This window comes from Pseudomonas sp. ok266 (assembly GCF_900110195.1).
GTDB lineage: Bacteria > Pseudomonadota > Gammaproteobacteria > Pseudomonadales > Pseudomonadaceae > Aquipseudomonas > Aquipseudomonas neuropathica.
This window is the reverse complement of sequence record NZ_FOCU01000004.1, coordinates 346029-403699: the sequence shown is the minus strand read 5'-3', so window position 1 is coordinate 403699 and position 57671 is coordinate 346029. Positions and strand designations below refer to the sequence as shown.

At 59.8% G+C, this 57671-nt stretch carries 39 protein-coding genes and 1 tRNA gene (1 of these 40 only partly in view); 10 read left to right on the top strand and 30 right to left on the bottom strand.

Annotated elements, in window-relative coordinates; genetic code table 11:
- A protein-coding gene (locus tag BMY54_RS09620) for a hypothetical protein (RefSeq protein ID WP_093431387.1) crosses the window boundary here: on the top strand, positions 1 to 1974 show its 3' portion. 564 nt of this gene lie to the left of the window's left edge; the window shows 1974 of its 2538 coding nt (coding positions 565–2538); its start codon lies off the left edge, out of view; the stop codon is at positions 1972 to 1974.
- A gap of 427 nt (positions 1975 to 2401) precedes the next feature.
- The gene (locus BMY54_RS09615) at positions 2402 to 2761 is read left to right on the top strand and encodes a DUF6124 family protein (protein ID WP_093431385.1); all 360 of its coding nucleotides are present in this window, start codon (positions 2402 to 2404) and stop codon (positions 2759 to 2761) included.
- A 293-nt stretch (positions 2762 to 3054) separates the two neighbouring features.
- On the opposite strand, the gene BMY54_RS09610 is transcribed toward BMY54_RS09615, so the two are convergent.
- From BMY54_RS09610 to fdnG, 7 genes are all read right to left on the bottom strand, one after another.
- Positions 3055 to 3150 (bottom strand) — tRNA-Sec (locus tag BMY54_RS09610).
- Between the two features lie 6 nt (positions 3151 to 3156).
- Positions 3157 to 5073, bottom strand: a complete 1917-nt coding sequence (selB, locus tag BMY54_RS09605; RefSeq protein ID WP_093431382.1) for a selenocysteine-specific translation elongation factor — start codon at positions 5071 to 5073, stop codon at positions 3157 to 3159.
- Positions 5070 to 6473: an L-seryl-tRNA(Sec) selenium transferase gene (gene selA, locus BMY54_RS09600; protein ID WP_175559579.1), complete on the bottom strand. Its 1404-nt coding sequence runs from the start codon at positions 6471 to 6473 to the stop codon at positions 5070 to 5072. The genes selB and selA overlap by 4 nt, the downstream gene beginning before the upstream one ends.
- A gap of 45 nt (positions 6474 to 6518) precedes the next feature.
- Positions 6519 to 7445, bottom strand: coding sequence for a formate dehydrogenase accessory protein FdhE (fdhE, locus tag BMY54_RS09595; RefSeq protein ID WP_093431377.1), 927 nt, complete (start codon positions 7443 to 7445; stop codon positions 6519 to 6521).
- A 3-nt stretch (positions 7446 to 7448) separates the two neighbouring features.
- Positions 7449 to 8114 carry a formate dehydrogenase subunit gamma gene (locus BMY54_RS09590; RefSeq protein ID WP_093431374.1) on the bottom strand — a complete coding sequence of 222 codons (666 nt, stop codon included), beginning with the start codon at positions 8112 to 8114 and terminating at the stop codon, positions 7449 to 7451.
- Positions 8111 to 9046, bottom strand: a complete 936-nt coding sequence (gene fdxH / locus BMY54_RS09585; RefSeq protein ID WP_093431371.1) for a formate dehydrogenase subunit beta — start codon at positions 9044 to 9046, stop codon at positions 8111 to 8113. Before fdxH ends, BMY54_RS09590 begins: the two co-directional genes overlap by 4 nt.
- A gap of 14 nt (positions 9047 to 9060) precedes the next feature.
- Positions 9061 to 12126, bottom strand: coding sequence for a formate dehydrogenase-N subunit alpha (gene fdnG, locus BMY54_RS09580; protein ID WP_139213394.1), 3066 nt, complete (start codon positions 12124 to 12126; stop codon positions 9061 to 9063).
- Between the two features lie 357 nt (positions 12127 to 12483).
- Here fdnG and BMY54_RS09570 point away from each other — a divergent pair, with 357 nt between their 5' ends.
- From BMY54_RS09570 to BMY54_RS09555, 4 genes are all read left to right on the top strand, one after another.
- On the top strand, positions 12484 to 13638 hold the full coding sequence (locus BMY54_RS09570) for a MalY/PatB family protein (protein WP_093431363.1): 1155 nt from the start codon (positions 12484 to 12486) through the stop codon (positions 13636 to 13638).
- 214 nt (positions 13639 to 13852) lie between these two features.
- A complete protein-coding gene (locus tag BMY54_RS09565) occupies positions 13853 to 14710 on the top strand; it encodes a glucose 1-dehydrogenase (RefSeq protein ID WP_093431360.1) in 858 nt (285 codons plus the stop codon).
- A 90-nt stretch (positions 14711 to 14800) separates the two neighbouring features.
- Positions 14801 to 16150 carry a cation:proton antiporter gene (locus tag BMY54_RS09560; protein WP_093431357.1) on the top strand — a complete coding sequence of 450 codons (1350 nt, stop codon included), beginning with the start codon at positions 14801 to 14803 and terminating at the stop codon, positions 16148 to 16150.
- Between the two features lie 180 nt (positions 16151 to 16330).
- Positions 16331 to 16627 carry a hypothetical protein gene (locus BMY54_RS09555; protein ID WP_093431354.1) on the top strand — a complete coding sequence of 99 codons (297 nt, stop codon included), beginning with the start codon at positions 16331 to 16333 and terminating at the stop codon, positions 16625 to 16627.
- Positions 16628 to 16893: 266 nt separating this feature from the next.
- Here the strand turns inward: BMY54_RS09555 and BMY54_RS09550 are convergent, their stop codons facing one another.
- From BMY54_RS09550 to BMY54_RS09535, 4 genes are read right to left on the bottom strand one after another with little or no spacing between them, the layout of a single operon-like run.
- A complete protein-coding gene (locus BMY54_RS09550; protein ID WP_016983364.1) occupies positions 16894 to 17430 on the bottom strand; it encodes a hypothetical protein in 537 nt (178 codons plus the stop codon).
- A gap of 56 nt (positions 17431 to 17486) precedes the next feature.
- Positions 17487 to 19427 carry a hybrid sensor histidine kinase/response regulator gene (locus tag BMY54_RS09545; protein ID WP_093431351.1) on the bottom strand — a complete coding sequence of 647 codons (1941 nt, stop codon included), beginning with the start codon at positions 19425 to 19427 and terminating at the stop codon, positions 17487 to 17489.
- Between the two features lie 5 nt (positions 19428 to 19432).
- On the bottom strand, positions 19433 to 21751 hold the full coding sequence (locus BMY54_RS09540; protein ID WP_093431348.1) for an ATP-dependent DNA helicase: 2319 nt from the start codon (positions 21749 to 21751) through the stop codon (positions 19433 to 19435).
- Complete coding sequence (locus BMY54_RS09535; protein WP_093431345.1) at positions 21748 to 23400, bottom strand: VRR-NUC domain-containing protein; 1653 nt, start codon at positions 23398 to 23400, stop codon at positions 21748 to 21750. Before BMY54_RS09535 ends, BMY54_RS09540 begins: the two co-directional genes overlap by 4 nt.
- Before the next feature lie 194 nt (positions 23401 to 23594).
- Between BMY54_RS09535 and BMY54_RS09530 the strand changes: the two genes are divergently transcribed.
- On the top strand, positions 23595 to 23819 hold the full coding sequence (locus tag BMY54_RS09530) for a YgdI/YgdR family lipoprotein (protein WP_093431342.1): 225 nt from the start codon (positions 23595 to 23597) through the stop codon (positions 23817 to 23819).
- Between the two features lie 53 nt (positions 23820 to 23872).
- On the opposite strand, the gene BMY54_RS09525 is transcribed toward BMY54_RS09530, so the two are convergent.
- The 14 genes from BMY54_RS09525 to BMY54_RS09460 all read right to left on the bottom strand — a co-directional run bounded on the left by BMY54_RS09525 (position 23873) and on the right by BMY54_RS09460 (position 45878).
- Entirely contained in the window at positions 23873 to 24247 is a 375-nt protein-coding gene (locus BMY54_RS09525) for a hypothetical protein (protein WP_093431339.1), read from the bottom strand.
- A gap of 239 nt (positions 24248 to 24486) precedes the next feature.
- Positions 24487 to 26340, bottom strand: coding sequence for a polyurethane esterase (locus tag BMY54_RS09520; protein ID WP_093431337.1), 1854 nt, complete (start codon positions 26338 to 26340; stop codon positions 24487 to 24489).
- Between the two features lie 197 nt (positions 26341 to 26537).
- Positions 26538 to 28226 (bottom strand): polyurethane esterase, encoded by a 1689-nt coding sequence (locus BMY54_RS09515; protein WP_093431334.1) that lies wholly within the window; start codon positions 28224 to 28226, stop codon positions 26538 to 26540.
- Positions 28227 to 28281: 55 nt separating this feature from the next.
- Positions 28282 to 31359, bottom strand: a complete 3078-nt coding sequence (locus tag BMY54_RS09510; RefSeq protein WP_093431331.1) for an autotransporter serine protease — start codon at positions 31357 to 31359, stop codon at positions 28282 to 28284.
- 164 nt (positions 31360 to 31523) lie between these two features.
- A complete protein-coding gene (locus BMY54_RS09505; RefSeq protein ID WP_093431328.1) occupies positions 31524 to 34475 on the bottom strand; it encodes an autotransporter serine peptidase EprS in 2952 nt (983 codons plus the stop codon).
- A gap of 437 nt (positions 34476 to 34912) precedes the next feature.
- On the bottom strand, positions 34913 to 36283 hold the full coding sequence (locus BMY54_RS09500) for a TolC family outer membrane protein (protein WP_093431325.1): 1371 nt from the start codon (positions 36281 to 36283) through the stop codon (positions 34913 to 34915).
- Positions 36284 to 36285: 2 nt separating this feature from the next.
- Entirely contained in the window at positions 36286 to 37635 is a 1350-nt protein-coding gene (locus BMY54_RS09495) for an HlyD family type I secretion periplasmic adaptor subunit (RefSeq protein WP_034154169.1), read from the bottom strand.
- Positions 37632 to 39407, bottom strand: a complete 1776-nt coding sequence (locus BMY54_RS09490; RefSeq protein WP_093431322.1) for a type I secretion system permease/ATPase — start codon at positions 39405 to 39407, stop codon at positions 37632 to 37634. The genes BMY54_RS09495 and BMY54_RS09490 overlap by 4 nt, the downstream gene beginning before the upstream one ends.
- A gap of 209 nt (positions 39408 to 39616) precedes the next feature.
- The gene (locus BMY54_RS09485) at positions 39617 to 40039 is read right to left on the bottom strand and encodes an AprI/Inh family metalloprotease inhibitor (protein ID WP_175559573.1); all 423 of its coding nucleotides are present in this window, start codon (positions 40037 to 40039) and stop codon (positions 39617 to 39619) included.
- 93 nt (positions 40040 to 40132) lie between these two features.
- Positions 40133 to 41578, bottom strand: a complete 1446-nt coding sequence (locus BMY54_RS09480; RefSeq protein WP_093431320.1) for a serralysin family metalloprotease — start codon at positions 41576 to 41578, stop codon at positions 40133 to 40135.
- 494 nt (positions 41579 to 42072) lie between these two features.
- Positions 42073 to 43158, bottom strand: coding sequence for a polyamine ABC transporter substrate-binding protein (locus BMY54_RS09475; RefSeq protein WP_077572997.1), 1086 nt, complete (start codon positions 43156 to 43158; stop codon positions 42073 to 42075).
- Between the two features lie 58 nt (positions 43159 to 43216).
- On the bottom strand, positions 43217 to 43561 hold the full coding sequence (locus BMY54_RS09470) for a cupin domain-containing protein (RefSeq protein WP_093431317.1): 345 nt from the start codon (positions 43559 to 43561) through the stop codon (positions 43217 to 43219).
- 42 nt (positions 43562 to 43603) lie between these two features.
- Positions 43604 to 45010, bottom strand: a complete 1407-nt coding sequence (locus BMY54_RS09465; protein WP_093431314.1) for an NAD(P)/FAD-dependent oxidoreductase — start codon at positions 45008 to 45010, stop codon at positions 43604 to 43606.
- Between the two features lie 52 nt (positions 45011 to 45062).
- Complete coding sequence (locus BMY54_RS09460) at positions 45063 to 45878, bottom strand: helix-turn-helix domain-containing protein (protein ID WP_093431311.1); 816 nt, start codon at positions 45876 to 45878, stop codon at positions 45063 to 45065.
- A gap of 263 nt (positions 45879 to 46141) precedes the next feature.
- Here BMY54_RS09460 and BMY54_RS09455 point away from each other — a divergent pair, with 263 nt between their 5' ends.
- A complete protein-coding gene (locus BMY54_RS09455; protein WP_038367758.1) occupies positions 46142 to 46414 on the top strand; it encodes a DUF1652 domain-containing protein in 273 nt (90 codons plus the stop codon).
- A gap of 49 nt (positions 46415 to 46463) precedes the next feature.
- On the opposite strand, the gene BMY54_RS09450 is transcribed toward BMY54_RS09455, so the two are convergent.
- Positions 46464 to 48938: a UvrD-helicase domain-containing protein gene (locus BMY54_RS09450; protein ID WP_093431309.1), complete on the bottom strand. Its 2475-nt coding sequence runs from the start codon at positions 48936 to 48938 to the stop codon at positions 46464 to 46466.
- A 277-nt stretch (positions 48939 to 49215) separates the two neighbouring features.
- Between BMY54_RS09450 and BMY54_RS09445 the strand changes: the two genes are divergently transcribed.
- On the top strand, positions 49216 to 49911 hold the full coding sequence (locus tag BMY54_RS09445; protein ID WP_093431306.1) for a pirin family protein: 696 nt from the start codon (positions 49216 to 49218) through the stop codon (positions 49909 to 49911).
- A gap of 72 nt (positions 49912 to 49983) precedes the next feature.
- On the opposite strand, the gene pgm is transcribed toward BMY54_RS09445, so the two are convergent.
- From pgm to BMY54_RS09425, 4 genes are all read right to left on the bottom strand, one after another.
- Complete coding sequence (gene pgm, locus BMY54_RS09440; protein ID WP_093431303.1) at positions 49984 to 51627, bottom strand: phosphoglucomutase (alpha-D-glucose-1,6-bisphosphate-dependent); 1644 nt, start codon at positions 51625 to 51627, stop codon at positions 49984 to 49986.
- A gap of 105 nt (positions 51628 to 51732) precedes the next feature.
- Positions 51733 to 53133 (bottom strand): aminotransferase-like domain-containing protein, encoded by a 1401-nt coding sequence (locus BMY54_RS09435; RefSeq protein ID WP_093431301.1) that lies wholly within the window; start codon positions 53131 to 53133, stop codon positions 51733 to 51735.
- Positions 53134 to 53182: 49 nt separating this feature from the next.
- A complete protein-coding gene (locus tag BMY54_RS09430) occupies positions 53183 to 54649 on the bottom strand; it encodes a hypothetical protein (RefSeq protein ID WP_093431298.1) in 1467 nt (488 codons plus the stop codon).
- A gap of 547 nt (positions 54650 to 55196) precedes the next feature.
- Positions 55197 to 56219, bottom strand: a complete 1023-nt coding sequence (locus BMY54_RS09425) for a zinc-dependent alcohol dehydrogenase family protein (protein ID WP_016983050.1) — start codon at positions 56217 to 56219, stop codon at positions 55197 to 55199.
- Between the two features lie 270 nt (positions 56220 to 56489).
- On the opposite strand from BMY54_RS09425, the gene BMY54_RS09420 reads away from it, so the two are divergent.
- Positions 56490 to 57404, top strand: coding sequence for a LysR family transcriptional regulator (locus tag BMY54_RS09420; protein ID WP_093431295.1), 915 nt, complete (start codon positions 56490 to 56492; stop codon positions 57402 to 57404).
- The last annotated feature ends 267 nt before the right edge of the window (positions 57405 to 57671 follow it).

Below are 57671 nucleotides of genomic sequence, written 5' to 3'. Positions count from 1 at the left end.
AAGACGTTCCCGGTCAGCAAGGATCAGGCCCCCGAACCGCCGAACCCGGGCAGCGAAATGCCAACGACCGTCTGCTTCACGGTGGAGCGTGAGTTTCTCGACAAAGCGAAACGCCAGAACAAGGTCCTCAACTTTTCCTACACCGTGACCGATCAACTGCGCAATGGACCGGATCCCGATGCAGTATGGTCCGCTGCGGTGGCGGTGAATGAGGATCTGGATGGCAGGCTCCTGGACACGCCGATTTTGCGAGAAATCGCAGGCGATACAGCCGACGAGCCGGGCATCATTGACCTTAAAAAACTCGGTAGCAATCCACTGCTGGTGTACATATCGACGGTCGACCCACGCTTCGAGCCTGGCGACAAAATTGAAGCCACTTACACCGCGAAAATTGCGGGCCAAGATGACAAAACAGTGGTGCTCACCGGTCAAGTCGAAACGGACGACATCGGCAATAAAATAACCTGTGTTCTGAAAGTACTGAACAAAGACGTCATCGTCGCCACCAGCGTATCGGTCAAATACAAATTACTGCGAAAACTCGACGACACACTGAAAGCCGAATCCAACATCGCCACGGCGACGGTAGTAGGCGATTACATGGAGTTGAAACCCGCCGGCGTTCAGCAAGCCAACGGCAACACCTTGGCGCCCATGACCGCGGTTTCCAGGCTCACCATCGTCGTGCCACAAGGCACCACCCTCCCCACCGACCGGCTCAGCGTTAGCTGGATCCCCGAACCCGGCACCCACGCTGAAGGCACATACATCAGCGATCCACGGCCGATCAGTGAGGTCGGTCTGAACGTCGATGCTCCACCGGCACTCGTGGCCTTTTGTCTGGGCGGCAGAGTGACCGTCAGTTACACCATTACCCGTGGCAACGGCCAGCCGCAGCCGTCTGATCCATTCATCCTCAATGTGCAGGAACTGCCCCAGGCAGAACTCATCGCTCCTCGCTTGAAGGAAGCGAGCAATGCGGGTGAAGGATCGGAGCTGAATCTGGCCGAGCTGACACCTGAAGGCAAAATGTGGTGTTCGGGGTTTCCCTTCAATGCGGTGGGGCAATATGTCTGGTTGCTGTTCGAGGGCACCAATGCCGATGGTTCGGCCTATGAAAAATACATTTGGGCGGCGCCGTTTGCCTTCGTCAATGATGATTGGGTGAGGAATGGTTACTTCGAAGCGACCGCGCCTTATGAGGATTTGAAAGGGTTGAAGGATGGGACGCCACTGAGCATGGAGATGTGGGTGGCGTTTGGGAAAAGTGAGGATTTGGGGTTGGCGAAGCGGTTTTTGGTGCGTACTTATGTGGTTAAGGCGACGCCTGCTCTGAAAATAGATACCACTCCAATGGTACTCGATGGTTACCAGTTATACCCGGCGGCGGCCCCAAACAACCCGCCTTTCGAGAAAACGAATTATGTGCACCCTGACGCACAGCAAACTCGCGGAGCAATAGGCGGAACTCCTCCTTATCAATACAGTTCGTCAAACCTCAGCGTTGCTTACGTTGATTCTGCTACCGGCCATGTAGTTTCGACTGGAGTAGGAGATGCACGTATTACTGTCAGAGATCTGATAGGCACGACGGCTAGTTACGAGGTTAGCTGCAAAAACGTATATGAACTGGTGTGTAGCCCACATGCCACCTACCATTATCAAGCTGGTCCGTGGGTGGCGTCTGTAGGCGCACAACTATTTCCGTTTCATTTTCGAACAACTTCAACAGAACCATTCGCCTTGGTTACTTGCTATAGCTTTGAATATTTAGGACCCAACACTCTCTTATACTGGTACAGATTACAATCAGCTACGGATTGGATCCCTGTATGCGGTCCCACTAGACAAAGGGCGTATTGGCATAAACCTCCTTATGTAGCCGGGATCAACTCTATAGCAGCCTATGCAAATACCTATTTGTTTCCGACATTGGGGTATCGCCCCCGAAATGGAGATAAAAACCCTTAATTCTTCGTTAGACCCAACCATTGATAAGAAACGATCAGTCACTGGAAAAGGGGACACATTTATTTACGTCCCAGAACTTCGCCCGACTTTTCGCCTTTTAAACTGGAGTGTTTAAAAGACACCTCCAGACACGCCTCTGAGGCTACAAGTTCTTGCGCCATTGCCTACAGCTACGCCAGAATCCGCCGGCTTGTGCGCCTTGGGGGCGGGTTCTATTGTGGGTCGGTCGCTGACGAATCAGCGATCGGGTTTAGCAGCTCGGTAAATTTCAAGGCACGCGAGTACTGCCATTACGTTATGGCGGCTTTGCGTGGGGCACTTCGGTGCGCCGGGATCCTTGAGCCTGGTCTGCTAACCCGCGTACAGCCGCCACCCTATCCGTTTAGCAGCGATGGAGTGACGGCTCCACATCTCAAGGAGCTTCACCATGATCAAACCAACACCCAACCCGCCCGAAACCGATCTCGCCTCCCCCTACGAATCCCTCGATTCAAAAAAACTCAACGACGCCGCCGAACGCGCCCTCGATCATTACCTCTGCCCACCCGGCTCCACCCCGCCGCCCCGTAAAACCCGCCGGATGTACGCCGTCACCGCAGACTTCAAAAACGAGGAACTACTGGCTGATGCCAGCGAAACCCTCGCCTCAGCCAGAACCATCGCCCATGATTTCGCCCATCTCGTACCTGCGTCGCAGCGCAGGACGCTTTTGGGGATCGCGCAACTGATCATGCTCGGCGAGCTGGCGGTGAATCGGGTGATGGATAATCTGGAACTACCACGGTAGCCGGGATCTGTGACAAGCCCTGAGTGAGGTTTTGTGGCTGCTGACGTCTTCGCGAGCAAGCTCGCTCCCACAGGGTATCGACTTCGATCACAAACCTTGTTTACACGCAGACCCCGTAGGAGCGAGCTTGCTCACGAGGGCGATCTCACAGCCAACACATACCCCCAAGTGACTAAACGAGGCCAGATCAGGTTTATCCAGCATTCCGAAGCAAAAGATCGCAGCCTTCGGCAGCTCCTACACCGATCTATGTAGAGGCTGCCGAAGGCTGCGATCTTTTGCTTTTGGCAAACTGGCGGAAGGCAGCCGGAGTCGAACCTGCCCGGGAACGGATGCCGTCCCCAACCGGGTTTGAAGCCCGGCCGCGCCACCGGGCGCGATTGCCTTCCTTGAACTCATTGTGCGCAGGCGTTAGCCAGCGCGTTGTCGGGGCGGATCTGGCGGGATTCGCCGAGGCGTCGGGTCAGGCCGACACGGTCGAAATATTCGAGGTACTGAATACAGCGTTTGCGTCCCAAGCCTAGCGCATCGCGGAAGGTTGTCACCTGGACCTGCGGATTTTCCTTGGCGAGTTTGAGCAGCACGTTCGCCATTTGGCGCAGTTGCACGTCACTCAAAAACAGGTCGCGCACAACTTGATGCATCAAACCCAAACGCGCCAGTTTACGCAGCAACAAGCGCACGACGGCGTCGTCCTGCCCCAGGACGTTGGCCACATCACGCACCCACGGCGGGTCGAAACCGGCTTGTTCAAACAACGGCTGCAGCCCTAGCCAGAGACTTTCATCCTCGGCATTCAGGCGCACCTGATGATCCGGCAGGTGCAGCCACGGCCCACTTGCCTGGATCGAGCCGGCCGCGAGCAATTCATCCAGCAAACTGACAAACGTCGCACGCTCCAGCGCCAATCCACTGAAACGCCGCAAGCGATCGCGATCCGGCCCCATCTGGTCGGGTTCCAGTTCATGGAACTGCGTCAGTTGCTCCAACAGGGTGAACTTCAGCTGTGCCCAGCGCTGCACGTTGAACAGCAGCGGGCCTTGACGGGTGTCGATGAGGCGGACGTTTTCCGCTAATGCCCAAGTCGAGCGCGGGCGATTGAACTGACGTTCCAGACGCAGCGGGTCGAGGCCGCCCGCGCTGTAGTTGAGCAGTACGGGCAAGACCTGTTCGAACTCATCGCCCGAGACCAAAGCGCGCAATTGCTCCAGACGTTCAGGGCTGCGGCGTTGCCGTGCCGGGGCGAACGGGTCGAGGACCTGGCCGCCGCCCAAGGTGCGTTGCGCGCTCTGGTCGCGCAGGATCAGTCGATCGCCCTTCACCGCGTGCACCGGCGCATTGATCAGCAGTTGCGCGAACATGCGTTCGCCGGGAATCAAGCGCGGACCTTCGAGCAAGGCCACCCGGGCGATAACATCCTGCGTGCCGAGGTGCACGTGCACCGGGTGAAAGTGTTCGAAGGTGCGTTCGCCGGGCAGCAGTTGAAAGTCGATGTCGACCCGTTGCGTCGGCGCGTGCAGCCACTCGCTCAGCAGCCACTGGCCGCGATGGATCTGCGCCAGTTCGAGGCGCTCGCCGGTCAGGTTCAACGCCACCCGTTGCCCGGCGAAGGCCTGTTCGGCGGGTTGGTTCTGCGCATATAGGCCGCGCACTCGTACCGATTTGCCCGAAGGCCCGAGGCTGAGCTTGTCGCCGACAACCACCGCCCCCGACAATGCCGTGCCGGTCACGACAATCCCCGCACCGGCGACGCTGAACGCGCGGTCGATGGCCAGGCGAAAACCACCTTCGCAACTGCGCTCCAGTACTTCACGTTGCGTCTGCAATAACGTCTCGCGCAAATCATCAACGCCCTGCCCGGTCACGCTCGACACAAGCACGATCGGCGCTTCGGCAAACGGCCCGGCCTCAAGCAGATCCAGCACCTGCCGCTGAACCTCCTCCACCCTGCCCGCTTCGACCCGGTCGCATTTGCTGATCGCCACCACGGCGCGCGGAATACCGAGCAATTCGACAATCGCCAAATGCTCGCGGGTCTGCGGCATCACGCCGTCGTCTGCGGCAATCACCAGCAAGACCAGATCGATACCCTGTGCGCCAGCGAGCATGTTGTGGGTGAATTTCTCGTGGCCGGGCACGTCGATAAACCCGGTCAGCCCCGCGCCCGGTTCCAGTTCGGCGTAGAGATAACCAAGGTCGATGGTCATGCCGCGCGCGCGTTCCTGCGGGCGGCGGTCGCCGGTTTGTCCGGTCAGCGCTTGTAGCAGCGACGTCTTGCCGTGGTCGATGTGCCCCGCCGTGCCGACGATCACGGGTCGACCTGCAACTGCGGCAATTGCGCGAGCCACGCCGGTTCATCGTCGAGCTGACGCAGATCCAGCCACAGCGCATCGTCGTCAATCCGCCCAAGCACCGGGATCGGCAACGCGCGCAACGCCGCTTCCAGATTCAGCAAGCAACGCCCGCGCAAACGCTTGGAGACTTGCGGGCGCATACACAATGCCGCACTCGGCAAACGCGCCACCGGTTGGCTGCCGCTGCCGATCATGCCCAAGGCCTCGACTGCGCTAACCTGCCAAACCGACCCCAGGATTTCAGCCAGCAAGGGCTGCAAGCGTGAGGCCTGCGCAAAGATATCTGCCTGCGGCCGGGTGAGCAGACGCAAGCTCGGCAGACGTTCGGCCAGGCGATCAGGATCGCGATACAACCCGAGCACCGCCTCCAGTGCCGCCAGGGTCAACTTGTCCACCCGCAGCGCACGTTTCAACGGGTTCTTCTTGATCTTCGCGATCAGTTCTTTGCGCCCGACGATCAACCCGGCCTGCGGGCCGCCGAGCAATTTGTCGCCGCTGAAGGTGACGATGTCCGCGCCGTCGAGCAGCGCCTGCCGCACCGTGGGTTCGGCAGGCAAACCCCAACGGGTCAGATCCAACAGGCTGCCGCTGCCCAGATCTTCCAGCAACGGCAAGCCATGCCGATGGGCCAACTCGACCAATTCCGCAGTCGGCACGCGAGCGGTAAACCCTTCGATGCTGTAGTTGCTCGCATGCACACGCATGATCAAACCGCTGCGCGGGTTGATCGCCGCTTCATAGTCGCGGGCATGGGTGCGATTGGTCGTGCCGACCTCATGCAGGCGCACGCCGGCGCGGGCCATGATGTCGGGGATGCGGAAGGCGCCGCCGATTTCGATCAGCTCGCCACGGGAAATGATGCCTTCCTTGCGCGCGCCGAGACTGTTGAGTGTCAGCAGCACGGCGGCGGCGTTGTTATTGACCACGGTGACGGCTTCGGCGCCGGTCAGTTCGCGGATCAGGCCTTCGATCAAGTCATCGCGATCACCGCGCTTGCCGCTGGCCAGATCGAACTCCAGATTGAGCGGATAACGTGCGGCCATTTGCACCGCTTCGATGGCTTCGTCGGGCAACAAGGCCCGGCCGAGGTTGGTGTGCAGCACCGTGCCGGTGAGGTTGAAGACCCGGCGCACGTGGCTGCGCTGTTGCTGGACCAGACGTTCACTGACGCGGCCAGCGAGCACTTCAGGGCTGATTTCGACGGCTGACAATTGCCCGTTCAACACACCGGGGCGCAGTTCATCGAGCAACTGGCGCAAACCCGCCAGCAGTGATTCACGCCCGTGACGCTCAAGCAAAGGCACACAGGCCGGATGACGTAACACACCATCAATGGAAGGTAACCGCAGGGACATCAGCCACTCCTGAAGACAGTTCACTGCGCAAGAGTGTAGACGTTGTAGTCATTCGTCTCCGGGGGCCAGTAATAGATTAGGCGCCAGACGCTGATAGCCGTCCTGGGCCAGACGCATGTCCAGTAACAAACTGCTGAGATCCGCCGACAACCCCTCCGCATCGGCATCGTTTTCCAGATAAACCAGTTTCAGATAACTGTTACAACCCGGACAGACCTCCGCCCTTATCGGCGCCTGATTGGCCGCATGGCGATCGTCCTCAAGGCTGAAATAATCCAGACCCTTACTTGACTCGCAATACACGCACTTGACCCGCACCACATGCCATTCGCAGGCACACAGCGAACACACCAGATAACGCAGACCGTTGTGCTTGCCGCGATGGCGGATCACCCCGGCCATGGCCGGTGAACCACAGGCCGGGCATTGGCTGAGGCTGTCGCCGGGTTTCAGTTGCAGATTCGCCGCGCTGAGCAGCCAGTGACTCCACGCCACTTGCAGCGCCGCGCCAAGAAACGGCACCAGTTGCGCCGGCACCAGCGAATATTGGCCACTGACCAACGCCACGGCCCACGCGCGCAATTGGCCGGGACTGGCGGCGCGCAAAGTGTCCACCGCGTCGACGACAGCAGGCTGTTCAACCGGCGCATAACGCTGCAACAAAGCATCGAGATAAGCCTGCCAACCCTCTTCACGCACCAACGTGTCCGCCGCAAACGGCGGCAAACCATGCTGCTGACAGGCCTCGATCCGTTGCTGATCGAACGGTGCGGTCAGCGGCGGATCATCAAACACCTGCTGCTGCACCCGGCACAGCCCGGCAATCAGTCGCAGGTACTCTGCCAGCGCATGCCCCTCGGCCAGTTGTTCCAGCCGATCAGCCCGCAGCGTAAACAGGTTCGAAGGCGGCAGATGCAGAAACGGCGGTGAACTCGCCGCCGCTTCGATTTCCCCAGGTTCCAGAATGGTTGGCAAACGTCAGCCCTTTTTGGTGATCGGTCGTTCCGGCGCGTCCGGTTGGCGTTCATCGCGGGTGATGTCGCGATACCAGAGTTCATGGTGTTTCTTCGCCCAGGCGCGGCTGACCCAGCCGTGCATCATCGCGTCCACCGAACCCTTGATCCACAGCCCGGCGTAAATGTGAATGATGATGCTCAGCACCAGAATGAACCCGGCCAGCGCATGCAGGAGCATTGCCCAGCGAATCACAGTAATGCCGAAATACGCACTGAACCAGGCGCGCCAGATCACCAGTCCGGTGAACAGCAAACCCAACATGCACAGGAGTAAAGTCCAGAACAGCAGCTTTTGCCCGGCGTTGTATTTGCCTACCGGTGGCACGCTTTCTTCATCGTTGACCAACACTCGGTCAATGCGGCGCATCCACTTCCAGTCGTTGTCGATAAAGAAATTCGAACGCCAGAAACGGAACACCAGACCGAGGAACAACACAAACATCGCGATGCCCATGTACGGATGCAGAATCCGCGTCCACGGCCCGCCGCCAAACAGGTTGCTCAGCCAGAACAACGACGGATGAAACAACGCCAGCCCCGACAGCCCGGCCATGAAAAACAGGATCGCCACCAGCCAGTGATTGGTTCGCTGGTTGGCGGTATAACGCAGGATCGTCTTGTTGCTCATGGCCGGTCCTCCCCGCGTGGATCGAAGGTGTGCACCGCCGGGTCGACGACGTGCACCGAGGTGTCGGGTGGCGTCGGATGTTCATCCTCTTCGACGCGATTCGGGCCGATGCGCACGTAATGGAAGAACCCGGCCAGCACCGCCGCACCCATGGCCAGCAGGCCCAGCGGTTTACTGATGCCTTTCCACAGGCCCACCAACGGACTGATTGCCGGATCTTGCGGTAAACCTGCATAGATTTTCGGCGTGTCGGCGTGGTGCAGCACGTACATCACATGCGTGCCGCCAACACCGGCCGGGTCATACAGACCGGCGTTTTCGAAGCCACGGCTTTTCAGGTCGACGATGCGCTCGGCGGCGTGTTCCTTCATGTCTTCCTTGGTACCGAAGACGATGGCGCCGGTCGGGCAGGTTTTCACGCAGGCCGGTTCCAGCCCTACTGCCACGCGGTCCGAACACAAGGTGCACTTGTAGGCCTTGTGATCCTTTTGCGAAATGCGCGGAATGTTGAACGGGCAACCGGTGATGCAATAACCGCAACCGATGCAGTGGTCCTGATCGAAATCGACGATGCCGTTGGCGTGTTTGATGATCGCACCGGGACTCGGGCACGCCGCCAGGCAACCGGGTTCGGCGCAGTGCATGCAGCCGTCCTTGCGGATCAGCCACTCAAGGTTGCCGGCGTCGGTTTCGTGCTCGGTAAAGCGCATCAACGTCCAGGTTTCCGCGCTCAGGTCTTGCGGGTTGTCGTAGGTGCCGTGGTTGTGGCCGACCTCGTCGCGCAGCTCGTTCCATTCCGAGCAGGCGACCTGGCAGGCCTTGCAGCCGATGCATTTGGTGGTGTCGATCAGCTTCGCCACCGCTTCCTGATTCCTCACCGACGGCGGCACGGTTGTGGTGGCCGAGCGGGCAATAATGTCTTGGCTGGCCATTTAAAGATTCTCCATCAGAGCTTCTCCACGTTGACCAGGAATGACTTGGATTCCGGGGTCTGGGTATTGCCATCGCCGAGGAACGGCACCAGGGTGTTGGTCAGGTAACCGTGGCGCGTCAAACCGGTGAAACCCCAATGCAGCGGGATGCCGATCTGATGCACGACCTGGCCGTTGACCTGCAGCGGCCGGATCCTTTTCGTCACCACCGCCACCGCTTCGATAAAGCCGCGCTTGCAACTGACGCGCACACGATCACCGGCAGCGATGCCCTTCTCTTTCGCCAGCACTTCACCGATTTCGACGAACTGCTCAGGCTGGGCAATCGCGTTCAACTTGCAATGCTTGCTCCAGAAGTGGAAATGCTCGGTGAGCCGGTAACTGGTGCCGGCGTACGGGAAGTCCTTGGCCTCGCCGAGGGTTTCCCAGACCGAATCGAAGATCCGCGCCGCCGGGTTGCTGGTGGCTTTCTTGTTTTGCGGGTGCAGCGGGTTAATGCCGATCGGCGTTTCGAACGGCTCGTAGTGCTCGGGGAATGGCCCCTCGTTCATCTTGTCGACGGCGAAGAACCGCGCCACGCCTTCGGGGTTCATGATGAACGGGTTCATCCCGGCTTCCGGCGGTACATCGGCCTTGTAGTCCGGCACGTCGGTGCCGCCCCAGGCCTTGCCGTTCCACCAGACCAGACGTTTTTTCGGGTCCCACGGTTTGCCGGCGACGTCCGCCGAAGCGCGGTTGTAGAGAATCCGCCGGTTGGCCGGCCAGGCCCACGCCCAGCCGAGATGCTGATGCATGCCGTACGGATCGGCGTTGTCGCGGCGGGCCATCTGGTTACCGGCCTCGGTCCAGCTGCCGGCGAAGATCCAGCAACCGGACGCAGTGCTGCCGTCATCCTTGAGCAAGCCGAAACCTGCCAGTTGCGAGCCGGCCTTGACCGCCACCCCCGTGGCATCGGTGAAATCTGCCACGGCGCTGCCGTTGATTTCCTTGGCCAACTCTTCCGGCGAAGGCTCGTCGGGGATCTTGTACGGCCACGTCAGTTTCAGCAGCGGATCAGGGAATTTGCCGCCCTCGGCCTGATAGCGCTTGCGCAGGCGCAGGAATAGCTCGCTCATGATGCGAATGTCGGTCTGCGCTTCGCCCGGGCCGTCGGCGCCTTTCCAGTGCCATTGCAGCCAGCGACTACTGTTGACCAGTGAGCCGTCCTCTTCGGCAAAACAGGTGGTGGGCAGGCGAATGACTTCGGTCTGGATTTCGGCGCTTTTCACATCGTTGTACGGTCCGACGTTGTGCCAGAACTCCGAGGTTTCGGTGGCCAGCGGATCCATCACCACCAGCCATTTCAGCTTGGCCAAGGCGCCCATCACACGGTTTTTGTCCGGCAGCGCGGCGATCGGGTTGAAGCCCTGACAGAAGTAGCCGTTGACCTTGCCCTGGCTCATCAGGTCGAACATCTTCAGGACGTCGTAGTTGGGGATGTCGAGTTTCGGCAAATGGTCGTAGCACCAATTGTTCTCGGCGGTGGCGTTGGCGCCGTACCACGACTTCATCAGGCTGACGTGGAATTTGCTGTAGTTCTGCCAATAGGACAATTGCCCCGGCCGCAGCGGGACTTGCGTGCGTTTGTGGATGAACTGGGCGTAATCCTGCTCGGTGTCGCTGCCCAGTGTCAGGTAGCCCGGCAGCGCATTGGAGAGCAAGCCAAGGTCGGTCAGGCCCTGAATGTTCGAGTGACCGCGCAAGGCGTTGACCCCACCGCCGGGCATGCCGACATTGCCTAGCAGCAATTGCACCATCGCCGCGCTGCGAATGATCTGCGCGCCGATCGAGTGCTGCGTCCAGCCGAGGGCGTAGAGAATCGTCATGGTCTTGCCCGGCGTCGAGCAGGTGGCGATCTCTTCCCAGATTTTCTGCATGGCATCGACCGGCATGCCGCAGATCTGGCTGGCGAGGTCGATGGTGTAGCGGCTGTAATGCTGCTTCATCAGTTGATAGACGCAGCGCGGGTCTTGCAGGGTCGGGTCGACTCTGACGAAACCGTCGTCGCCCATCTCGTAACCCCAGCCGGATTTGTCGGTGTAGCTGCGTTTCTCCGCGTCGTAGCCGCTGAAGATCCCGTCTTCGAAGCCGTAGCCTGCTCTGACGATGAACGACATGTCGGTGTAGTTGCGCACGTATTCGTGCTGGATCTTGTCCTCGGTCAGCAGGTAATTGATCAAACCGCCCATGAAGGCGATGTCGGTGCCGGTGCGGATCGGCGCGTAATAGTCGGCCACGGACGCGGTCCGGGTAAAACGCGGATCGACCACGATCAGCCGCGCAGCGTTGTGCGCTTTGGCCTCGGTTACCCATTTGAAGCCGCACGGATGCGCTTCTGCTGCGTTGCCGCCCATCACCAGGATCAGATTCGCGTTGGCGATATCGGTCCAGGTATTGGTCATGGCACCACGGCCGTACGTCGGGGCAAGACTTGCCACCGTCGGGCCGTGTCAGACACGCGCCTGGTTATCGAACCCCAGCATGCCGAGACTGCGAATCACCTTTTGGGTGATGTAGCCGGCTTCGTTGGACGCCGCCGACGCCGCGAGAAAACCGGTGCTCAGCCAGCGATTCACCGTTTGCCCGTTGGCATTTTTCTCGATGAAATTGGCATCGCGGTCGGCTTTCATCAGGTCGACGATGCGGTCGAGCGCTTCGTCCCAACTGATTCGTGTCCATTCGCTGCTGCCCGGTTTGCGGGTTTGCGGGTAGAGCAAACGGCCGGGGCTGTGAATGAAATCGAGAAGGCCTGCGCCTTTCGGGCAGAGGGTGCCGCGGTTGACCGGGTGGTCGGCGTCGCCCTCAATGTGAATGATGCTTTGCGCGACGTTCTTCGCAGCATCGCCCTGGCTGTACATGATCAACCCGCAACCGACCGAGCAATACGGGCAGGTGTTGCGGGTTTCATGGGTGTGGGCAAGCTTGAAGTGGCGCACCTGCTCGGCGAAGGCTGGCGTCGGGGCCATGCCCAACGCGCCCAGGCTAGAGCCTGCAAGGCCGATACCGGCGACCTTGAAGAACTGACGACGGCTGAGATCCATCGTGCACTCCTGATCAGGTGGAACCCGGTACTCGTGCCGGGTTTTATCTGGACAATCACGGTTGCGGCAAACGTCTGCCGATTTTTTCACTGTAGACAATGACCACACGATCTGTGTGAAAACCGACCGTCGGCCGTTTGTCGGTTCTTTAACTGAAGACCACCAAACCCTGTGGGAGCGAGCTTGCTCGCGAAAGCGGTGTGTCATTCGACATCGATGCTGACTGACACGACGCCTTCGCGAGCAAGCTCGCTCCCACAGGTATTGTGTGAACCTTATAAGCAGCAAGCTCGCCCCCACAGGGGATGGAGGCTTAGAATGGCCGGCAGGACCATTCCCGCCTTCACGAGACCGCGCATGACTTTCGATTTTGATCAGGTATTCGACCGCCACAACACCGGCAGCACCAAGTGGAGCCGCTATTGCGCCGACGTGTTGCCGATGTGGGTCGCTGATATGGATTTCGCCGCGCCGCCGGTGGTGATCGAGGCGCTGCAACAACGCTTGCTGCATCCGCTGGTGGGCTACAGCGTGGCGCAGGACAACTTGCGCGAAGCCATCGTCGCCGACCTCTGGAGCAAGTTTTCCTGGAAGGTCAAACCGCAAGAGCTGATTTTTCTGCCGGGCGTCGAGTCGGGCTTCAACATGGCTTTGAAAGCGCTGGTGCAGCCACAGCAGAACGTCGTGGTGCAAGTGCCCAACTACCCGCCACTGCGCCACGCGCCGGGGCATTGGGGCTTGAACAAGGTTGAACTGGAGTTCGTCGCCCAGGCTGACGGCACTTACCTGACGCCGCTGGACGTGTTGCGTGAATCGCTGAACGGCGGTGGCGCGCTGTTGCTGAGCAACCCGCACAACCCGATCGGCAAGGTGTTTGGCCGTGACGAGCTGCAAGCCGTGGCCGATATCTGCGCGGCGCAGGACGCCTGGATCATCTCCGACGAAATCCACGCCGAGCTGTGCTTCGACGGTCGCGTACACATTCCGACGGCGTCGCTGAGCGCGGAGATCGCCGAGCGCACCATCACGCTGATGTCGGCGAGCAAGGCCTACAACATCGCCGGCCTCAAGACCTCGTTCATGATCATCCAGAACGCCGCCCTGCGCGAACGCGTCAATCACGCCCGTTGCGGCATGGTCGACAGCGTCAACCCGCTGGGCATGGAAGCCACTCGCGTGGCGTACAGCGAAGGCGGGCCGTGGCTGGCCGAGCTGAAAACCTACCTGCAAGCCAATCGCGACTGGCTGGTAGAAGCAGTGCGCAACCGCTTGCCGGGCGTGACCATCAACGTTCCGCAGGGCACCTATCTGGCGTGGCTGGACTGCTCGGCGCTGGACCTGGACAACCCGCAGCAGTTCTTCCTTGAGCAGGGCAAGGTTGGCCTCAGCGCCGGTCTGGACTTCGGCGATCAGCACCAGCAGTTCGTCCGTCTGAACTTCGGCTGCCCGCGTTCGCTGCTCGAAGAAGGCATCGCCCGCATGGAGCGTGCGCTGACTACACGCAATACCTGAAACCTCAGATGATCCCCTGTGGGAGCGAGCTTGCTCGCGAAGGCGAAGTATCAGCCGACATCAATGTTGACTGAACCACCGCTTTCGCGAGCAAGCTCGCTCCCACATTCGTTTTGCATTTCCAAGTCAGAAATGCAGCGTAAATCCGATCGAACTCACGGCAAACGTACCGGGTCAACCACCCATACCTGCCTTGAGACCTCGGAGACCCGCGATGACCGACTATCCAAAACCACCCTTCCCCGCACAAGCCCAAACCGTGCCCGGCGCCCAGGGCAAGATGCAGCCCTATCCCGATTGCGGCGAACAGAGCTATGTCGGCTCCGGACGACTGGCCGGCAAGATCGCCCTGATCACCGGTGCCGACAGCGGTATCGGCCGCGCCGTGGCCATTGCTTTCGCCCGTGAAGGCGCCGACGTTGCGGTCGCCTATCTGAATGAACACGAAGACGCCCAGGAAACCGCGCGCTGGATCGAGCAGGCCGGGCGCCAGTGCCTGCTGTTACCGGGCGATATTGCGCAAAAGGCCCATTGCCAGGCCTTGGTCGACAAGACCGTGGAACGCTTCGGCCGCATCGATGTGCTGGTCAACAACGCCGCGTTCCAGATGACTCACGAAACCTTCGAAGAAATCCCCGACGATGAATGGGTGATGACCTTCGACGTCAACATCACTGCGATCTTCCGCTTGTGCCAGGCCGCGATAAAACACATGCGCGCCGGTTCGTCGATCATCAACACCAGCTCGATCAACTCGGACATGCCCAAACCCACCCTGCTCGCCTACGCCACGACCAAAGGCGCGATCGCCAACTTCACCGGCGGTCTGGCGCAGATGCTCGGGCCAAAGGAAATCCGCGTGAACTGCGTGGCACCTGGGCCAATCTGGACGCCGCTGATCGTCTCGACCATGCCCGATGAAGAAGTGCAGAACTTCGGCGGCAACACCCCGCTCGGCCGCCCCGGCCAACCGGTCGAAGTGTCGCCGATCTACGTGTTGCTGGCCTCGGACGAAGCCAGTTACATCACCGGCCAGCGCTATGGCGTGACCGGTGGCAAACCGATGCTGTGATGACGCCTTCGCCAACGCCTACAGTAAAACTGAAGGCCCATTGAACACGGTGCGATTGCCGTCACATCAAACATTTGAAGGCGGCAGATCATGAGTTTTATCGTGTGGGTCGCCGTACTCGGCGCAGTCCTGCTGACCCTAGCGCTGACGTCGTCATACCTGCGCTGGATGCCGGTGACCACCTCGGCGGTTTGTCTGCTGCTGGGTATCGGCATCGGCCCCAGTGGCCTCGATCTGCTGAAACTATCCCTGGAAGACGCTTCGCTGTGGATGGAGCACCTGACGGAAGTCGCGGTGCTCTTCTCTCTGTTCGTCTGCGGCCTGAAATTGCGCCTGCCGCTGCGCGACAAGCGTTGGCGAATCGCCTTCGGCCTCGCCGGCCCCGTAATGGTGCTGACCATCGCCGGGGTGTGCCTGCTGCTGCATTTTGCCTTGCGCTTGCCGTGGGGGCCGGCGTTGTTGATCGGGGCGATGCTGGCGCCCACCGACCCGGTGCTGGCGGCGCTGGTGCAGGTCAATGATGCGCGGGATGTCGACAGCGTGCGTTTCGGCCTGTCGGGTGAAGCCGGGTTGAATGACGGGGTAGCGTTTCCGTTTGTGATTCTCGGCTTGTTGTTGATTCACGGTGATGGCTCTGCCGCCGAGTGGCAGGGCTGGGTCTTGCGCAGTTTGTTGTGGGCGGTGCCCGCAGGTCTGCTCACCGGTTACTGGATGGGCCGAGGTATCGGCCGCGTGACCCTGTCGCTGCGTATTCACAATGACGACAGCACGCTCAGCCCGAACGACTATCTGGCGTTGTCGTTGATTGCCCTGGCGTATGTCGTTGCCGAGGCGATTGGCGGCTATGGTTTTCTGTCGGTGTTCGCTGCCGGGTTGGGCCTGCGTCAGGTCGAAGTCAAATCCACCGGCGCCGGGCAACCGCCCGCCGAGCACTTGGTGCAGCCGGTGGTCGGTCATCAGAACGTCGAACCGCAGCACGCGGTGCACGGCAACACCGAACGGCTGGAAAGCAGCCAGGTCGCCGCCGGGATCATGATGGGCGACATGCTGTCGTTCGGCAGTCTGGTCGAGCGCGCCATGGAAGTATTTCTAGTGACCCTGCTCGGCGTGGTGCTGGTGGCGCACTGGGACTGGCGGGCGTTGCTGGTGGGCGGCGTGCTGTTCTGCCTGATCCGCCCGGCCTGCGTCGCGTTGATGCCTTGGGGCGCACTGCTCAAAGGAAGGCAACGGCTGTTGATCGGCTGGTTTGGCATTCGCGGTATTGGCAGCCTGTTTTATCTGTTTTATGCCTTGAACCACGGGTTGACCGACACGGTGGCCAGCCTGTGTACCGATCTGACCTTGTCGGTGGTGGCGCTGAGCATCTTGCTCCACGGCATCAGCACGCAACCGATCCTCGCCCGTTACGAACAGCGCAAAAACAAAAAAACTGATTTTTGATTTGCGGATTTAGCCGGGAATTGATCGAATTTTTTTCTATAAAAAAATGGATCCCTGATTAATGGCCGGCAGTCACAAGCATAACCCCTCGCCGGATATGTCCGGCGGGGCCTGGCAGGTTCGGTTCCCCTGCGGCGCTACGCCTATGAAACGGAATCATTGAAGATTAAGGTCACGGTCATGAAAGAATGCTCGACTCCTGCGCAAATCAAGGCTTGCAGAGCACTGGCTCTGGAACGCAATCGTCAATTGTTCGATAACGCCCACACCCTCAACCGCGCGGCCAATGCGCTGCTCGACGTTGAACATCTGGATATCGAGCAATTTGAACATTACCGAGCGCTGCGCAAGAAAGCCGATTTGATGTTTGAAGATGCGATCGATCATTTGTGCGTCTTGAACGAAGACTTCCCGCCGATTCCGGTGTCTTCGCAAAACTCGGTGGCGCTGCGTCGAGAGCTTGAGACCGTGGAGTGAGGCAGAAAAGCCCCTCACCCTAGCCCTCTCCCAGAGGGAGAGGGAACTGACCGAGGTGAATGGTCGAGGTACGCCGACCTGAGATACCGAGTCGAACGCAGATTTTGAGTACAACGAAGATCTGCTCCCTTCCCCCTCGCCCCCATTGGGGGCGGTCCGACGTTTCGGGAGGGTTGGGGTGAGGGGGATCGATCTGAATGGCAACACAAAATCCAAGCGAATGAAAAAGCCCGGCCACATAAGCCGGGCTTTTCTATTTTTGCCCATCACCCGCCCGGATTGGTCACCTGAATAAACACCGCATAACTCCCCAGCAACACCCAGAACGTCGCAAAGATCCACGGCGTACGCACCGAAAACAGCAGCGACTTGCGATAGCCCTTGTGGCTCGATTCCATCTCGCTAAACAGCGGCGATTCGTCATACGCCAGGCCCATCAGCGGCTCGCTGTGCAGCAAGTGGCTTTGCTTGAAATGCCAGTGGTCGATGATGTCGTACGCCGCGCGAATCCCCGGCCAGGCGTTCAGTGAGCTGAGCAGCCCGAGCAGCGCAAGAAACGGTGGCACCACCAGCGTGAACAACTTGCCCCACTCCGGGTTGAGGTTGGCCATACACGAGGCAAAGGCAATCACCAGAAACGACTGCGCCGCCAGATAAGCGTCGGTACGGTTGGCGAGGATGCTGGTTTCGTACTGGATCTCCCGCCGATAGAAATCCAGCCGTTCCTTGGGTGAGCCAAACATCTTGGCGTCATGTTCGGTCAGGGTTTCTTCAGCGGTGGGCTCAGTCAGTATGCGAGACAAAAGATGCACGCTCCGGGGCGGGGAAAACGTTTAGAAGTCCCCGTTGGCGCGCAAGTTCAGACGGATTGACCGACGCCTTGTTTCATCGATTGGGCAATGATTGCCACCAGATTCATCTGCGTAAACGGCTTGGGCAATCGTGGCAGTTGCGCGGCAAAGCCTTCCAGACGTTCGGCGTAGCCGGTGGCCAGGATGATCGGCAGATCCGGTTTGAGCACGCGCACGGCATGGGCCAGTTGCGCGCCGCTCATCTTCGGCATGGCCATGTCGGTGATCATCAGGTCGATGACCTCGCCCTGATCGAACAACGCCAGCGCTTGCGCACCGGACGTCGCACTGACCACCCGATGGCCGAGGTCTTCGAGCAGCAGACTGGTGCTGGTCAATACCAGCGAGTCGTCATCCACCACCAGCACGCTGAGTCTTGGTACCACCACCGGCTCGGCGTGTGGCTGCAGCGACTTGCTGACGGTACCCTCGCCGGCCACCGGAATCCACAGTTCTGCCGTGGTGCCCTGGGCCTTGGCACTCTTGAGGATGAAACGGCCACCGAGTTGCTCCATGAAGCCGTGGACCATCGACAAGCCCAGCCCGGTGCCCTTGCCCAAGCCTTTGGTGGTGAAGAACGGATCTCTGGCCGACGCCAGCGTGTGCTCATCCATGCCCTCCCCGGTGTCGATTACGCTGAGGCAGACGTAACGCCCCGCAGGCAGATCCGAATGCCCCAGTTCAAGCACCACTTGCGGTTCAGCGCTGATGCTCACCGTACCTCCATCGGGCATGGCGTCGCGGGCGTTGGTCGCCAGATTGAGCAAGGCCAGCTCCAACTGGTTGGTGTCCGCCAGCACCGGCTCGAGATCGTCGGGAAACCGCGTGTCGACACGGATACCCGGCCCCAGCGAACTGCGCAGCAAACCGCTGATGCCCTGAACCAATTGCGCGATATCGACCGACTCGGTCTTCAATTCCTGACGGCGGGCAAATGCCAGCATGCGCTGGGTCAGCGACACACCACGCAAGGCGCCTTGGGTGGCGTTTTCCAGCAGGCGGCTGATTTTCGCATCGTCGCCCACGCGCTTTTGCACAATCTCGAGGTTACCGAGAATCACCGTCAGCAGATTATTGAAGTCATGGGCAATGCCACCGCTGAGCTGACCGATGGCCTGCATCTTCTGCGCCTGGAACAGCGCTTCACGGGTTTTCTCCAGCGCCTGTTGCGCCTGGTGGGTCTCGGTGATGTCGCGGGTGATCTTGGCAAAACCGAGCAATGTGCCGGTGTCACCACGAATCGCATCGACCACCACATGAGCGAGAAACCGCGTGCCGTCCTTGCGCATGCGCCAGCTCTTGTTCTCGAAACGGCCCTCGCGGGTGGCGATTTCCAGCGCCCGTTGCGGCTCGCCGAGTTCGCGGTCCTCGGGGGTATAGAACAGCGAAAAATGCTGACCGATGATTTCTTCCGGCAGATAGCCTTTGATCCGCTGCGCGCCCTGGTTCCAGTTGCTGACCCGGCCTTCGGGACTGAGCATGTAGATGGCGTAGTCGGTGACGCCCTGCACCAGCAAGCGGAACTGCTGCTCGCTTTGCTTGAGGGTTTCTTCGGCCATTTTGCGGTCGGTCAGGTCGCGGGTGATCTTGGCGAAACCGAGCAATTTGCCGTCGGGATCAATGATCGGGTCGATGACCACATGCGACCAGAAATTGGTGCCGTCCTTGCGCACCCGCCAGCCCTCGCCTTCGAAACGTCCCTCACGGATCGCCGTGTCGAGCGCACGCTGCGGCAGACCGGCGGCGCGATCCTCAGCTGTATAGAAGCGGGAGAAATGTTCGCCGAGGATTTCCGCTTCTTCGTAGCCCTTGAAGCGTTTGGCGCCAGAGTTCCAACTGGTGATGATGCCGTCGGGATCGATCATGTAGATCGCATAGTCGACCACCGCATCGATCAACAGACGAAAACGCATCTCTTCGATCGCCGCGGTCTTGTTTTTCTCGCTCATCACACTCACCAGCCATTGTCATGAGCAGAAGTATGCGGTAATCCGGCAAATTGGGAAGCGTCCGTCTCATGATTGATTGCCCACCAGCGCGGCAGCAGCTGTTTGATCCGGCTCTCGGCAAAGCGATCGTCAATCAGCATGACCACGCCGCTATCCTCACGGGTGCGGATGACTCGCCCGGCGGCCTGCACCACTTTCTGCACGCCCGGGTACAGGTAGGTGTAGTCGTAACCGGCGCCGAAGATGGCGGCCATGCGGTGTTTGAGTTGTTCGTTGACCGGATTGAACTGCGCCAGCCCCAGGGTGGCAATGAACGCGCCGATCAGCCGCGCACCGGGTAAATCGATGCCTTCGCCGAACGCACCGCCCAACACGGCAAAGCCGACGCCCTGGCTGTGCGCGGTGAACTGATCGAGAAAGGCCTGCCGCGCCCCTTCGAGCATGCCCCGCGATTGCTGCCACAGGCTGATGTGCGGGTAACGCTCAGCGAGTAACGACGCCACTTGTTGCAGATAATCGAAGCTGCTGAAAAACGCCAGATAGTTACCCGGACGCTCGCTGAACTGCCGCGCGATCAATTCGACGATCGGCTCCAGCGACGCCTGACGATGATTGAAACGTGTCGAAATGCGGCTGACGATCTGCACCTGCAACTGCTCGGCGCAAAACGGCGATTCGACGTCGATCCACACTGTGTCGGCGGGGGTGCCAAGCAAATCGGCGTAATAGTGACGCGGGCTGAGGGTCGCGGAAAACAGCACGCTGCTGCGCGCCGCTTTCAGGCGCGGGCCAATGAACGCGGCCGGCACCACGTTGCGCAGGCATAACTGCGACAGCGGCTTTTTGCGGTCGAGGTCGCGCTTGCTGATATCGAACAGGTAATGCTCGTCGTACAGCTCCGCCACCCGGGCGAATTGCAGCAGGTCGAAATAGAAGTTCTGCAAGGCGCTGTCGAGGCCCTGCGGATGGTCATTGAGGTAATCGCCAATGGCCGCGCAACACAACGAGATCGCTTGCAGGAGTTTTTCCGGGGCCTTGTCGTACGCCTGATACGCCGCCAGTTGCGGCGCATGCAACGCGTTCCATTCACGGTTGATCCGTTGCAGGGCATTTTTCAGCGGCGCGGGCGCGGTTTTGCGCACGCTGCCCAGGGTGAATTGATCAAGACTGGCGCTGTACATCTGCCGGCCGCGCTCGACGAGGTTATGCGCCTCGTCCGCCAGCACCGCGACTTTCCATTGATTGAGCTGGGCCAGACCGAACAGCATGGCGCTGAAGTCGAAGTAATAGTTGTAGTCGGCGATCACCACGTCTACCCAACGGGCCATCTCCTGACTCAGGTAATACGGGCACACCGCGTGTTGCGCGGCGATCTCGCGCATGGCGGCTTGGTCGAGCAGGCGGATTCGGCTGGCCGCTTCCCGCGCGGCCGGCAGGCGATCATAAAAGCCCTGGGCCAACGGGCAGGATTCGCCGTGACAGGCTTTGTCCGGATGTTCGCAGGCCTTGTCGCGGGCGACCATTTCCAGCACCCGCAAGGGCAAGGCTGGTGACTGATCGAACAGCACCTGACTGGCATCCAGCGCCAGTTTGCGCCCAGGTGTCTTCGCGGTCAGGAAGAACACCTTGTCCAGTTGCTGCGGCGCCAGGGCCTTGAGCATCGGGAACAGCGTGCCGAGGGTTTTGCCGATGCCGGTCGGTGCCTGGGCCATCAGGCAACGGCCGGTGCTGACGGCTTTGAACACCGATTCGGCGAGATGCCGTTGACCGGGACGAAAATCGGCATGGGGAAACGCCAGTTGCTGCGCGGCCAGATTGCGCGCCTCGCGATGGGCCATTTCCTGTTCGGCCCATTGCAGGAACAGCGTGCATTGCTGTTCGAAAAAGGCCTTGAGGGTTTCGGCGCTGAAGACCTCGACCAGGCAGGTTTCCTTCTCGCTGACGATATCGAAATACACCAGCGCCAGATTGATCTGCTCAAGTTCGAGTTTGCGGCACATCAACCAGCCGTAGATCTTCGCCTGCGCCCAGTGCAACTGGCGGTGATTGGCCGGTTGTTTGCTCAGGTCGCCACGGTAGGTTTTAACTTCTTCCAGGCAGGTTTGCGCCGGGTCGTAGCCGTCCGCCCTGCCCTTGACCTTCAACTGCAGAAACTCGCCTTCGAGCGCCACTTCGCTTTGATACTTTTCGCTGCGCCGCGAGGCCACAGTGCGGTGGCCGGCGATGCCTTCCAGCGCCGTGGGTGATGGCGTAAAACGCAGGTCAAGGTCGCCGGTCTTGGCGGTGAACTCGCAGAGTGCGCGCACGGCAATGCTGTAACTCAAGCGCTCTGCTCCGCCCATTGCACATAACACACGGCCACGGGCATCTGGTGTTGGTGACAGAACTCAAGCCAGCGCAGCTGGTTGTCCTGCAGGCGATCGCCGGGGCCTTTCACTTCAATCATTCGGTAGGTTTTGTGCTGCGGCCAGAACTGGATCAGGTCGGGCATGCCGGCGCGGTTGGCCTTGATGTCGAGCAGCAAACGGGTGAACCAGTGCTTAAGGTGCTCGGCGGGTAGACAGGCCAACGCCTGCTCAAGCAATTGTTCATTCACCGCGCCCCAGAATACAAATGGCGACTGGACACCCCATTTGTCGACAAAGCGCTGGCGAATGGTCGCGGCATAGCGGCCGTCGTCGAGTTCGCTCAGGCACGCCTGGAACAGCTCGGCGCGGCGTTGCTGGAAATCTTCGTTGAGCAGGTCCACCGGGCCGCGCTGGAACGGGTGAAAGAATGCCCCGGGCAATGGCGCGAAGATCGCTGGCCAGCACAACAGGCCAAACAGCGAGTTGATCAGGCTGTTTTCCACGTAATGCACCGGGCCATCGTCATCGTGCAGATGCGCCTGCACGTAAAACTCCACGGACAAGGCTGGGTCGGTGCGTGGCAATTGCAGATCCAGCCGCTCGACCGGTCTGGCCGCTACGCGTTTGAGCGGCGGGCCGCCGAGTTTGCGCCGCACCCTTGGCAATATCCGTTGCAGGCCTTGCTGCTCGGCAGCGCTTTCCGGCGCCTGTTCGGCCAGCGTGGCGAGTTCCAGTGCCAATGAGTATTCGCCGCTGCGCTCCAGCACGCGGATCATGCGTAAACGGGCGCCGGGATAGGCGCAGTCGCGGTAAATGCTCAGGGCCAGGGCAAACTCGCCGATGCGCTCGCAATACTGGCCGATCTGGAACAGCACCTTGCCACGCCGGCGCTGCAGCCACGGGTTGTCGAAGTGCAAGGCGCTGACCTGCGCAACAATGGTGTCCAGTGGCTCACCGGCCTCGAAACGCAATTGACAGTTGTGCAGGAACAGGCACGCATCGACGTCTTCGCGACTGCGCAGGCCCCGCGAGTCGGCGCAGAATTCGACTTTTTCATAAGTGAAGATGCCAAGGTCGGCGAGGACGAATTCCGACCAGTCCTGATACAGGTTGCCGAAGAACATCAGCCGCAAGCGATCGCACAGGTCCATGATCGTCAGGCTGAACAAGCGATCATCGAGCAGCGGCGCCCAGTCGCGCAGGCTGCGAGCTTCTGCAAACTGCTCGGCGAGGAGCGGCAGCCAATCGTCCTTGCGGCCCTTGGGTTGCTCGATAAAGGCTGCGAACGCTTGCAGGATCTCGGCCTTGAGCAACACATCGAACAACTCGGCGAGGACCAGCGGCGCGTGTTCGTCGATCCAGCCGTACTCCAGCAAGGGCTGCGCGGCCTCGGCGATGTCACCGATTTCAATGTAATTGAGTTTGCCGGCACGAAAATGCACACCCTTGCGCATGACCATCCGCACCAGCAAACCCTGCGACGCGCGCGGCAAGGCCTTGAAGTCGCGGATGAACGCGTGTTCCGGTTCGCTCATTACATCGGCATAACGAAGCTCAAGCCAATCAAGCACTTGCCGGAAGTTGTTAAGGTAATAGAACGGGTCGTCGAGGGGATTGGCAGTCACGGGGATTCTGGGCCATGGCAAGCGAGTACTGGTTATGCGTACAGATACCAGCTGTGCCCTGCCCGGCGCAAACGGAAAATGATCAATGGCATTTTTTCGCCGGGCTATCGAACTTTTCCTCCGGGGATGGCACCAACCGCGTTAGAGAGCCGACAATGCTCGGCATCACATCGAATGAGGATTTAGAGGTGGGTATGAAAATTAAGTCACTGGGCATCCCTTTCGCCATCGCCGCCGCGCTGGCACTGGCCGGTTGCTCGACGCCGACGGTGGTCACCCTGCAGAACGGCACCCAGTACCTGACCAAGGACATGCCGAAGACCAAAACCAAGGACGGCTTCTATGAGTTCGAGGATATTTCCGGGGCCAAGGTGAAGGTCCGTGCCGATGAAGTGGCGACCGTTCGCGAAGAAGACTAGGTTTCGCTCGCGTCGATCGCTCCCACGCTCTGCGTGGGAACAATCATCGCGTGTTATTCGAAGGTCGGCATGCCCGGCAGGCTGCCGTCGCACGGCATGTACGTGCCACCCCGCTTGACCACTTCGCCCTGCAAACGCCGACAACGATCCAGATCCTGCTGCGTCATGCGATCGATGCTCAGATTGCCGGTGGTTTGTGGCTGCTTGCCGTCACCCAGGCGCAGGGTCACGAACGGTTGTTCGGGCTGAATCTGAAAGCGGCTCTTCTCTTCGACCGGTTCGACTGCCTCGGTTTTCGGCGGGCTCGGCAGTTGCTCGGTGGTGACGCCGTAACGGCTCAGAATCGAACTTTGAGGCAGATCGGCGCAGGCATTGGCCGAACACAGCGCCAGTGCGACGAACCCGACATACCCCTTGAAACCTTTCACGTTTGAATCTCCTGTACCCAATGGCGGCTAGCTATAGAACGTGTGTGCACGTGCTGGCTTTAGGCCGCAATTCCTGTTTTGCAGGGGTTTGAGTCAGGTCGTGGCCATCGAGTCACTTTTAAACCGCGTTATCGTTCTTCGCGAGCAAGCTCGCTCCCACAGGGGATTTGCGTCGTTTACAAATTCCCTGTGGGAGTGAGCTTGCTCGCGAAGGGGGCCTTAAAGGCGCCCCATCAACCTCAGGCGATCACTACACCGTCAGCACTCAGGCTATTCAGCGACACCCCGACCAACGTCACCGAATCGTTGCCAAACGTCAGCACCGTGTCCTGCCCGACAGTCGCAGCATGAGCCCGGAAATCCTCCGCCGGCAAAACGCCCTGCACACCGAGAAACACCAGTTTGTCATTGGACGTGAAACCGAGCACCCGATCCTGCCCAAACGCACCGTTGAACAGAAACGTATCCGCCCCGCCCCCCGACTCCATCAGGTCGTTACCGGCGCCGCCGACAAACACGTCATTGCCGACGCCACCCATCAGGTGATCGTTGCCGTCCAGCCCGAACAACCAGTCGCCACCGGCATGCGCCTTCAACGTATCGGCGCCGCTGGTGCCTTTGACGCTGGATTCGTACGCGGTGACGTTGTTGCCGACCTTCAAGCCGCTGGCCGTGACGCTGTGGGTCACGTCGTCCTTGAACAGGCCCCAGAGAAAGCCCGGTTCCTTGGTGACAATGCTGCCGATATCGCGGGTGATGCTGATCCCGCCGTTGGCGTCGCGCACGTACAAATTGCCGGTACCGTCATTGGCGAAGTCGAAGTTCTTCACCGCACTTTGCAGATCGAGGGTGTTGCTGCCCTGCCCGCCGAGGATAACGTTGTAGCCACCACTGTCGCGGAAGGTGTCATTACCGGCGCGGCCTTCCAGGTAATCGTTGCCGCTACCGCCCTGGATCAGATCGTTGGCGTCACTGCCAATGATGAACGTGCTGCCCTTATGGGTTTCGGCGTTGCGGTTGAGGTCCTGTACCCAGGTGTTGGCCCGCGCCGGGTCCGAGAGGTTGGCGACAATGATCGTCGAGTCGCGGCTGGTCAGGTCGTAGAATTTTGAGTCGATCACCCGATTCATGCCGTCGCCATACGCGGTCGGCAAGTGCGAGATCCAGGTGGGAATGTTGAGGATCGAGTACGGCAGCAGATTCCACGCGGTCGAGGCGTAGTGATCGTTGAAGCTGACGATGTTGTCGGTGGCCGATACTTTGGGCGCATCGTGCACGCCGATCGAAGCACCGGTGAAGGTCGAGCCGTCGAGGGCGCGGAACACCGGGTCGTTTTCGTAGCCGACGTTGAGCACTTTGTCGGTGCTGCTTTGCGTTGGCGAGGCGTAGGCGATGTAGTTGGAGTCGGCAAAGAAACCACCCCACTTGCCACCGCTCAGGTCGGCCATGCTGTTGACCGCCAGGCCACCGAGGCTGTGGCCACTGACGAGAACGTCCTTGCCGCTGAGGCCGTTGGCCTTGGCAAACGCCACCACGTCATTGAGCAGATTGCCGAAGGCTTCGCCGACGTAATTCTTCGCGTAATCCTTGGGACCGAAGGCGGCGAGCAGGTCGTTGATCACGTCGCCGATGGAGTCGAGGATCAGGTTTTCCCGCGGGCCGCTGGTGCCGCGAAAGGCAACGCCGAGTTCGGTGAGATGGCCCTGGGCGTCGTACTTGCCGAGGATTTCCACTTGCGCGGTGGTGTAGCCGGCCTTCTCGCCGAAGAAGGTTCCGCGCGCATCGGTCTTGCCGTCATAGCCCAGTTGCGAGGCGGTGATGGGCGTCCAGCCGGCCTTTTTCACCGCGTCGAGGGCGAGTTTTTCCGAGTCGGGGTTCCACGGAATGCCGGGAATCACCCCTTGCGAATCGGTGCCGCCGAGCAGCGCCGTGACCAGCGTGGCGGGCAGGCCGAGGCCGAAACCGTTGTGCTGATAACCGGCGGCAAAGCCGTTATCGAGGTTGTGATAGGAATACAGCGTGATCGCCATGGCATCGTTGAACAACGCCTTGGAATCGGCTGTGCCGAAGTTCTTGTAGTCATACACACCCATTGCTATTGCCTCTCTCTTGTTGGAATTGTTAGAGATAGCTCACAGCCAGGGCGCCCCACGGGGACGCCCCGGAGCATTTCAGTACTACTTGTTGCTGTTCACTGTGGGAGCGAGCTTGCTCGCGAAAGCGGTGTGTCAGGTACCAATACTTCAACTGACCCTACGCATTCGCGAGCAAGCTCGCTCCCACATTGGATCTACGCGAACATGAAACTGGAGTCCGACAGGTTAGCCACTCCCACCCCGACCAGGGTCACGGCAAAGTCGCCAATCTTCAGCACGGTGTCGTTGCCGGCCTGCGCCGCGTGCTGCTTGTAGTCGTAGCCCTGCCCCGCGCCTTCGACGCCCATGAACACCAGTTTGTCGCTGCCCTGATAACCGTTGATGGCATCAAAACCGAACGCGCCACTGAACAGGAAGGTGTTGTTGCCACCCACGGCGGTCATCACGTCATTGCCGGCGCCACCGACGAAGGTCACATGACCCTTGTCGCTGATCAGTTTGTCGTCGCCACCGAGGCCAAACAGCCAGTCACCGTCAGCCGTGGCGTGCAGCGCATTGCCGTAGCCATCGCCGCTGAGCGAATGGTTGTACTGGGTCAGTTCGTTGCCATTGGTCAAACCCTTGGCGGTGACGCTCCAGGTGATTTCCTTGCTGCCCCACCACGAACCCGACTCCTTGCTCACCAGCGCGCCGATGTCGCGGGTCATGCTGATGCCGCCGTAGGCGTCGCGCACGTACAGCGTGCCGTCCCCATCGTTGGCGAAGCTGAAGTTCTGCAACGGTTTCTGCAGTTCGAAGGTGTTGTGGCCCTGGCCACCGAGCAGGATGTTGTAACCGCCGTCATCACGGAACCGATCATCACCGCCCAGGCCTTCGAGGAAGTCGTTGCCCGCGCCGCCCTTGAGCCAGTCGCTGCTCTGGGTGCCGATGATGAACGTGCTGCCGGTGTGCGGCTCGCCACTGCGGCCGAGATCTTCGACCCAGGTCTTGCCGCGAGAAGCTTCTTCCAGATTGGAGACGATGATCGTCGAGTCTTTATGCGTCAGGTTGTAGAACTTCGAATCGATCACCCGATTCAAGCCATCGGCATAGCCCAGCGAGCTGTGGGCCGACCAGTTCAACGGATTGATGATGCTGAACGGCACCAGGTTCTGCGCGGTGGACGCGTAGTTATCGTTGAAGTTGACGATGTTGTCAGTGGTCGAATCGTGCGGCTTGTCGTGCTTGCCCATCGACGCGCTGCTGAAGGTGGTGCCGTCGAGTACACGGAACACCGGATCGTTCTCAAAGCCGATGTTCAGCACATTGTTGCCGGTGCTGCTCTGGGTTGGCGAGGCGAAGGTGATGTAGTTGGCGTCCTTAAAGAAGCCGCCCCAGTTGCTCGCGCTCAACTCGGCCACGCTGTTGACCCCGAGCCCGCCGAGGCTGTGGCCGCTGAGCAGCACGTCCTTGGCGCCGATGCCGTTGGCAATGGCGAACGCGGCGACAGCCTTGAGCAGATTGTCGAAGGCGTTTTTCGCGTAGTTGCTCGCGTAATCCGAAGGCCCGATGGCGGCCAGCAGGTTGTTTTTCAGGTCGCCGAAAGTATCGCTGTAACCCAGCCCACCGGTGCCGCGAAAGGCCACGCCGATGCCAATCAATTTGCCGGCAGCATCATACTTGCCGAGCACTTCGGCCTCGGCACTGGTGAAGCCGTCCTTCTCGCCGAAGAACGTGCCTTGCGGCCCGACCTTGCCCTGATAACCCAGCGCGGTTGCCGTGAGCGGCGCCCAAGCAGTGGCCGGCAACGGCTTGCCTGTCGGCGTGTAGGCATACAGCGTCAGTGCGATGGCGTCGCTGTACAACGCTTTGCCATCGGCATTTTTATAATCGAACAGTCCCATGTTGTGCTCTCTCTTCCTTCAAAAACCGGCAGCTCCGCAGAACTGCCGGAACGCCTTAGAACTGCCAGTCGAGGGTCAGACCCACGCCGTGGTCTTTCTCGTTGTTACCGATCAGGCCGTTGTAATCCAGGTTCACCCGCACATCGCGATTGAGCGCCAGACCCGCACGCACACCGACCACCGCCGCATCGCGATCCATCGACACGCTCTGCACGGTGAACGCGCTGTTGCCATTGGCAAACGCCAGATGGCTGTCGGCATCAACGTTGCTCAGGTTGTGCTGCCAGCCGAGGCTCGCACCCAGCTCAAGTTGATGCTGATCCGACAGCGCGAAGCTGCGCTTGGCGCGCACGCCGAGGGTCGACAGCACCACATCGCGGTTGTCCTCACCGCCCTTCAGCGCGGCGGCGTCACCTTTTTCAGTGAAGCTTTCGGTGTTCAGGTGCACATAGGACAGATTGGCGAACGGCTCCAGGTTCATCGGTTGCAGGCCCAGATCATAGGCGGCCTCGGTGAACACTTGCGTGGTTGCGGCATCGTGCTTGGTCTTTTGTTTTCCGCTCACGTCCCCGAACTGCAGGTCACGTTTGACATCGACACGGTGCCAGCTATAGGCGCCACCGACGGTCAGACGCAGCGCGTCGATCTGATGGCCCAGGTACGCACCCAAGTGGTAGCTGTCGACTGACGCCGACGAATGCGTGCCGCTGCCCATGCTCAATGAGCTGTCGCTATAACCGGTAACGAAACCCAGACGGGTATCTTCAGCGATCAAGCCGTCAACACCGGCCAGCAGGCCGCCAATGGAGCTGTTGGAGTCGGCATTGTCATGCCCGCCATCGCTCTTGCCCCACGAACCCAAGACCTTGACCCAGGCGTTGCTGCGATCGTCAGTCGGTGCGCCAGCGTTGAACAGATCACGCTCGCGCAGACGTTCGCCAACGGCTTCACGCAGGTATCGGCTGTCGTTGATCAGCATCGTGCCAATGGCCGGATGGATCTCGCCGGACAACTGCTGGAAGGCTTGCTGCGCCGACGCCGCATTCGGCGACAGCAACAGGGTTTCAAACAGCGCGTTACCAGCGCCCAGACGCTCGGCCGCCGCACCGACCGCACGCTGGTTCGGCGTCAAACCGACGCTGGCGAACGAAGCGTCGTTACGCCCGACCGCCAACTGGATGCCATCGGCCGAGTACGCCAGCGTGCCGCCGAGAAAGGCGTAATCCGGCAACACCTGACCGAAGCGGCCTTCAATACCGCCCGCCGCTTGCAGGATGTTGTAGCGCGTGCCGAGCAGGCTTTGCACTTCATTGGTGCTCAGCAGCGTCGGGCTGTTTTCCAGCGACATGCTCACCGTCGCGCCTTCGATGACAGCTTTGCCAGTGGCGATGATCTGATCGCTGCTGGTCGGCGACAGCTCTACGGCGTAGGTCGAACCCGGTGCAAAGGTCACGTCACCGGCCACATTCATTGTGCCGATGGAATTACCCGGCGCCACCGTACCGCCGCTGTTCACCGACAGCGTGCCGATGTGGCCATTGCCGCCGAGGATACCGCCGTCATTCACCGTCACCGCCGATTGCAGCGAACCGTTGATGGCCAGGCGCCCCTGATTGACCAGGGTCGGGCCGCTGTAAGTGTTGTTGCCGGTCAGCACCAGTGTGCCGATACCTTGCTTGGTCAGACCGCCGTGGCCGGAAATGTCGTTGCGCCAGGTGTCGAGGCCGCAGGTAATGTCGGTGCACACACGCTCGGTCGGTTTGCCTTGATCGATGATTGCGCCGATGCCCGGCAGATCCGCGACAAACTGGCCGGAGCCGTAAGCGCCGTCGATACGGAATTCCGCTGGAATGTCCTGCTCAGTGACGAACATCGACGGGCCGTCGATGCCCTTGCGCAGGTTGATCATGCCCCAGCCGTACAAGGCGTCGATGCCCGGTGCGCCGAGGTCGGTGGCCGTAGTGCGCAAGACCGTGGCGACCTGATCACCGCTCATGTACGGGAAGCGCTCGATCAGCACCGCCATGGAACCGGCGACATGCGGCGCGGCCATCGAGGTGCCGTTGTAGTTTTTGTAACCGGTGGTCAGGTTGTCGGCGTTGGTGCCTTCGATGATCGAGCTGAAAATCTTTGTGCCCGGCGCCGAGACGCAGAAACTCGCGGTATAGCCGCAACGCGAAGAGAACGTACTCATGATGTACGGGTTGGCGCTGGCCAGATCCGGGTTCTTCTGCAGCGCAGCGACGGTGATCCAGTTCGGCGCGATGTCCGGAACGAAATAGCCGAGACCGGCGATGGCGTCCGGGTTGTTGAGGTTGTAGTCGTTGCCGGCGGCGAAGATCGTCACGATGCCGCTGCGTGCGGCGGCAATCGCACCGTCGTAGGCGCCGCCGGGCTTGCTGCCGAGCAGCGTGCGGATCTCGTTGAACTGCACTTGCGCGTCATTGACGGTGAAGTGCGGGTACGCCGGATCGCGGCCGCCGAGGTCGAAACGGTCAGTGATGCCGATGCCCCAGCTGTTGTTGATGATCCGCGCGCCGCTGGCGATCAATGCGTCCCAACCGGCCTTGTACACCGCGCCGTCGTTACCGCGAACGATGCCGTCTTCCGGGCCCGGGTCGCCGTTGTCGGCGCTGATGATCTGCGCACCGAATGCCACACCGTGCATCGGCCCGCCGTCGCGACTGCCGGCGGCAATGCCGCCAACGTGGGTGCCGTGGGCGCCGAGTTTGCCGTCGGAACCGACCGAGGGCGAACCGTCATAACGGAACGCATCGCCGGCTTTGACCGGGATGTACGGGTCGGTGTATTCGCGAATCCCGCTGGTGACCAGGGTGACGACTTTATTGCTGCCGGAAAACTCCGGGTGCGCGGCATACACCGGCTGATCAAAGATCCCCAGTTTCACGCCTTTGCCGGTATAGCCGGCGGCGTAGGCGTGATCGGCACCGATCGCGCCCAGGCCCCAATCGGCCTGGAACTCGGCACTGCGCCAACTCGACGGATCGCCCGTACGACCGCTCTCCACGTAGGGTGCGGCGTGGGCGGTGCCGATGGCACAGAGCACGGCGAGCGTGAGGGTTTTCAGGGCAAAGCGGCCTCCCGTTTGCGCGGGGGTATTGTTGTTATTCATCCAGCGACCTTCCTTAGTGATGTTGCGAAAAATCCGTCTCTTCAGCTGTTGATCGTTCCCACGCTCCGCGAGGGAATGCCTCTAGGGACGCTCTGCGTCCAGTGACGCGGAGCGTCACGGGCTGCATTCCCACGCAGAGCGTGGGAACGATCGGAGCGCGGCAGTTAGAACTGCCAGTTCAGGCTCAGGCCAACGCCATGCAGCTTTTCGCGACTGGCCAGTTGTCCGTTGTAATCAAGGTTGACCCGTACATCGCGGCTCAGCGCGAGGCTGGCCTGCACGCCGACCAGTGCGGCATCGCGTACCAACGCGGAACTCTCCACCGCGTAAGGCGTGCCACCGCTGGCAAAGCGCAGATGCTGCTCGGAGTCGATGTCGCTGAGGCTGTGCTGCCAGCCGAGATGGCCACTCACGTCGAGTGATTGCGCGGGCGAAAGATTGAAGGTCTTGATCGCTCGCACGCCGAGGGTGCTCAGCACCGCGTCACGTTGATCGCCGGAGCTTTTCAACGCCGCAGCGTCGCCCTTCTCGGTCAAACCTTCAGTGTCCAGATGCACGTAAGCCAGGTTGGCGAATGGCTCCAGCGCCAGTGGTTGCAGGTGCAAGCGATAAGCCGCCTCGCCGAACACTTGCGTGGTCGCCGCATCGACCTTGGCTTTTTGTTTGGCACTGACGTTGCCGTATTGCAGGTCGCGTTTCACATCGGCGCGATGCCAGCTGTAGGCCGCGCCGGTGCTCAAGCGCCACGCGCCGAGTTCACGGCCGGCGTACGCGCCGAGGTGATAGCTGTCGACCTTGGCCGAGGAATGCGTGCCCGAACCCATGCTCAGCGAACTGTCGCTGTAACCGCTGACCAGACCGATGCGGGTCTGCTCGTCCAGCGCGCCATCGACACCGGCCAGCAGCCCGCCAATCGAGGTGTTGTAGCCCGCCGTGTCGTGGCTCGAACCGGTCGTGCCCCAGGCGCCGAGCGCCTTGACCCAGCCATTGCTTTGCGCAGCAGTTGTGTCGTGCAGACGCTCGCCTACTGCGTCACGCAACTGGCGGCTGTCGTTGATCAGCATCGAACTCAACGCCGGGTAGATCTCGCCGCTCAACTGCTGAAACGCCTGTTGTGCGGAACTCGCATCGGGTGAACGCAACAGGCTTTCGTACACCGAGCTACCCGCGCCCAAACCTTCGACGGCAGCCGCCACCGAGCGCTGATTCGGCGTTTGCCCGACACTGGCGAAGGTGGTCGAGTTACGTTCGATATCGAGTTGAATGCCATTGGCGGCGTAGTCGAGGCTGCCGCCGATAAACAGGTAATTCGGCAGCACGGCACCGAATTGGCCCTGAATGCCGCCGGCCGCTTGCAGGATGTCGTACTGGCGACCGAGCAGGCTTTGCACCTCGGTGGTGCTGAGCAGCGTCGGGCTGTTTTCCAGCGACAGGCTGACCGTGGCGCCGCTGATAGTGGCGGTGCCGCCGGCAACGATGCGGTCGCTGCTGGTTGGCGACAGTTCAACGGCGTAGGTCGAGCCCGGCGCGAAGTTCACATCGCCAGCGACATTCAAGGTGCCGATGGAGTTGCCCGGCGCCACGCGGCCGCCGCTATTGGCGGTCAACGCGGCGATGCGGCCGGAACCGCCGAGGCTGCCGCTGTCATTCACCGTCACGGCAGACGTCAGCGAGCCGTTGACCGTGAGCAAGCCGCCATTGACCGTGGTTGCACCGCGATAGGTGTTGTCGCCGGTGAGGATCAACTGGCCGCCGCCGGACTTGATCAGGCTGCCTTGATACACCCGGCTCGCCGCTGCCGTATCACGGGCAGTGCCGACCGCGTAATCGGTCTGATCCTGCTGACTGGCACCGGCAGCAACGCCGTTCTGCCAGCCCTTGTCTTGCAGGGTTTGCTGCCAGGCGCTGTGCTCGGCGAGGTCTTCCGCCTGCCGCTGAATCAACGCCTTGTCGGAGATGTCATTGCTCCAGACATCGCGCTGCCCTGCCCCCAAGTTGGCATCAAACGCACCGAGCAATTGCCCTGGCCCGCGCATCGCCCGGTTCAGGTTGACCACGCCCCAGCCGACCCGCTCGGTCGGCGCAGCGGTGACAGAGCCATCCAGTTGCGTCGCGGTAGTCAGCAGCACTTCGAGCGCCTGCTGATTGGTCATGTACGGGTAGCGTTCCATCACCAGCGCCAGTGCCCCGGTCGCATGTGGCGCCGACATCGAGGTGCCGGACTTGATCGCGTAATCACCGCCGGGAATGGTGCTGTCGATCTTCGCCCCCGGCGTGGTGATACACCAGTATTTGGCGAGGCCGCACTGGTTGTACTTTTGCTGATTGCTTTGATCGAGGCCCGACACGGCCAGCCAGTGGCCTTCCAGATCCGGCTGAAAGTACGGCAGCGCGGAACGCACGCTGGCGTTCGGATAGCCGCTGTTGCCGGCGCTGAATACGTTGATCACGCCGCGCCGGGAAACATCCGCTGCCGCATCGAGCCAGGTGCCTTTATTCCAGTGCTGAGCGTACGCGGCGTGCAGATCGGCCAGTGTCCGGTAGCTGACATCCGGCGGCTGGCTGCCCCAACTGTTGTTGATCGCGCGCACGCCGGCATCGGCGAGGGCGTCGTATACCGCCTTGAAATAGCGCGGATCGGGGTTGGGGCCGAAGAGGAAGCTGTCGTTTTTGTTGGTGTTGCCGACGTAGATCTGCGCGTTGTACGCCACGCCGTGCATGCCGGTACCGTCGCGTGAGGCGCCCATGGTGCCAACGACATGCGTGCCGTGGGAGTCGTTGTTGGGGTTGAGGATGCCATTGACGTTGAACAGTGAACCGTCAATGTAGCTGCCGCTGGCCATTACCGGGTGATAGCGGTCGCTGGCAAATTCCGGGTGGGCGGCATCGAAACCGGAGTCGAGGGCGCCGATTTTCACGCCTTTACCGGTGATGCCGGCGGCGTAGGCTTGCTCGGCCTGCATCCGGCTCAGGCCCCAGTCGCGGAGGAATTCGGCGCTGCGCCAACTGCCGGGATCGCCGGGTTGGCCGGTTTCGAGATATTGCGCCTGAGCCTGGGTTGCGGAAATCACAAGCAGCAGGGTACCGACCGAAATTGGCTTGATGCGTACGTCCATGTTCACCACTCACTTTTATTGTTTTATGCAGGTTCTTTTGCGGTGTTGCCTGTTCCCCTCACCCCAACCCTCTCCCCCAGGAGAGGGAGCTGACCTAGGTGTTTTGCGTCTTACATCGACCTGAAAAACCGCGTCGCTCATCCCCTCACCCCAGCCCTCTCCCTCAGGAGAGGGAGCTGACGGCGGTGTCTTGCGTCATGCATCGAGCTGAAAAACCGCGTCGCTCATCCCCTCACCCCAGCCCTCTCCCTCAGGAGAGGGAGCTGACCGAGATGTCTTGCGTCATGCATCGACGTGAAAAACCGCGTCGATTGTGGATTCAGCTGGTCTCGCATCGACCTGAAAAACCGGCTCGATGCTGGATTCGGTGCCGCTCGTTCACGTCGGTGTACTTCTGCAATATCCCCGGATCAGTCCCCTCTCCCCCTGGGAGAGGGTTAGGGTGAGGGCTGTTGAGCGACCACAAAAGCCTCATCCACCCGCGCCAGATCCTGCTCGTTCAAGGTCCCGGCGTAGTAATGCAACTTGGTCCAGGCCATCAAATAGTCGTACCGCGCCTGCGCCAGATCGCGGCGCGTGGTGAACAACTGCTGCTCGGCGTTCAACGCGTCGAGGTTGGTCCGCTCACCACCGAGGATGCTTTGCTTGGTGGACACCACCAGCGCTTCCGCCGAGCTCAATGCCTTCTGATAAGCGCGCAATTTGCTCACCCCGGACAAACAAGCGCTGAACTGCCGCCGCAGTTCAATCAACGTCTCACGCGTCTTGCCGTCCAGCTCGTACTCCGCCTGCTCCATAGTGCGGCTGGCCTGACGCGTCGACGCCGACACCCCGCCACCGGCATACAACGGCACGCTGACTTCAAAACCGATGGTGTTGGTTTCATAGCGCTGGTTGTAGGTGTTGCCACTTTCCGATTCGTTCTGGCGCATCGAGGCATAGGCGCTGACTTTCGGCAAATGCCCGGCACGATTGCGCTCCACTTCATACCGCGCGACTTCCACGGCTTGGCGTTGCGAAGCCAGATTCGGGTTATTGCTCACCGCCATTTCATGCCAGGTATCGTAATTGGCAGGCATCAGCGCGAAGGTCTGGAAGTTCTGATCGAGCGGCGCCAGATCCCCGATGTCCACCGCCGGCGTGCCGACCAGTGCACCCAGTTCCCGTAGTGCGGCGTCCTGTTCGTTGCGCGCTTCGATCTCTTCGGCAGTCGCCAGTTCATAACGCGACTCAGCCTCGAGAATATCGGTACGCGTGCCCTCGCCCTGCTTGAACATGTGTTCGTTCTGCTGGAACTGCTGCTCGTACGCCTTCTTCTTCGCCTGCGCGATGTCGATCTGATCCTGCGCGAACAGTGCCTTGGTGTAGTTGTCCAGCACGCGAACCAGCAACTCCTGGCTCTTGCCGCGAAAGTTCTCGTCGGCAAACAACGATTGCGCGACACCTTTGCGATACGCGGCATAAGCCTCGTAGTCGAGTAGCGGTTGTTGCAGGGTCAGCGCCGAGCCGTAACTGCTGTAGTTACGATCGTCGGTACGGTTACGCGCGCGCTCATCGAGAGACGTAGCTTTCGACGAGTTGCGCCCCTTGTTGTAGGTGTAACCGATGCGCGGCAACAGGCCGGCGCGGCCGATGGCGCGGTTTTCCAGGCCGGCATCGCGTTCCTTTATCGCGCCGAGGAACACCGGGTCATTGCGCAACGCCTGTTCGTAGATCTCGAACGGCCCCATGGCCGCCACTGCCGAGTGACTCGCGAGCAGCAAGAATGCTGCTGCGAGCGTGGAAAGCTTATTCATACAGCCGCACATCCTTATTCTTCGGTCAGCGCAGAGCCGGCCCGGTCAAGCAGCGGTTTGAACAGATAGTTGAGCAGTGAACGCTCACCCGTACGCACGAACATTTCTGCCGGCATGCCGGGCTTGATCACCAGACCGTTGAGTTTTTCCATGGCCTGGTCGCTGACACTGCTGCGCAACACGTAGTACGGCACGCCGGTTTTCTCATCGACCATCTGGTCGGCGGAAATCAGGCTGACTTCTCCCGGTACACGCGGGGTTTTGCTCTGGTTGAACGCGGTAAACAGGATGTCCACCGGCAAATGCGCGCCGACCTTGTCGATCAGGTTGATCGGCAAGTGCCCTTCCACTTCCAGCGTGGTGCCTTGCGGGACGATCTCCAGCAACGTTTCACCCTGACGCACCACCGCGCCTTCGGTGTGCACGCCGAGGTTGACCGCCACGCCATCGGCAGTGGCGATGATTTCGCTGTGTTGCAGGTCGAAACCGGCGGAAGTCAGTTGCTCCGACAGAGTCACGCTTTTCAACTGCGCGTCGGCCAGTTGCGTGCGGACTTCCTTCTGGTATTCCTCGGCGTGCTGTTGCAGTTTCAGCCGCGACTCGAGGATGCCCTGCTCCACGCGACCGCTTTCACCGGTGTTTTCCGCCAGTTGCTGCTGCACTTGCGACAGTTGGCGCTGGTATTCCATCAAGCGGTTGCGCGGGATGTAGCCGTTGTCGGCCAGCGGTTGCAAGTTGCTCAACTGTTGTTGCAGCGAGTCGGCCTGAGCATTGAGATCAGTGCGGGCGCGGCGCATGCCGGCCAGTTGCGCGGTGGCGCCTTCGATGCTTGCGCGCAGTCCGGCCTGCTCGCGGTAGTAGGCCTCGCGACGGCTGCTGAACAATTGCCGCTGACCTTCCAGTACCAGTGCCAGACGCGGGTCCGGATCATTGCTCAGCTCAGCCGGAAAGGTCACTTGCTTGAGGTTGTCACGCTCAGCCTGCCAGCGCGCGAGACTGGCCCAGGCCATGCGGTATTGCGCTTGCAGCGACTGCACGTCAGCGGCGACTTGCGTTTGATCGAGGCGGAACAGCGGCTGGCCCTGCTTGACGATTTCGCCTTCGCGCACCAGGATCCGGCTGACCACGCCGCTGCTCATCGACTGCACAGCTTTGCGCTTGCCCGACACAACGACCGTGCCTTGCACCGGAATACCTTGATCCAGCGGCGCCAGGGCCGCCCAGGTGAAGAAACTGCCGGCGCCAACGATCGCCAGAATCCAGCCCATGCGCGCGAAAAACTTCGCATCGCGCTCCGGGCGTTCGGTGATGTAGGCGTGTTCCATGCTCGCTTCGTTTTCAGTGTTCATGCTTGCGCTGCTCATACACCCGAATTCCTTGTCGAGGGCTGATACTGACGGCTCATGCTGAGCCCGCCCGGTGCCGGTGCAGGTTTTTCCCGTTGTTGTTCTTGCTGGCCGGAAAGTGCCTTGAGCACGTCCTGACTCGGGCCGAAAGCTTGCAGACGCCCGTCATTGAGGACCAGCAATTTGTCGGCCTGGGCCAGTACCGAAGAACGGTGCGTCACCAGCACCACCGTGGTGCCTTGCGCTTTAAGCGCGGCGATGGCGCTGGCCAATGCGGCTTCGCCGACGGTGTCGAGGTTGGAGTTCGGTTCATCCAGCACCACCAGGCTCGGTGTGCCGTACATTGAACGCGCCAATGCCACGCGCTGCTTCTGGCCGCCGGACAAACCACTGCCGTCCTCGCCCAGTTGCGTGTCGTAGCCTTGCGGCAGGCGCAGGATCATTTCGTGGACGCCGGCCTGTTGCGCAGCGGCGACGACTTTCTGCGGATCGGCCTCGCTGAAACGCGCAATGTTCTCGGCGATGCTGCCGCTGAACAGCTCGATGTCTTGCGGCAGATAACCGATATAGGGTCCGAGTTGGTCGCGGTTCCAGCGATGGATATCCGCGCCATCGAGACGCACGGTGCCGCCGAGGGTCGGCCAGACCCCGACCAGCACACGGGCCAGCGTCGACTTGCCGGAACCGGAAGCACCCAGCACACCCAGCACTTCACCGGCGCCCAAGTTGAAATTGACCATTTGCAGGGTCGCCGCACGTTGCCCCGGTGGACCGGCGCTGACTTGTTCGAAGGTGATCTGGCCTTTCGGCGCCGGCAGCGCCATAGCGTCGTCACTCGGCGGGAACGCTTGCAGCAATGCGTCGAGACGGCGGTAAGCCAGCTTCGCCCCGCTCCACTGTTTCCACACCGCAATCAACTGGTCGATCGGACTGAGCACGCGGCCCATCAGGATCGAACCGGCGATCATCATCCCGGCGGTCATATCACCCTTGATCACCAGCAAAGCACCCAGGCCCAACACCAACGATTGCAGGCACAGGCGCAGGGTTTTGCTCAACGAGCTGATCACCGCACCGGTGTCACTGGCCTGGTTTTGCAGGCCGAGGAAACGCGAATGCACCTGGAACCAGCGCTTGCGCAGCGAACCGAGCATGCCCATCGCCTGAATGGTTTCGGCATTGTGCAAATGGCTGGTGGCCAACTGGCTGGACTTCTGCGAATAACCGGCCGCTTCGCCCAGCGGCTTTTTGGTCATGTATTCGTTGAGGCAGGCCAGGCCGATCAGCAGCAGTGCGCCTGCTGTGGCGAGCACACCGAGCCAGACGTTGAACAGGTAAATCACAAACAGGTAGACCGGGAACCATGGCGCATCGAAAAACGCGAACAGCGCAGGCCCGGTAACGAATTGACGAATGTGTGTTAGATCGCCCAGTGATTGCCCGGCGTTGCCCTCGCCCTTGAACAGGTTGCGCTCGAACGCCGCCTGGTAGACGCGCAGGTTGAAGCGGCGCTCCAACTGGCTGCCGATGCGAATCACGATAAAGCTGCGCACCACTTCCAGCAGGCCTATAAAGGCGAAGAAACCGACCACCATCAGCGACAACATCGCCAGGGTCGTTTCGTTCTGCGACGACAGCACCCGGTCATAGACCTGGAGCATATAGATGGAGGGCACCAGCATCAGCACGTTAATCAGTGCGGTAAAACAGCCGACGCTGATCAGGATACTTTTGTAGTCACCCAATGCCTTGAATAAGGGAGCGGTGGCTGGGGCCTTCGCCATCTTCATCGATTTTTCCTGAAATGATTGGGCCCGCCACACTTGGGCGGGGCTTCAATTAATGTTCCGCTTACCTGCGAAAGATGACTTGCAAGTACCCGTTTACACTTTCATAACAACTTGCGCAAATAACAGCGGTGCAGTTGTCGTTCGGCGTTTCTTATAACCAGCTTGTGGCGCTTTATATTAAAACCTTGTCGAAAACTGGATCATCATTACTATTGCGCTGCGCGCTCAAGTGTAATCACCAGGCCCGACTTCAAAGTGGTCAGATAAAGCCCGTCACGTTGTCGGCTGAAGAACTGGATTCTTGAGCCTTCCTTGCCGGTGATGGACAGGCCGTCAGGGTCGGGAAACCAGCCGATCGATGTTTGCTCAAGCCATGCACCGAGGCAATCGGCGCCCTCTCCCAAGGTCTTGTTTACATTCAATACCAGGGCGCAGGTATTGGAAGGTTTGTCCTGCTGCTTTTGCGCTTGCGGGTCCTCACCTCGGGTGGACAACGTCGCTTGCCACTGCCCGGCAAATACTGAAGGTTCTTCAAGTCTGAGGCTGCTTGCCATGCTGGTTTCTCCTGAAATCATGATCAGCGCCGCCGAGAGCCACGCCATTGCCTTGTAGGTAAAAGCTTTACAGATCATAGGAATATTCGCTCCGGCGTGTAGCCTTGCTTACCGAGCAACACGATGCAAGTGGAGAAAGCGGCGTATCACACGCCGCTTTCCACTTCTACATCACGCCACGATGTCGCTGGTGGCTGCCTGGCCAACGGTGCTGACCTGGAAGTCCGCCACGCCGTGCCCGGAGAAGTCCACCGACAGCAGGCTATTGCCACCCGACGAAGTCAGGATGGCGTCACCGGCAGAACCGGTGAAGCTGCTGACGAAGTGCAGGCCGGCACCGTTGGTGATACCGGTCAGATCGATTTTGTCGAGACCGCTGACGAAATCGAGGATCTGATCAATCGCACCTGGCTTGGAGTCCGAGCTGGCCGCGAACACAAAGGTGTCCGAACCGGCGCCGCCCCACAGCTTGTCAGCACCACCGCCACCCCAGAGGATGTCGTTGCCGGCACCGCCCTTGAGTTCGTTGGCCACGCTGTTACCGATCAGCAGATCGTTGCCGGAACCGCCGATAGCGTTCTCGATGATCGCGCCTTTGGCGATGGATACGTTGCCCACCATGCCGCCAACGTCGGAGAACGAGGCGTCATTGAGGTTGATCTTCTGGTTCTGGGTGAAGCCCGAGAAGTCCAGAGTATCCTTGCCGCCCGCGTCCCACACCGAGAACACCACTTTGTCACTCGACGACGAAGCGCTGAGGAAATCACGGCCAGTGTTGGAGTTGAAGCCGTAGGTGGTGTCACCGGTACGGGTGGTGGTGTTGGCACCGTACAGCTTCTGGATGGCAGCGATATCGTCCATCAGCGGGCCGGACGAATACGCTTCGACACCGCCCTTGCTGAAGTTCTGATTGGTGTTGCTTTCGCTCCAGTAGCTCATGACGCTATAGCCGCGAGTGTCTTGGCCGTAGGACGCGTCGTTGTAGGTCGGATTGCCATTCCCGGCGTTGTAGTCACCAGGGTGAGCGAGGCCCAGGCTGTGGCCGATTTCGTGAGTCAGGGTCTGACGACCGTAGTTGTTCAGATCCGGATTCTTGTTCTGCGTGTAGCCACTGTTGATCAGGTACCACGAGGTGCCGTCATAACCGGCGCCGGTGCCTGGCAGATAGGCGAACGCTGCAGCGCCATCCTGACCACCGCTGTAGTTACCGAAGGTCATGTGGCCGTCACCGCCCGAGGCTTTCTCGGTGAAGGTCACGTTGGCCACGTCAGCCCAGGATTGCATGGCGAGCTTGGCCTGGGCCTGTTGTTGTGCACTGAACTGACTGAACCCAGTGATCCCGTGCTTGTTCATCGTGCTGGACGATGCCGAGGTCAGGAACGTATAGGTGAGTTCGATCTTGCCGCTGCCATCCTTGTCCTGGTAGGCAGCGCCGTCGCGCAGCAACTGGGTTGCGGCCTGGTCGACGGAAAAGGAGGGTTTGCCATTGACCGTGAGGTTGCCACCGCGGTCGTACTGATGGCTGAAGCTATTGATCTGGTTGTACGCCGAGCTGAAGGCTGACAGCTGGAAAGCCTGTTCGGCGGTATCAATAGCATTCGTTTTAACTTTCGACATAAACACACTTCCTTGTTTAGCAATGGAACAGTTTTTGTCCGATAGGACTCTCTCTGGCGAGATCGTCCTATCACTCGCCCAATGAAGGCGTAAGAAACCTGACACAATTTGAAATCTGCCGTAAAGGATTTTTTTGAGATCAAATCGAGCTGTTTCCGGAAACTGCCGTAAACAAAGCGTGCGAGGTCGAAAGAATGTTTTAGTTGCGGTGCTTTTGCCTAATTGTCTGACGATTTTCTATTTAAATATTAAATATGGGTAAGTTGTTTTTTGTTAGATGCGTCTCACTTTGCTGCACTTTATTAGTGCAATGACATTGTATTGATATCAACCCTTTAAACGCTGAAAGACATTGTGGGAGCGAGCCTGCTCCGGGCGGCGTTCCGACGAAGGCGTCGAGTCAGACAACATTGATGTTGAATGACAGATCGCCTTCGTCGGAACGCCGCCCGGAGCAGGCTCGCTCCCACAGGGATTTATGTATGCCTGGGTGATTAGCTACCAGTCCGGATCTTGTTCCACACCCGCGTGCGGATCCGGTCAATGTTCAACGGCATCGCCTCCAGCGCAAACAGCTTGCCCATCATTTCCGGGCTCGGGTAAACCTTGGTGTCGTTCTTGATCGCCGGGTCGATCAGGCTGTCGGCCTGCTCGTTACCATTGGCGTAGTGCACGTAGTTGCTGATGCCGGCCATCACATCCGGGCGCAGCAGGTAGTTCATGAAGGCGTAACCGGCCTTCTCGTCCGGCGCATCGGCCGGCATGGCGACCATGTCGAACCAGATGGCTGCGCCTTCCTTGGGAATGTTGTAGCCGATGTCGACACCATTCTTGGCTTCCTTGGCGCGGTTCTCGGCCTGCAGGATGTCGCCAGAGAAACCGACCGCCACGCAGATATCGCCATTGGCCAGGTCGCTGGTGTATTTCGAGGAATGGAAGTAGCTGACGTACGGCCGCACTTTCATCAGCAGTGCTTCAGCTTTTTTATAGTCTTCGGGATTTTTGCTGTGGTGCGGCAGGCCCAGGTAGTTGAGCGCCGCCGGCAGTAATTCCGGGCCGTTGTCGAGGATCGCCACACCGCACTTCTGCAGTTTTTCCATGTACTCGGGCTTGAAGATCAGGTCCCAGGAATCCACGGGCGCATCGTCACCCAGCACCGCTTTAACCTTGGCGATGTTGTAGCCGATGCCAGTGCTGCCCCACAGATAAGGGAAGCCGTGTTCGTTGTTCGGGTCGTTGGTCTGCAGCGCTTTGAGCAGCACCGGATTGAGGTTTTTCCAGTTCGGCAACTGGCTCTTGTCGAGCTTCTTCAGCGCCCCGCCCTGAATCTGCCGGGCCATGAAGTGGTTGGACGGAAACACCACGTCGTAACCGGATTTGCCGGTCATCAACTTGCCGTCGAGGGTTTCGTTGCTGTCGTAGACGTCATAGGTGACCCCCACGCCCGTCTCTTTTTCGAAGTTCTTGGTGGTGTCCGGCGCGATGTAGTCGGACCAGTTGTAAACCTTGACCGTTTCCGCTGCCTGAGCAAGGGAAACGGCGAGCATCAGCGGTGCCAGAGCGAGGGTCTTGCGGATCATGGATCGATTCCTGTGTGGGTTTTCTTTTTTGTTGGCAGGCAATCAAAGGATCAAACAATCAGAAAATCAGCACGTAGCTCTTGCGCACGGTTTCCTGGATATCCCAGATACCGAGCGTGTTGGCCGGCAACATCAGTGCGTCGCCACCTTGTATGTGCAGGGTTTCGCCGCCACCGTCGGGGGTGAACGTGCAGCGCCCGGAAATGAAATGGCAGAACTCCTGCGCGGTGATCTGCCGACGCCAGCGCCCGGGCGTGCATTCCCAGACGCCGGTTTCGACGCCGTCATCGCGCTCGACGCTGGTGGTCGAAGCAATCGCCACCGGCTCGCCGAGGGGCACGGCCACCGGGTTGGACTCATCCAGTTGCAGGGTTGCGGTGTTTTTAAACTGGGTAATGCTCATGGTCTGACCTGTCTTTTGGGCTTTCTTAAAGTAAATCGACGTTCAATGCATGAAGCCTTCCATGAAACCCGCCACCTGGCTGGCGAGTTTGCGCCGCCATGGCGCGGTCGCCGGGTTGGCCAGGGTCTGGTCTTCGTGGACGAAACTTTTGATGATCGCGTTGTAGCCAAGCCAGCGGCACGGCTCCGGCTCCCACGCGCGCAGCGCATGAATGCCGCCGTCCGGCAGCACCCACGGCTGGCGAACCAGTTCGGTGTCGCGCTCAAGAATCAAGTCCGCCAGGGTGCGGCCGCCGAGATTGCTAGCGCCGACGCCCTCCCCGCCATATCCGCCGGACAACGCGATGCCGTTGGCACGATCGCAAAGCATGTGCGGTTTGAAGTGCCGGGACATCCCGAGGTTGCCGCCCCAGGCGTGGGTGATCTGCACGTTTTTCAGCTGCGGGAACAGTTCGCCGAACAGATAACGGCGCAACTCGACTTCATCACGAGTCAGATCAAAGTTATGGCGCAGCTTGCCAGCGAACTGGTAACCGCCACGGGCGCCGAAGATCAGCCGATTGTCGGCACTGCGCTGGCCGTAAGTGACCTGACGACTGAATTCGCTGAACGCCTGACCACGGTTGAGGCCAATTTCGTCCCAAGTCGCGGCAGACAATGGCTCGGTGGCGACAATCAGGCTTTGCACCGGTAGCTGATAGCGGCCCAGCGGTGGCAAGGTCACCGAATAACCTTCGACGGCTGGCACAATCCAGCGACTGCGCACGGAGGCTTTCGCCGTGCGTAGACTGCCCGACTGCCAATGGGTAACCGGGCTGTTTTCGTAGATCTTCACGCCCATGCTCTGCACGATGCGCGCCAGGCCGCGCACCAGTTTCGCCGGGTGGATGGTCGCCACGTGCGGCGCGTAAATCCCGCCATAAGGCTTGGCGACGCGGATCTGCTGGGCCAGTTGCTCGGGGCTGAGCCAACGATAATCGTCATCGGTCAGGCCTTGGGCGTGCAGTTTGCCCAAGTACTCGCGCAGAGAGGCTTCTTGTTCCGGATAACGCGCCGCGCAGTACAGCACGCCGCCCTTGCGGTAATCGCAATCGATGCCTTCGCGTTCGAGGACGACTTCCACTTCATCGGGAATGCTGTGCAGCAGATCGAAGGACGCGCGACGCTGCTCTGGCGAGAGGCCGCCCAATAACCGATCTTCGCCGAGCAGGTTGCCCATCAACCAGCCGCCATTGCGACCGGAAGCGCCGAAACCGGCGGTCTGTGCTTCGACAATCGCGATGTCGAGTCCCGGCGCGAGTTTCTTCAGGTAGTACGCGGTCCACAGCCCGGTGTAACCGGCGCCGATGATCGCCACGTCGACGTCCAGATCACGCTCAAGCTCGGGCCGCGCGGTCAGCGGCTCATCGAGTTGGTCCATCCACAAACTGATAGTGCGCCACGCCGGCATGCAAGACTCCGCCACTGAAAACCTTCGATGGCGTCGATCCTAGTGGCTGTGCTCAGTGGATGTCTTGCGCGCGTGCCCGCAAAGAAATTTGTTTGGCGTAAGCCTTCGGCGACTGGCCGGTGTGCTGGCGGAAACAGCTGTAGAACGCCGATAACGAATTGAAACCCGCAGCGAAAGCCAGTTCATCGATGCGCACCGGCGGCGTGGCGTTATCGAGCGAGCGCAGCAGATGTTGCAGGCGCGCCTGATTGACGTAGCGATAGAAGCTTTGCCCAAGCACCTGGTTGAGCAGATAGGAAATCTGATTGCGGCTGTACCCGCACTCCTTCGCCACCCGCTGCAAATCGAGTTCGGGATCAAGATACGGCTGTTGCTTTTCGAAATACTGCTGCAGGTCTTCGGCCATAAAACTCAACTGACGCGGCGACAAGCCCAGGCGACTGACTGCCGGGCGCTGACTTGACGAGGCCTTGCCCGCCGTTTGCGTGCGCACCAGCGAAGCGTATTCGTTGACGCGCCAGATCAGCCCGTCCCTGACCGTGAGCGCCTCGCTGGAGCGAAACGACACCAGTCCGTCGCCGCCGCGCAAGGTCACTTCGTATTGAATGAAAGCGGTGTTGCCGTCGACGCGAATACGGTCGCAATGCTCAAGCAGTTCGTCGGATTCTCGCGGCATGCTGACGCGCACGTACTCGCGTAACTCGTTGAGGCCGAGCACGCGGTTCTGGAAGAAATCGTTGTACTGAATGTCCGGATGATACAGCGCCATGACGCTGTCGAGGTCGCGGTGTTTCCAGCTCAGGTGATAGCGCATGACCGTTGCAGCCGTGGCTTGGGTCTGTTCAGGGCCGTCGTCGTCGGCGTGCATAAAAGGCTCGGCGCAAAAAACCCGAGCTTGCCCAAGTTCGCCACAGGCTTCAATGACTAATCCGTAATGGCGTTTTGGCGATGATTGCGTAGGCCGTGACTTACATCAAAAAATGCGAAGCAATCGCAAAATGAACTGAAAAATCTCACAGGAATTTCACATGCGGATGCTACTTTTAATGTCAGTCACCGGTTGAGCCAATGAAGGCTCTTCCCACCTAACATGAGCAAACGGAAGCGCTCGATGAAGAAGGCGGGCAACATATGAATAAAGGGTCAAGCAAAGTCACGTTTCCCAACGCATGCCAGTTGATGCGCTGGCATTTCCATCCGATGGGTTTCGAGGCAACGATGGACGCACCGGGCAGTATGATCGCCCGACTGTTCGATCGTGCCAGCGGCGAAACCATGATCGCTATCGCCGGGATCCCGTGCGCGACGGTGATGAATGCAGCGGATGTCGAGCGAATCATCGAGGCTGTGGAGGACGAACTTGAAGCGTTCGTTCCACCGGAGTCTCTCAGGAGTTACGCGTAAGCTTATGATTTAAAACGAAAAGCCCGCAGCGATGCGGGCTTTTTTGTGCTCACGCGGTTTGCTTGGCGGTGCGGTGATCAATGAAGAACGGCTTGCCCTTGGCCACCCGGTCGGACGCCCGGGGCATGTTCACCGCTTGCGCTTCCTGCGGTTCGACATACCAGTAGCAATGGCTGACCGCCCGCGTGATGCCGACATACGCCAGGCGCAGGATTTCGTCTTTTTGCGCCGTGTCGTAGGGCTCGCTGTCGCCCGACTTGCCCAGGCCCGCCATGCGATAGACCTGATTCTTGTAGGGCGAACTGGTCAGATGCTGGCAATCGCCGAGCAGAAACACCGCGTCAGCCTGCAAGCCTTTGGCGCTGTGGTAGGTCAGTTGCTTCAGGCGTCGCGCTTCGTACGGCAAGCTCGAATCAACATTAACTACAGACTGAATATGCTGTTCAATCAATAACTTATCGCTGCTTTTTCGATAAAGCATCAAGATCGAATGACCTTGACGATAATGTTCGGCAAGGCGCTGGCCCAAGGCCTGATCGTCGCGTTCCAGCACGTTGACCGGTTGCAACGGCTTGGGTGCGCCGCTGGCCTTGGCTTTTTTGCCCGGAATCGCCGGCGCCGCGCGAACGATATGTTCAGCGGCATCAATGATGTGCTGGTGACTGCGGTAGTTATCACTGAGCATTACCCGCGTAGTGCTCGGCGACGGGAACTCCTTGTCGAACGCCATGAAATAACTCGGCGAACTGCCGCGCCAACCGTAAATCGACTGCCAGTCATCACCGACGCACAGCAACGACGAACGCTGCGCGCCCCGCCCGACGTGCATGGCCGGGCCACGACTGCGGATTTCCGTCAGACTTGCGCGAATCCACGAGACGATCTGTGGTGAAACGTCCTGAAATTCGTCGATCATCAAGTGCGACAACGGCCTGAGTAACTCGTCGCTCAACAGCTTGAGGTTCTCCGGTGAATGTTCGCTGAACAGCGCGAACATGCGGTTGTAGGTCATGATCGGCGGTTTCTGATCGAGCAAATGATCTTCAAAGGCGCGCCAGAACAGACTCAAGGCCTCAAAGAAGAAACGATCCGGGTCGTCCTTGGCAAAACTCATGCGACCGACGGCGTCAGGCACATCCAGGCCGAGGTTCTCGATGAAGCCTGCCGCCGCCACAAAACAGTCGAGCAATGGCGCGGAAGCCAGCTCACCCTTGACCTTGTAATCGAAGCCCGGCCCGGCACTGGCATCGCCTGCCAATGAAGCCAGAACACGTTTTGATGATTCATAACTATCAATCCAGATCAAAGGCTTACGACAGAAAGCTTGAAACAGGGTGCGCTTGACTGCCCACTCTGCGCGCACGCTGAGCTTGGCGTTTGGCCGACTGACCTGCGGGTTTTCCCGCGGATCGAAACCGAGCACCACCCACGCATCCAGGCTCGGAATATAACCATGACAATGAAATTTCGCGCCGTTGATATCGAAACTCTGCCGATTCGGCTCAATGCCCTTGATCGGCCAGGCACCCGCACGGAACCACAGATATTCGATGGCGTCGCACAGCTCTTCGTCGCGCCGCGATGCCAGCTCCGTTACCGCGACGCGCTTCTGCACATCCGGGTGATCACGCTCCAGCTCCTTGAGCTGCAAACCGGCGCGGGACAGTGGCTGAATCAAATGTCGAAAACGCTCGTCCTCGTTGAACAAGCGGTGATAGCAGGCGTTGAGTTGCTGACGTTGCGCATCGTTGATGCGCAGGTCGAACGGATTACTGTCGACCTCCTCCTCAGCACCCTGAACTCGATGACTGAGGTTTTCAAAGGCCTGCAAGCGCTCGAAACCCGGCAAGCTGCGCACCATCGGCAGGATGCGCGAGTGGAAGGTGCGCACCAGTTCGCGTGCCTGCCGCAGGTTCAGCGCGTGCCCCCAGAGCGCGAACAACTCGATCAGTTTGTTGATGAAATCCTTGCGCGACTCGCGGGTGAAGGTCACTACGGTCATCGAATCCAGCTCAAAACCCAGATAGTGGTTGAGCAACAGAATACGCAGAACCAGCGTGGTGGACTTACCCGCGCCCGCGCCGGCAACCACTGAGGTTGACGGGGTTTCGCTGAAAATCATCTTCCATTGCGCGGTACTTGGCTGAGCATGCTCAGGCAACAAATGGGCAACATCGGCCTTCATGCGTTTTTTCAGCTCGGCCGTCAACGGCAGGCGCCAATCATCGAACAGATGATTGTCGACGCTGGGCGGGCGATGCTCGGTGTTGCGGCTGTCACGGATCAGCAGCACCTGCCGGCCCTCTTCCAGCCCCTCAAGCTTGCCTTGCTTAAAGCCATATTCGACGCCAGCGGTATGGCCACTGCGGAAACCATCGGCCTGACCGTGCAACCACGACGCACGGTGCTGCGCGCGCAGTCGGGTCAAACCGTGGCCGAAGAAGCGTGCAGCCAGGCGTTTGAACCATGGCATCTCGGCCAAGGGGCGAAGTTCGGGAGGAAGATCGGGGGTGTGTTGCGCCACGCTGACGGGCTCCAGTGTGTGAGGCTGTTGCGGCTATGGTGTCTGTATTTGCCGCTCAGTTCTAGCGAAATGCTTTCAGGTCATTGGTTTAGGCGATGAACTGAAGGTGGGATGAGATGCTTCACAGCTATTTTCTTATCGAGTATTTCGATTATAACGCCGCACTTTTTACGCTTTTTATCGATTATTGACTGATAGATGATGGCCGTCATAAACCACCGGTCTCGCGTCGGGTGCGCCCTTCACACCTCGCGTCGAACCTTTTGAGGAGACGATCATGCTTGAACTCAGACCCTTCAGCTCGCTGGGCGGCGCCCATCACGGCTGGCTGGATGCCCATCACCACTTTTCGTTCGCCGAGTACTACGACCCGCAGCGCATGAGCTGGGGCAACCTGCGGGTGTGGAACGATGACGTGATCGCAGCCGGCACTGGCTTTCCCCAGCATCCGCATCGCGACATGGAAATCATCACGTATGTCCGTGAAGGTGCGATCACTCACCAGGACAACCTGGGCAACAAGGGCCGCACCGAAGCTGGCGACGTGCAGGTGATGAGCGCGGGTACCGGCATTGCTCACAGCGAATACAACCTGGAAGCCAAGGACACCAAGATCTTCCAGATCTGGATCCTGCCAACGGAAACCGGCGCACCGCCCTCCTGGGGGGCCAAACCGTTCCCGAAAGGCCAGCGCGAAGGTTTTGTCACCTTGGCCAGCGGCAAGGACGGCGACGACCAGAGCCTGCGGATTCGCGCTGATGCGCGATTGGTCGCAGCCAACCTCAAGGCGGGCGAAACTGCCGAATATCATCTGGATGAAGGCCGTCGCGCCTATCTGGTGCCGGCCACTGGCCTGATTGAAGTCAACGGCCTGCGCGCACAAGCTCGAGACGGCGTGGCGGTAGCGCAGGAGCGAGTGCTGAGCGTTACGGCCCTTGAGGACAGCGAAATCGTCTTGGTGGATCTGGCCTGATGGCTTGAATGGCAGACAAAAAAAGGGGCAACCATCACGGTTGCCCCTTTTTTCATGCGCTCGCCAACATCATCAGCCGGCGATTGCGCCATCCACCAGCGCCTGCGCTTCGACGACCAGTTGCTTGAGGTGGTCGTCACCGATGAAGCTTTCGGCGTAGATCTTGTAGATGTCTTCAGTGCCCGACGGACGCGCGGCGAACCAGCCGTTTTCCGTCATCACTTTCAGACCGCCAATCGCCTGATCGTTGCCCGGTGCATGGCTGAGAATGCTCTGGATCTTCTCGCCAGCCAGTTCGGTCGAAGTGACCTGTGCAGGCGACAACTTGCTCAGCAACGCTTTCTGCTCCGGATTGGCCTTGGCGTCGACACGTACCGAGAACGGCTCGCCCAGCTCATCGGTCAATGCCTTGTAGGCCTGGCTCGGATCGCGACCGGTGCGTGCGGTAATTTCAGCGGCGAGCAACGCAGGGATCAGACCGTCCTTGTCGGTGCTCCACACGCCACCGTCCTTGCGCAGGAACGATGCGCCCGCGCTCTCTTCGCCACCGAAGCCGAGCGAGCCATCGAACAGGCCGTCGGCGAACCATTTGAAACCGACCGGAACTTCGTACAGACGACGCCCCAAGCGCTTGGCCACGCGATCGATCAGACCGCTGCTGACCACGGTTTTACCCACGCCGGCATCCGCACGCCACTGCGGGCGGTTCTGGAACAGGTAATCGATCGATACGGCCAGATAGTTGTTCGGCGCAAGCAGTCCACCGGACGGCGTGACGATACCGTGGCGGTCGTGATCCGGGTCGCAAGCGAAGGCCACGTCGAAACGTTCTTTGAGACCGATCAGGCCTTGCATCGCGTGGCTGGACGACGGGTCCATGCGAATCTGGCCATCCCAGTCGACGGTCATGAAACGGAACGTCGCGTCGACTTCCTTGTTCACCACTTGCAGATCGAGGCGGTAATGCTCGGCAATCGCCGACCAGTAGCGCACCCCTGCTCCACCCAGCGGATCAACGCCCAGACGCAGCTTGGCGTCACGGATGGCGTCGAAGTCGATCACGTTGATCAGGTCGGCGACGTAGGTGTTCACGTAGTCATGACGATGCGTGGTGCTGGCCTTGAGCGCCTGTTCGTAGCTGATGCGCTTCACACCGGCCAGCTTGTTGGCCAGCAACTCATTGGCTTTGGCTTCGATCCACTTGGTGATGTGGGTATCGGCCGGCCCGCCGTTGGTTGGGTTGTACTTGTACCCACCGCTTTGTGGCGGGTTGTGCGACGGCGTGATGACGATGCCGTCCGCCAGGCCCGAAGTACGGCCACGGTTGTAGCACAGAATGGCGTGGGAAATGGCGGGTGTCGGCGTGTACTCATCACCTTCGGCAATCATCACGGTCACACCGTTGGCGGCCAGGACTTCCAGCGCGCTGGCGCCGGCCGGAGTCGACAGTGCGTGGGTGTCGATGCCGACAAACAGCGGCCCGGTGATCCCTTGGGCTTCGCGGTACAGACAGATCGCCTGGCTGATGGCCAGAACGTGCCACTCGTTGAAACTCAAGTCGAACGAGCTGCCCCGGTGCCCGGACGTACCGAACGCCACACGCTGAGTGGAAATCGAGGCGTCGGGCTGTCCAGTGTAGTAAGCCGTCACCAGTCGCGGGATATCGACCAACAATTCTGCCGGTGCCGGTTTGCCCGCAAAAGGACTGAGTGTCATGCAAAACCTCTGAAATAGAGTGGTTCAGGAATAGAGCGCAGTTTACTGGCAGTTTGACCGCAGTGCGATGGGATCTATCCGGGACTCTCCCGATGTTTTTTAACGTTAGTCAGCAGGTGCAAGGCGCAAGGCGTCACCGATTAGCCCGACCACACTGGCCAGGTCATGCTCACCATGGCTCAGCGGGCTCAACCGCAGATGGTGCGCATGCAGGCTTTGCAGGCTGAATAGCTCACCAGGTGCAATAACGATCTGCTGTCTGAGCAATCGCTGGAAGACCTGCGCCATGTTCACTGGTCGCAGCGAATGTACCCACACGGTCGCGCCACCCTCGGGTTCGACAACCTGCATCGCATCGCCAAGACGTTCGCGCAACAATTCGATCAATTGCGTACGACGCTCCTTGAGCATTCGCCGCAGTACCAATAAATGCTGATCCAGTCGGCCTCCCCCCAACAACCTGGCAATGGCTTTCTGGCGAATCGGCGACAACCGAAACGCGCGCAACAGGAAATGCCGCTGCAACTCACTGCGCCAATGACGCGACAGCACATAACCGAAAGGCGCCTCGGCCCCGACGAACTTTTCGAACGTGGAAAACACCACTAAACGATCGGGGTCCAGCCAGTCGCGCATCCGTTGCGCGTCATTGCCTTCATGGAGTTCGCTGTAACAATCGTTTTCCAGCACCCAGGTACCATGACGGCCAAGCAAATGCGCGACTGCCTGCTGATTGCTCAGCGGTAGAAGACTGCCCCGGGGCATGCTCAACACTGACGACAAAAGCATCAAACGCACCGTCTCGCTCTTGAGCACCGACTCCAGCCGCTGAAGATCAATCATGCCCCCGGGAAGCAGCGGCAACTCGATGACCCGTACTTCGGCGGCCTCCAGCAGACGCAGGATCACCCAGTCACAGGGCGATTCGACGACCACGGTGGCCCGACGCAACTCAAGCACGGAAATCAGAATTTCCAATACACCGCGCAGGTCGGCGCCGATATAGACGTCATCCGCACGCCAGTAATTGGCCGTGGATGAGGTGTAGCGGGCGGCCAGCACCGTGCGCAACTCCAGCTCTCCACAAGGTTGCACCAACGCATGTGGCTGACGCGGGTACTGACGCAGCAATTCCCGCTCCAACATCAATAACGGGCTATCCAGCGGCTGTAGCGAGGCCGGCTCATCGGCGCTCAGCACGCACATGCCCGGGCGCCTGGCATTGACGTAAACGGTTTCCAGCAAATCACTGCCGCTATCCGGCGAATCCATCATGTGCAGCGCTTGCGCGTAGTACCCGGACTTGGCAATTGAATAGACTCGACCTTCCTTTTCCAGCAGCGAGTAGGCGTACTGGACGGTCGAGATCGACACATTGAGCCGGTCAGACAATTGCCGGAGTGAGGGCAGGCGCACCGCCCCACCGTTCCCCGCCTCATCTATCAGCAGCGTCAGGTATCGATAAACCGCCTGATAAACGAAGTCATTCTCCCTCGACCCCTTCACAACCCCGTATCCGTGGGCATGGGTTCATCTCCAGGCAAGCGGCTCACGATCAACCTTCCGCCGATCGATCAGCGGTCGGCTCGGCCGCCGCGTCAACCGCACCGAGGTTCTGCGCGGCCGAATCTCCAGGCGCAGACATACGAACCGCCCCCATTGCATACAAACGCACAATCAACCTGACCGGCAGCCCACTGACATCCGTCATCCATTTCATCACCTGTTCCGGCGCATGCAGGCCCTGCATCGCCCGGTGCAGATCCGGCAATGCCACCAACATGCCGGGGTGACAATTACGCAAAAATCGCTCAAGTCCGGCCCCCGCGTTAATGAACGGTGAAAACAACAGGCACGTCAGCTGGATTTCATTCAGTTCAAAACTGGCCAGCAGAGAGCTTTCCGCCTGGGCGCGCAGATTCCCGGGCTCCTGCAAATTGTCGAAGCTGGCCAGCAACTGTTCGCATACCGGTTCAGGGACCTGTTTTTGCCGCATCGTTATCAGGCTGCGTTTGAGGTAATCACCGACGCCGTCCTCATAGTTCCGCTCCTCGATGAGTTGCGCCTGCAAACCTCGTAAATGTGCAGCCACCTTAGGCTCTACGTGTTCGTCATCACCTTGATAAAGCGTCAGATCGTCAACCTGAAACCCTAGAAAATCACTCAACAAAGGCCAGCGCTCTTCGAGTTTGCCGACAATCATGTCGTTGATACTGATAAAGCTGGTACGCCGACAGGCCTCGAATTGACCCTCCGGACGCCACGCCACCCGCTCCTCTTCGGGATAAAACTCACGGTAATAATCACCGCCCAGCCCGTCGAGCAGCGTAAACAGCATTTCAAAGCCGCAAGAACTCTCCGGCGGCGCGGCAATCTCAGCCTTCTGCGCGGCACGCCCCAGCCCTTCGAGGAAGTGGCTCTGTCGACGCGGGGACTCACTGCCGACCATGGCATCGACGCCATTGTTCCAGCGGGCCACCTGACCATAGAACTCGGCAGTTGCCAGATAAGCGTCATCCCATAGCTCAAGTGGTTCGTTCCAGCTTCGACGATGCCCGATCAGCAGCAGGTTGATACGGTTGGCCTCGCGCCCGGCTTCGCTTATGGGTAGCTGGTGATCAAACGGCAATACCTCGCGGTGGTCGACCATCACCAGTTCTACCCGGGGATCGTCATACAGGAACAGTGCGCTGTAGCTGCGATGCATGTTTTGCAGGGACACCTGGCTGCTGCCGTTCCAGCGCAGGTTGGCCACCCGCAACTGAAAGGTCGCGGGTGAACGGCCAGCGATGGTCAACTGCGCCGCCCGCAGTAACGCCAGCGTGTAACAACTGTCGCGCGACCCTGACTGGTTCACCAGCACCTTGAAATGACCGATGTTCTCCATGCCGCCGGCGGCCACTGCCAGTCGCTGGATCAGCAGTTGCAGCGCCGTGCGTTCTGCGCGCGAGAAGAAACTCAGCAAACGTTGCAATACTTGCTGGTAGACATAGTTCATTGCCTGATCATGGATCGTGCTCATCGGTATTTACCCGGTATAAAAAGTTTCATGCCGCGCAGACTGACACATCAGCCCAGCGACAATTGATCAATAAGTAATAGACGCTCAGATGCTAACACTTACAAGTTTGAAGTTATTTGAAACACTTGAACTGACAAAGCGCCTTCCGCCGCTCAAAAACGGTCTCAAACCTCTGTAATTACTGGGATATTTTTTTCGGAACGCAGTCCTAGGAAATTTCCCACAGAGTCCCACGCCAAGTGAGCACAAGAAAAAGAGAAGCAGTTTCCGAATAGCCCTACAACAATTAAACAAAAGTTGCCGCGATCAACGGTTTTCGACGCGTTATATCGAACAGGACAAATTGAATGCACAGACATGGCTCATTCCTTGAGATGAAAGTAATCATTCAATTATCAGGGCTTATATTGTGATTAGAAGATACAGATAGAGAGCAAAAACCAGTTCAGTTGCTGAACGGACCCGGGCATAGCGCCAGGGAGCTCGGTTTTCAGGGGAGGATAAACGCACAAGAGTCCGTGGGGCCACGGACTCTGATTAAAGGGGCTTACGCCGGTTCGACCTGCAGAGCGACCCGTTCGCGGCATGGGCATTCGTCCATGTAACGATGCGCTTCGACGAACTCGTTGAACGGAAATACACGCGTCTTGAGCGGCAGCAGCACGCGGTCAGCGGTCAACTGGTTGATGTCACGCAAGGCACGTTGCAAGGCGACGTGATCCTGAGTGATGCCCAATTCCGGCTTGCCGGTGAAGTTGCCGATGCAGTGCACAAAGAACTGGATGTTCTTCTGGAACGCTGCGCAGGCCGGGAATGGCGTCTGGTTGCCGCCTTGCAAACCGTACAACACCAGGCTGCCACGTGGCGCCAGCACATCGCCCAGCAGCGACATCTGCGGGCCACCGAGACCGTCGAACACCACGTCGACACCACGGTTGTCGGTGATCTTGTTGATTCGCATCAACAGATCTTCCTCTTCGGTGACGATGACCTTCTCAGCGCCCAGCGACAGCAAATACTCGCGCTCCTCGGCCTCCTTGGTCGCGGCAATCACCCGCACGCCCATCGCCTTGCCCAACTGGACAAACGAAGGACCGGCGCAATGGCTGGCGTCAGTGACCAGCGCGAACTGCCCCGGCTTGACCCGCGCCAGATCGGCGTAGGCAAAGTAGGCGATCAGCAGCGGCGTGTAGTGCACGCTGGCTTCGATCGGGCTGAGCACATCCGGATAACGGGTCAGCGCGGTACGCGGAAGTACAATCGATTCGCCGTAGACCGGGTAGTCGTTCGCACTCTCAGCCGGAAAGCTGGCGACCTTGTCACCCACTGCCAGATCATCGACACCGTCGCCGACAGCGGTGATCACACCGGCCATCTCGTGACCAAGACCCGCAGGCAGTCGCGCCTGAGACGAGGCCAGATTCTGACGCCAAAGGGTGTCATACCAGCTGATGCCGATCGCCTCGACACGCACCTGCACTTCGCCAGGACCTGGCTGAGCGGCCGCATGCTCTTCGCATTTGAGCACCTCGGCCGGACCAAACTTGTGAAAACGGATCGTGCGGGACATCGCAAACCTCGTCAAAGTAACCTCTAATGCCCTGAACTCTATCTGGGCTTTTGACCCAAGACTATCAGTGGCTATTAATAGTCGACATGCCTGTCATTGATTCCGCACCAGGGGCGGCATTGGCAAAATCCATGAAAAAACTACTGCCAACGTCTCACTCAAGCTGAATTTTCCGGTGCAGAGTACCAGTCTTTCCCCGTAAGATTCATGCCGGCCATTGTTCTCATATGGCTGCTCTCGTCAAGCTTGATGACTCTGCCAGGACTCCAGATGAATCGTAATGACCTGCGTCGTGTCGACCTGAACCTGTTGATCGTATTCGAAACATTGATGCACGAACGCAGTGTGACCCGGGCGGCAGAAAAGCTCTTTCTCGGTCAGCCAGCAATCAGTGCGGCCCTTTCGCGCCTGCGCAGCCTGTTCGATGACCCGCTATTTGTACGCACCGGGCGCAGCATGGAACCGTCCGCCCGCGCGGTGGAAATCTTCGCCCTGCTCTCGCCGGCCCTCGATTCGATTTCGACCGCCGTCAGCCGTGCGGCCGAATTCGACCCGGCAACCAGCACCTCGGTTTTTCGCATTGGCCTGTCCGACGACGTCGAGTTCGCCCTGCTGCCGATGCTGCTGAAGCGCCTGCGCGCGGAGGCACCGGGAATCGTGCTGGTGATCCGTCGCGTCAATTACATATTGATGCCGGGCCTGTTGGCCTCCGGCGAGATATCCATTGGCGTCAGCTACACCACAGACCTGCCGGCCAACGCCAAGCGCAAGGTCCTGCGCCGCAGCGCGCCAAAATTGCTGCGCGCCGATACCGTGCCGGGGCCGTTGAGCCTGGATGACTACTGCGCGCGTCCACATGCACTGGTGTCGTTTGCTGGCGATCTCAGTGGCTTTATTGATGAAGAGCTGGAGAAACTGGGGCGCAAGCGGCATGTGGTGCTAGCGGTGCCGCAGTTCAATGGTTTGAGTACGCTGCTCGCGGGCACCGACATCGTGGCGACCGTACCGGATTACACGGCGGATGCGCTGACGGCGGCTGGTGGGGTTCGGGCGGAAGATCCGCCGTTGCCGACGCGCACGTTTGAACTGCACATGGCTTGGCGTGGATCGCAGGATAATGATCCGGGTGAGCGGTGGTTGCGGTCGCGGATTCAGATGTTTTTCGGCGATCCAGATAGCCTGTGAATCCGCGCTGGCAGTTCTGAATATTATTGAACGCAAGCGTAGCTTGCGGCATTCTTCGCAACGAAATTTCCAGGGACGGTAAAATTTGATGCGTACTTCACGTATGCAAGCGCTTGTGCCCCTCGCCTCTTCAAACACCACCGGTGTGATTGAAGGCGAACACTCGCATCCGTCCGGATGCACATGGGGTCAATGTCTCGCAGAGCTGACACCACATCCTCACCATTCCCGATTACTACGACCACCAAGGCTGTCGATCCAGCGAAC

Bases quoted from the DNA above. Each gene is read 5' to 3' on its own strand.
- BMY54_RS09615 (WP_093431385.1), top strand. From the start codon at position 2,402: ATGATCAAACCAACACCCAACCCGCCCGAAACCGATCTCGCCTCCCCC.
- BMY54_RS09590 (WP_093431374.1), bottom strand. From the start codon at position 8,114: ATGAGCAACAAGACGATCCTGCGTTATACCGCCAACCAGCGAACCAAT.
- fdxH (WP_093431371.1), bottom strand. From the start codon at position 9,046: ATGGCCAGCCAAGACATTATTGCCCGCTCGGCCACCACAACCGTGCCG.
- BMY54_RS09570 (WP_093431363.1), top strand. From the start codon at position 12,484: ATGACTTTCGATTTTGATCAGGTATTCGACCGCCACAACACCGGCAGC.
- BMY54_RS09565 (WP_093431360.1), top strand. From the start codon at position 13,853: ATGACCGACTATCCAAAACCACCCTTCCCCGCACAAGCCCAAACCGTG.
- BMY54_RS09560 (WP_093431357.1), top strand. From the start codon at position 14,801: ATGAGTTTTATCGTGTGGGTCGCCGTACTCGGCGCAGTCCTGCTGACC.
- BMY54_RS09555 (WP_093431354.1), top strand. From the start codon at position 16,331: ATGAAAGAATGCTCGACTCCTGCGCAAATCAAGGCTTGCAGAGCACTG.
- BMY54_RS09545 (WP_093431351.1), bottom strand. From the start codon at position 19,427: ATGAGCGAGAAAAACAAGACCGCGGCGATCGAAGAGATGCGTTTTCGT.
- BMY54_RS09530 (WP_093431342.1), top strand. From the start codon at position 23,595: ATGAAAATTAAGTCACTGGGCATCCCTTTCGCCATCGCCGCCGCGCTG.
- BMY54_RS09520 (WP_093431337.1), bottom strand. From the start codon at position 26,340: ATGGGTGTGTATGACTACAAGAACTTCGGCACAGCCGATTCCAAGGCG.
- BMY54_RS09515 (WP_093431334.1), bottom strand. From the start codon at position 28,226: ATGGGACTGTTCGATTATAAAAATGCCGATGGCAAAGCGTTGTACAGC.
- BMY54_RS09510 (WP_093431331.1), bottom strand. From the start codon at position 31,359: ATGAATAACAACAATACCCCCGCGCAAACGGGAGGCCGCTTTGCCCTG.
- BMY54_RS09505 (WP_093431328.1), bottom strand. From the start codon at position 34,475: ATGGACGTACGCATCAAGCCAATTTCGGTCGGTACCCTGCTGCTTGTG.
- BMY54_RS09500 (WP_093431325.1), bottom strand. From the start codon at position 36,283: ATGTGCGGCTGTATGAATAAGCTTTCCACGCTCGCAGCAGCATTCTTG.
- BMY54_RS09495 (WP_034154169.1), bottom strand. From the start codon at position 37,635: ATGAGCAGCGCAAGCATGAACACTGAAAACGAAGCGAGCATGGAACAC.
- BMY54_RS09490 (WP_093431322.1), bottom strand. From the start codon at position 39,407: ATGAAGATGGCGAAGGCCCCAGCCACCGCTCCCTTATTCAAGGCATTG.
- BMY54_RS09485 (WP_175559573.1), bottom strand. From the start codon at position 40,039: ATGATCTGTAAAGCTTTTACCTACAAGGCAATGGCGTGGCTCTCGGCG.
- BMY54_RS09480 (WP_093431320.1), bottom strand. From the start codon at position 41,578: ATGTCGAAAGTTAAAACGAATGCTATTGATACCGCCGAACAGGCTTTC.
- BMY54_RS09475 (WP_077572997.1), bottom strand. From the start codon at position 43,158: ATGATCCGCAAGACCCTCGCTCTGGCACCGCTGATGCTCGCCGTTTCC.
- BMY54_RS09470 (WP_093431317.1), bottom strand. From the start codon at position 43,561: ATGAGCATTACCCAGTTTAAAAACACCGCAACCCTGCAACTGGATGAG.
- BMY54_RS09465 (WP_093431314.1), bottom strand. From the start codon at position 45,010: ATGCCGGCGTGGCGCACTATCAGTTTGTGGATGGACCAACTCGATGAG.
- BMY54_RS09460 (WP_093431311.1), bottom strand. From the start codon at position 45,878: ATGCACGCCGACGACGACGGCCCTGAACAGACCCAAGCCACGGCTGCA.
- BMY54_RS09455 (WP_038367758.1), top strand. From the start codon at position 46,142: ATGAATAAAGGGTCAAGCAAAGTCACGTTTCCCAACGCATGCCAGTTG.
- BMY54_RS09445 (WP_093431306.1), top strand. From the start codon at position 49,216: ATGCTTGAACTCAGACCCTTCAGCTCGCTGGGCGGCGCCCATCACGGC.
- pgm (WP_093431303.1), bottom strand. From the start codon at position 51,627: ATGACACTCAGTCCTTTTGCGGGCAAACCGGCACCGGCAGAATTGTTG.
- BMY54_RS09430 (WP_093431298.1), bottom strand. From the start codon at position 54,649: ATGAGCACGATCCATGATCAGGCAATGAACTATGTCTACCAGCAAGTA.
- BMY54_RS09425 (WP_016983050.1), bottom strand. From the start codon at position 56,219: ATGTCCCGCACGATCCGTTTTCACAAGTTTGGTCCGGCCGAGGTGCTC.
- BMY54_RS09420 (WP_093431295.1), top strand. From the start codon at position 56,490: ATGAATCGTAATGACCTGCGTCGTGTCGACCTGAACCTGTTGATCGTA.